At 71.9% G+C, this 56,547-nt stretch carries 53 protein-coding genes, 2 pseudogenes and 1 CRISPR repeat array (2 of these 56 cut by a window edge); of the genes and pseudogenes, 30 read left to right on the top strand and 25 right to left on the bottom strand.

Going from position 1 to position 56,547, the window contains the following annotated elements:
• The 3 genes from ACZ4QV_RS18005 to ACZ4QV_RS17995 form a co-directional block, all read right to left on the bottom strand.
• On the bottom strand, positions 1-855 hold the 5' portion of the coding sequence (locus tag ACZ4QV_RS18005; RefSeq protein ID WP_361148703.1) for an LLM class flavin-dependent oxidoreductase. Its footprint begins 81 nt before the window's first position; the window shows 855 of its 936 coding nt (coding positions 1-855); it begins with the start codon at positions 853-855; its stop codon lies off the left edge, out of view.
• Positions 856-929: 74 nt separating this feature from the next.
• Complete coding sequence (locus tag ACZ4QV_RS18000; protein WP_467763099.1) at positions 930-2,204, bottom strand: tyrosinase family oxidase copper chaperone; 1,275 nt, start codon at positions 2,202-2,204, stop codon at positions 930-932.
• 205 nt (positions 2,205-2,409) lie between these two features.
• Positions 2,410-4,131, bottom strand: coding sequence for a BCCT family transporter (locus ACZ4QV_RS17995; RefSeq protein ID WP_361581948.1), 1,722 nt, complete (start codon positions 4,129-4,131; stop codon positions 2,410-2,412).
• A 188-nt stretch (positions 4,132-4,319) separates the two neighbouring features.
• On the opposite strand from ACZ4QV_RS17995, the gene ACZ4QV_RS17990 reads away from it, so the two are divergent.
• Positions 4,320-5,444 (top strand): glycerate kinase, encoded by a 1,125-nt coding sequence (locus ACZ4QV_RS17990; RefSeq protein ID WP_361148852.1) that lies wholly within the window; start codon positions 4,320-4,322, stop codon positions 5,442-5,444.
• Positions 5,445-5,656: 212 nt separating this feature from the next.
• On the opposite strand, the gene pssA is transcribed toward ACZ4QV_RS17990, so the two are convergent.
• The 9 genes from pssA to ACZ4QV_RS17945 form a co-directional block, all read right to left on the bottom strand.
• Entirely contained in the window at positions 5,657-6,511 is an 855-nt protein-coding gene (gene pssA / locus ACZ4QV_RS17985) for a CDP-diacylglycerol--serine O-phosphatidyltransferase (RefSeq protein WP_361148699.1), read from the bottom strand.
• Complete coding sequence (locus ACZ4QV_RS17980) at positions 6,498-7,145, bottom strand: phosphatidylserine decarboxylase (protein ID WP_361148697.1); 648 nt, start codon at positions 7,143-7,145, stop codon at positions 6,498-6,500. The genes pssA and ACZ4QV_RS17980 overlap by 14 nt, the downstream gene beginning before the upstream one ends.
• A gap of 169 nt (positions 7,146-7,314) precedes the next feature.
• Positions 7,315-8,523 (bottom strand): acyl-CoA dehydrogenase family protein, encoded by a 1,209-nt coding sequence (locus tag ACZ4QV_RS17975; protein ID WP_361148695.1) that lies wholly within the window; start codon positions 8,521-8,523, stop codon positions 7,315-7,317.
• A 1-nt stretch (position 8,524) separates the two neighbouring features.
• Positions 8,525-9,046, bottom strand: coding sequence for a MaoC family dehydratase (locus ACZ4QV_RS17970; protein ID WP_467763112.1), 522 nt, complete (start codon positions 9,044-9,046; stop codon positions 8,525-8,527).
• Positions 9,047-9,051: 5 nt separating this feature from the next.
• Positions 9,052-10,011: an HpcH/HpaI aldolase/citrate lyase family protein gene (locus ACZ4QV_RS17965; RefSeq protein ID WP_361148693.1), complete on the bottom strand. Its 960-nt coding sequence runs from the start codon at positions 10,009-10,011 to the stop codon at positions 9,052-9,054.
• Positions 10,008-12,173 carry a protein meaA gene (locus tag ACZ4QV_RS17960; RefSeq protein ID WP_361148848.1) on the bottom strand — a complete coding sequence of 722 codons (2,166 nt, stop codon included), beginning with the start codon at positions 12,171-12,173 and terminating at the stop codon, positions 10,008-10,010. The genes ACZ4QV_RS17965 and ACZ4QV_RS17960 overlap by 4 nt, the downstream gene beginning before the upstream one ends.
• On the bottom strand, positions 12,055-13,392 hold the full coding sequence (gene ccrA / locus ACZ4QV_RS17955) for a crotonyl-CoA carboxylase/reductase (protein ID WP_361148691.1): 1,338 nt from the start codon (positions 13,390-13,392) through the stop codon (positions 12,055-12,057). The genes ACZ4QV_RS17960 and ccrA overlap by 119 nt, the downstream gene beginning before the upstream one ends.
• 441 nt (positions 13,393-13,833) lie before the next feature.
• Positions 13,834-14,107: a CRISPR direct-repeat array (repeat unit 29 nt; unit sequence GGGACCACCCCCGCACGCGCGGGGACCAC).
• 119 nt (positions 14,108-14,226) lie between these two features.
• Entirely contained in the window at positions 14,227-15,033 is an 807-nt protein-coding gene (locus ACZ4QV_RS17950) for a TetR family transcriptional regulator (RefSeq protein WP_208870156.1), read from the bottom strand.
• Positions 15,034-15,169: 136 nt separating this feature from the next.
• Positions 15,170-17,038, bottom strand: coding sequence for a 3-hydroxyacyl-CoA dehydrogenase family protein (locus tag ACZ4QV_RS17945; RefSeq protein WP_361148689.1), 1,869 nt, complete (start codon positions 17,036-17,038; stop codon positions 15,170-15,172).
• Between the two features lie 356 nt (positions 17,039-17,394).
• Between ACZ4QV_RS17945 and ACZ4QV_RS17940 the strand changes: the two genes are divergently transcribed.
• Positions 17,395-18,021, top strand: coding sequence for a HEAT repeat domain-containing protein (locus ACZ4QV_RS17940; protein ID WP_361617839.1), 627 nt, complete (start codon positions 17,395-17,397; stop codon positions 18,019-18,021).
• Here ACZ4QV_RS17940 and ACZ4QV_RS17935 read toward each other — a convergent pair.
• Complete coding sequence (locus ACZ4QV_RS17935) at positions 17,988-18,581, bottom strand: GNAT family N-acetyltransferase (protein WP_361617837.1); 594 nt, start codon at positions 18,579-18,581, stop codon at positions 17,988-17,990. The genes ACZ4QV_RS17940 and ACZ4QV_RS17935 overlap by 34 nt on opposite strands.
• Before the next feature lie 114 nt (positions 18,582-18,695).
• Between ACZ4QV_RS17935 and ACZ4QV_RS17930 the strand changes: the two genes are divergently transcribed.
• Complete coding sequence (locus tag ACZ4QV_RS17930) at positions 18,696-19,607, top strand: GNAT family N-acetyltransferase (protein WP_467763098.1); 912 nt, start codon at positions 18,696-18,698, stop codon at positions 19,605-19,607.
• A 38-nt stretch (positions 19,608-19,645) separates the two neighbouring features.
• Here the strand turns inward: ACZ4QV_RS17930 and ACZ4QV_RS17925 are convergent, their stop codons facing one another.
• On the bottom strand, positions 19,646-20,674 hold the full coding sequence (locus ACZ4QV_RS17925; RefSeq protein ID WP_361148684.1) for an Rv2578c family radical SAM protein: 1,029 nt from the start codon (positions 20,672-20,674) through the stop codon (positions 19,646-19,648).
• A gap of 300 nt (positions 20,675-20,974) precedes the next feature.
• Between ACZ4QV_RS17925 and ACZ4QV_RS17920 the strand changes: the two genes are divergently transcribed.
• Together ACZ4QV_RS17920 and ACZ4QV_RS17915 are read left to right on the top strand one after the other, a co-directional pair.
• Positions 20,975-21,421 (top strand): SRPBCC family protein, encoded by a 447-nt coding sequence (locus tag ACZ4QV_RS17920; RefSeq protein ID WP_361148682.1) that lies wholly within the window; start codon positions 20,975-20,977, stop codon positions 21,419-21,421.
• 269 nt (positions 21,422-21,690) lie between these two features.
• A complete protein-coding gene (locus ACZ4QV_RS17915) occupies positions 21,691-24,177 on the top strand; it encodes an MFS transporter (RefSeq protein WP_467763097.1) in 2,487 nt (828 codons plus the stop codon).
• Positions 24,178-24,265: 88 nt separating this feature from the next.
• Here the strand turns inward: ACZ4QV_RS17915 and ACZ4QV_RS17910 are convergent, their stop codons facing one another.
• Both ACZ4QV_RS17910 and ACZ4QV_RS17905 read right to left on the bottom strand, forming a co-directional pair.
• Positions 24,266-25,114: a dioxygenase family protein gene (locus ACZ4QV_RS17910; RefSeq protein WP_467763096.1), complete on the bottom strand. Its 849-nt coding sequence runs from the start codon at positions 25,112-25,114 to the stop codon at positions 24,266-24,268.
• A gap of 108 nt (positions 25,115-25,222) precedes the next feature.
• Positions 25,223-26,164, bottom strand: coding sequence for a helix-turn-helix domain-containing protein (locus tag ACZ4QV_RS17905; RefSeq protein WP_361148842.1), 942 nt, complete (start codon positions 26,162-26,164; stop codon positions 25,223-25,225).
• Between the two features lie 365 nt (positions 26,165-26,529).
• Between ACZ4QV_RS17905 and ACZ4QV_RS17900 the strand changes: the two genes are divergently transcribed.
• Positions 26,530-29,073: a SpoIIE family protein phosphatase gene (locus tag ACZ4QV_RS17900; RefSeq protein WP_361581927.1), complete on the top strand. Its 2,544-nt coding sequence runs from the start codon at positions 26,530-26,532 to the stop codon at positions 29,071-29,073.
• Between the two features lie 53 nt (positions 29,074-29,126).
• Positions 29,127-29,849 (top strand): class I SAM-dependent methyltransferase, encoded by a 723-nt coding sequence (locus ACZ4QV_RS17895; RefSeq protein ID WP_361148676.1) that lies wholly within the window; start codon positions 29,127-29,129, stop codon positions 29,847-29,849.
• 518 nt (positions 29,850-30,367) lie between these two features.
• Here the strand turns inward: ACZ4QV_RS17895 and ACZ4QV_RS17890 are convergent.
• The 3 genes from ACZ4QV_RS17890 to ACZ4QV_RS17880 form a co-directional block, all read right to left on the bottom strand.
• Positions 30,368-30,811 (bottom strand): DUF2267 domain-containing protein, encoded by a 444-nt coding sequence (locus ACZ4QV_RS17890; RefSeq protein ID WP_361148674.1) that lies wholly within the window; start codon positions 30,809-30,811, stop codon positions 30,368-30,370.
• Positions 30,812-30,873: 62 nt separating this feature from the next.
• A complete protein-coding gene (locus ACZ4QV_RS17885) occupies positions 30,874-31,269 on the bottom strand; it encodes a DUF2267 domain-containing protein (RefSeq protein WP_361148672.1) in 396 nt (131 codons plus the stop codon).
• A 100-nt stretch (positions 31,270-31,369) separates the two neighbouring features.
• Positions 31,370-31,801, bottom strand: a complete 432-nt coding sequence (locus tag ACZ4QV_RS17880; RefSeq protein ID WP_361148840.1) for an Hsp20/alpha crystallin family protein — start codon at positions 31,799-31,801, stop codon at positions 31,370-31,372.
• Between the two features lie 126 nt (positions 31,802-31,927).
• Between ACZ4QV_RS17880 and ACZ4QV_RS17875 the strand changes: the two genes are divergently transcribed.
• Positions 31,928-32,554, top strand: a complete 627-nt coding sequence (locus ACZ4QV_RS17875) for a type III effector protein (RefSeq protein ID WP_361582025.1) — start codon at positions 31,928-31,930, stop codon at positions 32,552-32,554.
• 1,368 nt (positions 32,555-33,922) lie between these two features.
• Here the strand turns inward: ACZ4QV_RS17875 and ACZ4QV_RS17870 are convergent.
• Positions 33,923-34,069 carry a hypothetical protein gene (locus ACZ4QV_RS17870; protein WP_361148670.1) on the bottom strand — a complete coding sequence of 49 codons (147 nt, stop codon included), beginning with the start codon at positions 34,067-34,069 and terminating at the stop codon, positions 33,923-33,925.
• A 504-nt stretch (positions 34,070-34,573) separates the two neighbouring features.
• Complete coding sequence (locus ACZ4QV_RS17865) at positions 34,574-35,131, bottom strand: TetR/AcrR family transcriptional regulator (protein WP_361148668.1); 558 nt, start codon at positions 35,129-35,131, stop codon at positions 34,574-34,576.
• 89 nt (positions 35,132-35,220) lie between these two features.
• Here ACZ4QV_RS17865 and ACZ4QV_RS17860 point away from each other — a divergent pair, with 89 nt between their 5' ends.
• From ACZ4QV_RS17860 to ACZ4QV_RS17840, 5 genes and pseudogenes are all read left to right on the top strand, one after another.
• Complete coding sequence (locus ACZ4QV_RS17860) at positions 35,221-36,378, top strand: FAD-dependent monooxygenase (RefSeq protein ID WP_361581919.1); 1,158 nt, start codon at positions 35,221-35,223, stop codon at positions 36,376-36,378.
• 876 nt (positions 36,379-37,254) lie between these two features.
• Positions 37,255-37,581: a lamin tail domain-containing protein gene (locus ACZ4QV_RS17855; RefSeq protein ID WP_361581916.1), complete on the top strand. Its 327-nt coding sequence runs from the start codon at positions 37,255-37,257 to the stop codon at positions 37,579-37,581.
• 707 nt (positions 37,582-38,288) lie between these two features.
• Positions 38,289-38,627: a MerR family transcriptional regulator gene (locus tag ACZ4QV_RS17850; protein ID WP_361148662.1), complete on the top strand. Its 339-nt coding sequence runs from the start codon at positions 38,289-38,291 to the stop codon at positions 38,625-38,627.
• Between the two features lie 737 nt (positions 38,628-39,364).
• A pseudogene (locus tag ACZ4QV_RS17845) lies at positions 39,365-39,587 on the top strand (NF041680 family putative transposase); the annotation flags it as partial.
• Between the two features lie 60 nt (positions 39,588-39,647).
• Positions 39,648-40,710, top strand: a pseudogene (locus ACZ4QV_RS17840) (IS630 family transposase).
• On the opposite strand, the gene ACZ4QV_RS17835 reads toward ACZ4QV_RS17840, so the two are convergent.
• Complete coding sequence (locus tag ACZ4QV_RS17835) at positions 40,700-41,110, bottom strand: GNAT family N-acetyltransferase (RefSeq protein ID WP_361581909.1); 411 nt, start codon at positions 41,108-41,110, stop codon at positions 40,700-40,702. The pseudogene ACZ4QV_RS17840 and the gene ACZ4QV_RS17835 sit on opposite strands and share 11 nt — an antisense overlap.
• A gap of 122 nt (positions 41,111-41,232) precedes the next feature.
• Here ACZ4QV_RS17835 and ACZ4QV_RS17830 point away from each other — a divergent pair, with 122 nt between their 5' ends.
• A complete protein-coding gene (locus tag ACZ4QV_RS17830; protein WP_361581906.1) occupies positions 41,233-42,075 on the top strand; it encodes an IS5 family transposase in 843 nt (280 codons plus the stop codon).
• Positions 42,076-42,096: 21 nt separating this feature from the next.
• Here the strand turns inward: ACZ4QV_RS17830 and ACZ4QV_RS17825 are convergent, their stop codons facing one another.
• Positions 42,097-42,525, bottom strand: a complete 429-nt coding sequence (locus ACZ4QV_RS17825) for a hypothetical protein (RefSeq protein WP_361581904.1) — start codon at positions 42,523-42,525, stop codon at positions 42,097-42,099.
• Between the two features lie 57 nt (positions 42,526-42,582).
• Here ACZ4QV_RS17825 and ACZ4QV_RS17820 point away from each other — a divergent pair, with 57 nt between their 5' ends.
• The 3 genes from ACZ4QV_RS17820 to ACZ4QV_RS17810 all read left to right on the top strand — a co-directional run bounded on the left by ACZ4QV_RS17820 (position 42,583) and on the right by ACZ4QV_RS17810 (position 43,309).
• Positions 42,583-42,846, top strand: a complete 264-nt coding sequence (locus ACZ4QV_RS17820; RefSeq protein WP_361581901.1) for a hypothetical protein — start codon at positions 42,583-42,585, stop codon at positions 42,844-42,846.
• A gap of 103 nt (positions 42,847-42,949) precedes the next feature.
• A complete protein-coding gene (locus ACZ4QV_RS17815; protein ID WP_361581898.1) occupies positions 42,950-43,114 on the top strand; it encodes a hypothetical protein in 165 nt (54 codons plus the stop codon).
• A complete protein-coding gene (locus ACZ4QV_RS17810) occupies positions 43,115-43,309 on the top strand; it encodes a hypothetical protein (RefSeq protein WP_361581895.1) in 195 nt (64 codons plus the stop codon). It abuts the gene before it with no gap.
• Positions 43,310-43,361: 52 nt separating this feature from the next.
• Here the strand turns inward: ACZ4QV_RS17810 and ACZ4QV_RS17805 are convergent, their stop codons facing one another.
• Together ACZ4QV_RS17805 and ACZ4QV_RS17800 are read right to left on the bottom strand one after the other, a co-directional pair.
• Entirely contained in the window at positions 43,362-44,507 is a 1,146-nt protein-coding gene (locus ACZ4QV_RS17805; protein ID WP_467763095.1) for an LPXTG cell wall anchor domain-containing protein, read from the bottom strand.
• Between the two features lie 115 nt (positions 44,508-44,622).
• Positions 44,623-44,847 carry a hypothetical protein gene (locus tag ACZ4QV_RS17800; RefSeq protein WP_467763094.1) on the bottom strand — a complete coding sequence of 75 codons (225 nt, stop codon included), beginning with the start codon at positions 44,845-44,847 and terminating at the stop codon, positions 44,623-44,625.
• Positions 44,848-45,100: 253 nt separating this feature from the next.
• Here ACZ4QV_RS17800 and ACZ4QV_RS17795 point away from each other — a divergent pair, with 253 nt between their 5' ends.
• From ACZ4QV_RS17795 to ACZ4QV_RS17735, 13 genes are all read left to right on the top strand, one after another.
• On the top strand, positions 45,101-45,748 hold the full coding sequence (locus ACZ4QV_RS17795; RefSeq protein WP_361581889.1) for a hypothetical protein: 648 nt from the start codon (positions 45,101-45,103) through the stop codon (positions 45,746-45,748).
• Positions 45,749-46,174: 426 nt separating this feature from the next.
• The gene (locus tag ACZ4QV_RS17790) at positions 46,175-46,384 is read left to right on the top strand and encodes a hypothetical protein (RefSeq protein WP_361581886.1); all 210 of its coding nucleotides are present in this window, start codon (positions 46,175-46,177) and stop codon (positions 46,382-46,384) included.
• Between the two features lie 103 nt (positions 46,385-46,487).
• Positions 46,488-47,150 carry a restriction endonuclease gene (locus ACZ4QV_RS17785; RefSeq protein WP_361581883.1) on the top strand — a complete coding sequence of 221 codons (663 nt, stop codon included), beginning with the start codon at positions 46,488-46,490 and terminating at the stop codon, positions 47,148-47,150.
• Positions 47,151-47,536: 386 nt separating this feature from the next.
• Positions 47,537-47,860, top strand: a complete 324-nt coding sequence (locus tag ACZ4QV_RS17780) for a type VII secretion target (RefSeq protein ID WP_361148650.1) — start codon at positions 47,537-47,539, stop codon at positions 47,858-47,860.
• A 7-nt stretch (positions 47,861-47,867) separates the two neighbouring features.
• On the top strand, positions 47,868-49,136 hold the full coding sequence (locus ACZ4QV_RS17775; RefSeq protein ID WP_361581880.1) for an amidase domain-containing protein: 1,269 nt from the start codon (positions 47,868-47,870) through the stop codon (positions 49,134-49,136).
• A complete protein-coding gene (locus ACZ4QV_RS17770; protein WP_361581877.1) occupies positions 49,136-49,552 on the top strand; it encodes a hypothetical protein in 417 nt (138 codons plus the stop codon). The genes ACZ4QV_RS17775 and ACZ4QV_RS17770 overlap by 1 nt, the downstream gene beginning before the upstream one ends.
• 101 nt (positions 49,553-49,653) lie before the next feature.
• Positions 49,654-50,046, top strand: a complete 393-nt coding sequence (locus ACZ4QV_RS17765; RefSeq protein ID WP_361581874.1) for an SDR family NAD(P)-dependent oxidoreductase — start codon at positions 49,654-49,656, stop codon at positions 50,044-50,046.
• Positions 50,047-50,091: 45 nt separating this feature from the next.
• The gene (locus ACZ4QV_RS17760; protein ID WP_361581872.1) at positions 50,092-50,304 is read left to right on the top strand and encodes a zinc finger domain-containing protein; all 213 of its coding nucleotides are present in this window, start codon (positions 50,092-50,094) and stop codon (positions 50,302-50,304) included.
• A 313-nt stretch (positions 50,305-50,617) separates the two neighbouring features.
• Entirely contained in the window at positions 50,618-51,331 is a 714-nt protein-coding gene (locus tag ACZ4QV_RS17755) for a GbsR/MarR family transcriptional regulator (RefSeq protein WP_361581869.1), read from the top strand.
• 218 nt (positions 51,332-51,549) lie between these two features.
• Positions 51,550-52,383, top strand: coding sequence for a M55 family metallopeptidase (locus tag ACZ4QV_RS17750; protein ID WP_361148836.1), 834 nt, complete (start codon positions 51,550-51,552; stop codon positions 52,381-52,383).
• Positions 52,376-53,755, top strand: a complete 1,380-nt coding sequence (locus ACZ4QV_RS17745) for a M20/M25/M40 family metallo-hydrolase (RefSeq protein WP_361581866.1) — start codon at positions 52,376-52,378, stop codon at positions 53,753-53,755. Before ACZ4QV_RS17750 ends, ACZ4QV_RS17745 begins: the two co-directional genes overlap by 8 nt.
• 189 nt (positions 53,756-53,944) lie before the next feature.
• Positions 53,945-55,936, top strand: a complete 1,992-nt coding sequence (locus ACZ4QV_RS17740; RefSeq protein WP_361581863.1) for a S9 family peptidase — start codon at positions 53,945-53,947, stop codon at positions 55,934-55,936.
• Positions 55,933-56,547, top strand: the 5' portion of a protein-coding gene (locus ACZ4QV_RS17735) for a S66 peptidase family protein (protein WP_361581860.1). The gene runs 354 nt beyond the window's last position; the window shows 615 of its 969 coding nt (coding positions 1-615); the start codon lies at positions 55,933-55,935; its stop codon lies off the right edge, out of view. The genes ACZ4QV_RS17740 and ACZ4QV_RS17735 overlap by 4 nt, the downstream gene beginning before the upstream one ends.

The raw sequence follows: 56,547 nt of genomic DNA, 5'->3' as shown, positions 1-56,547 counted from the left end.
GGTGACTCCCGCGCCGCAGTAGCGGTGCAGGCGTTCCGCCGCCTCCCGGGGGCCGCCCGTCACGGGGACGCCCGCGAAGCGTCCGGGCGGGGCGCCGTGGGCGGTGGCGAGGTCCGTGGCGAGGTCCGCGCCGGTGGGCAGGCCGGGTTCCGTACCGAGTACGCCGGTGGTGCCGACGACGACGGCCGGGGCCGGGCGGCCGAGCGCGGCGGAGAGTTCGGCGAGGTGCACGGCGCCCTCGGCCGCCTGGGCGGCCGACACCCGGGAAGGGAACCAGCCGTCACCCAGGAGCGCGGCCCGCCGCACCGCGGCGCGCGAGGTGCCGGTGATCCAGACCGGCGGCATCGGCACGGCGGACTCCGGCTCCGCCACCGGGTGCCCGGGCCCGTACGGCAGCGGCGCCCGCTCGCCCGCGAGCAGGCGGGGCAGCAGCCGCAGTACCGCGTCGGTCCGGCGCACCCGCTCCTCGTACGGAACGCCCGCGGCCGCCCACCGCTCCCGGCCGCCGCCCGTCCCCACCCCCAGCACCAGCCGCCCGTCCGCGACGTGCTGGAGGCCGGCGATCTGTTCGGCGGTCTGGGCCGGCGGCCGGAGCCCCGGCGTGTACACCGCGCCGACGACGGTGATCCGCTCGGTCGCCGCGGCCACCGCCGCCAGGACCACCGCGGTGTCCAGGGCCGGTGCGCCGGCCGCGGGCCGGTCCCCGTACGCGACGAGGTCCAGCCCGGCCAGTTCCGCGTGCCGGGCCGCCTCGGTGAGCGGAAGCTTCTGCTCCCGCCGCACGGCGGGCGACGGCAGCAGCACGCCCACGGCCAGGCGGCCGGGCCGGACCGCGGAATCCGGGAGAAACGTCATACGGTGACGATGCAACTTCAAGGGGACTTGAGGTCAAGGGGCGGCGAGCGCGACCCCTCGCCGCCTCAGCCGCCTCAGACGTCGTAGCGGTAGAACGGGGCGTGGTCGAGAAGGTCGGCGGGCGTCATCGTGTGCCAGGGGGACAGCGGGGTGTGCAGGCCGGGTACGCCCTGGGCGGGCTCCAGCGGGAGGTAGTGCGGTACGCCGGGATGGCGGCGCTGCCAGTCGGCCCAGATCTTGTCGACGAAGCAGTGGTGGAGGAAGAACACCGGGTCGTTGGGCGAGGCGAGGAAGGTCATGTGACCGCCGACGAAGACATGGGCGGAGCCGTGCAGCTTGCCCCAGGCCCGCTCCCACGGGAACTTCGCGTAACCCTCCAGGTGGTTGCGGAAGCTGGGGTACGGCGGATCCTCGCCACTCAGGTGGTTCCACGGAGGGCAGTCGTAGACGGGCAGCGCGAGGGCGGCCTCCAGTTGACGGGCTGTGGAGAGGGTGCCGGGCGGGCGCAGCGCGCGGGTGAGGAAGTCCCGGTCGTCCTGGGTGTAGTAGCCGTTGGCCCACGTGACGTCGTTGCCGGTGGGCCGGACGTTGACCCCCAGCCGCCAGCCGTTGCGCCGGGCGAAGGGGCCCGAGGTCACCTGCCGGTCGCCGGGCCGCCCGTCACCGCCCATGAAGTCGTCGGCCCACAGCGGCGAGTCCCTGCCGCGGTCGCTCGTCCAGTCCCAGTACGGCAGGGTGACGGCGGGGTCGATCGCGCGCAGCGCCTGTTCGAAGTACAGCAGGAACTGCCGGTGCCAGGGGAGCAGCGAAGGGGTCAGGTGCGCGGTGCGGTACCCGTGGTCCCGGTGGATGTAGTCGTGGGAGTTCGCCCGGACGTGGACGGCGACCAGCGCGTCGTACACGCCGCTGCGCTTGGCCTCCAGGACGGCCCGCACGAAGCGGCGTCTCTCCTGCGCGGTCAGGGCCAGATGGTTCTTGCGGACGTGCGGGCGGCCCGGGGCGGTGGGACCGGACGGCACGACGGGCTCCGGCCACGACCGCGGCGGCGGGGCCGGCAGCAACCGGGCGCCGCGCAGCCGCCGTACGGCGCGGCGCGCGGCCGCCAGCGGGGTCCGGTCGAACCCGTAGTGGCACAGCGGGGACAGGTAGGCTTCCTCGCCCATCCGTATCAGTTGCAGCTCACGGCCGTCGATCGTCACCCGCGCGCGGCCCTGCGGTGCGTCGATCCGGATCGTCCGGCCGTGGTACCGCTCGGAGTACGGTCGCGGGCCGCGCGAGTCGGCCGCCGCGGGCAGCAGCGCCGCCGCACCGGCTGCCGTCGCGGCCGTGAACACATCGCGCCGTCGCACCAGACCCCCTCATCCGGCCCGCCTCACCCTTGTCCGGAGCATCACCCCGGCCGGGGCTCCGGACGCCTTCCCCGGCCGAATGCACTCGAACGGGTGAGCCCCCGCCCTGTCCCCCCACTGGCCCCTGCACCCGTCCCCGCGCCCGTTCCTGCGCCCATCTCCGCAATCTCCGCTCCCGTCCCCGCGCCCGTCTCCGCTCCCGTTCCTACGTCCCCGTCGGCCCCTGCCCGGACGGTCCCGTGTCGTCCCCCGCCCGCTTGGAGACCGCCGCCCGCCGAAGCCGCGGGTGCCGGGTCGGACCCTGCTCGGTGATCGTCTCGCCGACGATGGCACGCACCGCGTTGCGCAGCCCGTGCATCGCGTGGTGCCGCGCCGGACCGGCGCCCGGGTCCTCCCGCAGTTCCTTCAGCAGCGCCCAGCACAGCGCCAGCATCACGAACACGAAGGGCAGCGCGACCAGGATCGTCGCCGTCTGGAGCGCGCCGAGCCCGCCGGCCACCAGCAGCACCGCGGCGACCGCGGCCATCAGGATGCCCCAGGTGACCACCAGCCACGTCCGCGGGTGCAGCGCGCCCCGGCTGGTGAGCGAGCCCATCACCAGGGACGCGGAGTCGGCGCTGGTGATGAAGTACGTCATGACCAGGATCATCGCCACCCAGGAGGTGACGGTCCCGGCCGGCAGCGCGCCCAGCATCCCGAACAGCGACGCCTCCGCGTCCTTCGCGTTGCTCGCGAGGTCGGCCAGGCCGCTGGCGTCCAGCCGGATCGCGCTGCCGCCCATCACGCAGAACCAGATCATCGTCGCGCCGCTGGGCACCAGCAGGACGCCGATCAGGAACTCCCGGACGGTGCGCCCGTGCGAGATCCGGGCGATGAACGTGCCGACGAACGGGGCCCAGGACAGCCACCACGCCCAGTAGAAGATCGTCCAGGTGCCGAGCCAGCTCGCGTCGGTGAAGGCGCCGGTGCGCGAGGCCATCGGCAGCAGATCGTTGAGGTAGCCGCCGACGCTCGCCGGGATGCTGTCCAGGACGTACACCGTCGGGCCGAGCACGAAGACGAACAGCATCAGCAGCGCGGCCAGCACGATGTTCAGGGTGGACAGCCACTTGACGCCCTTGTGCAGGCCGGAGAAGGCGGACGCCACGAAGGCGGCGGAGAGCGCGACGATGATGATCAGCTGGACCGCCGTGCTGTCCGAGGTGCCCGTGGTGAGCTGGAGGCCCTTGCTGACCTGGAGGGCACCGAGGCCCAGGCTGGTGGCCGTACCGAAGACGGTCGCGAAGACGGCCAGCAGGTCGATCAGGTGTCCCAGCCGCCCGCCGGCCCGCCGCTCGCCGATCAGCGGGACGAAGGCGGAGCTGAGCCGGTTGCTGCGGCCCTTGCGGAAGCCCGCGTAGGCCAGGGCCAGACCGACGATGCCGTAGATGGCCCACGGGGTCAGGGTCCAGTGGAAGAACGAGTACTCCAGCGCGGTACGGGCCGCGGCGCCGGTGTGCGCGGTGACGCCGCTGGAGGGCGGCGGGGTGACGTAGTGCTGGAGCGGTTCGCCCACACCGTAGAACATCAGGCCGATTCCCATGCCGGCGCTGAACATCATCGCGATCCACGCGAGATTGCCGAATTCCGGCTCCGCGTCGTCCTTGCCGAGCCGGATGCGGCCGAATCGGCTGAAGGCGATGAGGAAGCACAGGACGAGAAAGACGTCGGCGGCCACCACGAACAGCCAGCCGAAATTCCCCAGCACCCAATTCAGCGCGGCGTCGGTGACGGATTCGAAATTCTTTTTGCCCAGCGCCGCCCAGGCCACCACCGCGAGCACCGCGGCGACCCCGGCACCGACCAGGATCAGATCGGGCGGCGGATCGTGCTCCGCGTTTCCCGGCACGGAATTCGGCGTCGGCTCCTCGGACGTCTGCACGCTCATGGCGTCCCACTATGACCGGAAAAACGATGCTTCGCCGGGTTGGCGCGCCGACCGGGGCATCCGCTCCCTGTTCGCCGGAGCCCGCGCCGGATAGGGTCGCAGCGGCGCGACTGCCAGTTCGAAAGCAAGGGGAAACAGTGGCGGACGCAGCAAGGACACCGGCGGCAGACCGGGACCGGGCACCGCGGGTGCTGGTCGCCGCGGACAAATTCAAGGGCTCGCTGACGGCCACCGAGGTCGCCCGGCACGTCACCGCCGGACTGCGCCGGGCCGTCCCCGGCCTGACGGTGGAGTCCGTCCCGGTCGCGGACGGCGGCGACGGCACGGTCGCGGCCGCCCTGGCGGCGGGCTTCGCCCGGCACGAGGCACGCGTCACCGGCCCGGCCGGCGACCCGGTCACGGCCACCTTCGCACTGCGCGAGGACGGCACGGCCGTGGTCGAGATGGCCGAGGCCTCCGGCCTCCAGCACCTCCCCGAGGGCCGCTTCGCGCCGCTCACGGCCACCACGTACGGCACCGGCGAGCTGCTGCGCGCGGCGCTGGACGCGGGCGCCTCCACCATCGTCTTCGGCGTCGGCGGCAGCGCCACGACCGACGGCGGCGCGGGCATGCTCGCCGCCCTCGGTGCCCGCTTCCTGGACGCCGCGGGCACACCGCTCGCACCGGGCGGCGGGCCGCTGCGCGACCTGGCCACCGCCGACCTCTCGGGCCTGGACCCACGGCTCGCCCGTACGGAGGTGGTCCTCGCCAGCGACGTGGACAACCCGCTCACCGGGCCCAAGGGCGCCCCCGCCGTGTACGGACCGCAGAAGGGCGCGAGCGAGCAGGACGTCGCGGCGCTGGACGCGGCCCTGACCCACTACGCCAAGGTCCTGGAGACCGTGGTGGGGCCCCGCGCCGCCGAGCATGCCGCCGCGCCCGGCGCGGGCGCGGCCGGCGGCATCGGCTACGGGGCCCTGGTCGGCCTGGGGGCCGTCTTCCGGCCGGGCATCGACGTCATGCTGGAGGTGCTGGGCTTCGGCCCGGCGCTGGCCCGCGCCACCTTCGTCGTCACCGGCGAGGGCTCGCTGGACGCGCAGACCCTGCACGGCAAGGCCCCGGCCGGCGTCGCGGCGGCGGCCCGTGCGGCGGGCCTGGAGGTGGCGGCGGTCTGCGGCCGCCTGGCCCTGCCGCCGGAGGCCCTGGGCCGGGCCGGCATCCGCCGCGCCTACCCGCTGACCGACCTGGAGCCGGACCCGGCCCGTTGCATGGCCGAGGCGGGCCCGCTCCTGGAGCGGGCCGCGGAGGCGCTGGGGCGCGACTTCCTGCTCTGAGGCGCTTGCGTACGGTCCCGGGTGCCGACGTGCGGCCCGAGGCAGCGGCGTACGATCCGGGGCGCCGACCGACGGGCCAGGGGGCGCGACGCGAGGCTCACGGGACTCACGGCGCGCCCCCCCCGCGCCCGCGTGCACCCGGATACGACAAAAGGCCCCCGCCGAGCTGATGTGCTCGGCGGGGGCCTTTCCGGTCCGGGGACCGGACACCGCTACTGAATCTGTGCGCTGCGCGCCTCGCGGCGGTTGTCGCGGAAGGTGTTGACGCGGCGGGCCGTCGCGAAGACCGGGATCATCGCACCCAGCACGATCTGGAGGGAGCAGCCGGTCTGCAGCAGCATCTGGCCGCCGGGGGCGTCCAGCGCCCAGGCCGCCAGCATCCCCATGCTCAGCACGATCCAGCTGAGCATCGCCACCGCCAGCCGCCCCCGCGGCTTCGGGTACTCGACCCGGCTCACCATCAGCCAGGCCACCCCGATGATCGCCAGCAGCGTCGGCACGAAGGGCAGCTCCATCAGGACGATCGCGACGACGGTCAGCGCGCCGAACGGGCTCGGCATCCCCTGGAAGATGCCGTCCCGCAGCGTCACGCAGGAGAACCGGGCCAGCCGCAGCACCACCGCCAGCAGCACCACCACCGCCGCGACCACCGAGACCCGCTGGTGCGAGTCCGGGGCGACCATGCCCCAGGTGACGACGAAGTACGCCGGCGCCAGCCCGAAGCTGATCAGGTCGGAGAGGTTGTCGAGCTCGGCCCCCATCGCCGAGGCGCGCAGCTTGCGCGCGACGAGCCCGTCGAACAGGTCGAAGATGGAGGCCAGCAGCATCAGGATCACCGCCATGGCGGCGCTGTGCCGGGCCATCCCGCCGTCCTCGTTGCCCGTCAGGTGCGGGATCAGGACGCCGGTGGTGGTGAAGTAGACGGCCATGAAGCCGCAGATCGCGTTGCCGAGCGTGAGCGTGTCCGCTATCGACAACCGCGTCGACAGCGGCATGTCGTCGGCCGCGTCGTCCTCCTCGACCTCCGCGACCCAGCCGGGCTGCGTGTCGGGATCAATCACGGTCAAGGCGTGTCACCCCCGCGGTGGTGGCCTGGCCGACCTCGACCGCGGCCTCGACACCCGCCGGGAGGTAGACGTCGACGCGCGACCCGAAGCGGATCAGGCCGATACGCTCGCCCTGCTCCACCTTCGAGCCCTGGGGCACGTAGGGGACGATCCGGCGGGCCACGGCACCGGCGATCTGCACCATCTCGATGTCGCCGAGCTCGGTGTCGAAGTGCCAGACGACCCGCTCGTTGTTCTCGCTCTCCTTGTTGAACGCCGGGACGAACCCGCCGGGGATGTGCTCCACGGACGTCACCGTGCCGGCCAGCGGCGCGCGGTTGACGTGGACGTTCAGCGGGCTCATGAAGATGGCGACGCGGGTGCGCCCGTCCTTCCACGGCATGATGCTCTGCACCACGCCGTCGGCCGGGGAGATGACCCGGCCCTGAGCGATCTCCCGCTCAGGGTCGCGGAAGAACCACAGCATGCCCGCCGCCAGGGCGGTGGCGGGCACGGCGGCGACGGCCCAGCGTCCCGAGCGACGGGAACGGGCCAGGCTGACCGCTGCCGTCGCGACGGTCGGCAGAAGCCACGGCGACGCTCCGCGCGCGAGGCGGACACGACCGCGTTGTGCAGAGGATTGGCTGTGGGGCATGGATGACCTTCGTAGCGGAGGATGCCGCATATGCAATGGGGGACGGCGGCTTTCCCGGGATGGTATCGGTTGCGAGCGGCAACTGGCCAAGAGCCAGAGCCAATCCGTGGCCGAAGCGCGCTGACGGGGTGTGATCTTCGTCCTGAATAAAACACCCTAAATCGGACGTTCACCCCTGGATTCGGTACTCCTCCAGCAGTCGCCGACCGATGATCATTTTCTGGATCTCGGCGGTACCCTCACCGATGAGGAGCATCGGTGCCTCCCGGTAGAGGCGCTCGATCTCGTACTCCTTGGAGAAGCCGTAGCCGCCGTGGATGCGGAACGCGTCCTCCACCACCTCCTTGCAGTACTCGGAGGCCAGGTACTTGGCCATGCCCGCTTCCAGGTCGTTCCGCTGCCCGGAGTCCTTCTTGCGTGCGGCATTGACCATCATCGCATGGGCCGCTTCCACCTTTGTGGCCATTTCGGCAAGTTTGAACTGGATCGCCTGGTGCTGGGCGATCGGCTTGCCGAAGGTGTGCCGCTGCTGCGCGTACGAAACGCCCAGCTCGAAGGCGCGCTGCGCCACGCCGCAGCCGCGCGCGGCCACGTTCACCCGGCCGACCTCGACGCCGTCCATCATGTGATAGAAGCCACGCCCGGTCTCCCCGCCGAGGACCCGGTCGGCGGGGACGCGCAGCCCGTCCATGATCAGCTCGGTGGTGTCGACCCCCTTGTAGCCCATCTTGTCGATCTTGCCGGGGATGGTCAGTCCCGGCCGGACCTCGCCGAAGCCCGCTTCCTTCTCCACGAGGAAGGTGGTCATCGACTTGTGCGGCGCGGTGCCCTCCGGATGGCCCTCGTCCGTACGGCACAGCACCGCGACGAGAGTTGACGAACCGCCGTTGGTCAGCCACATCTTCTGACCGGTCAGTACATAATCCCCGCCGTCCGCCACCCCCTTGGACGTGATGGCCGAGACGTCCGAGCCGAGCGCCGGCTCCGACATCGAGAAGGCGCCACGGACCTCACCCGCCGCCATCTTCGGCAGGAAATGGTCCTTCTGCTCCTGCGTACCGTGCTGCTTGAGCATGTACGCAACGATGAAGTGGGTGTTGATGATGCCCGACACGCTCATCCAGCCGCGGGCGATCTCCTCCACCGTCAGCGCGTACGTCAGCAACGACTCGCCGAGGCCGCCGTACTCCTCGGGAATCATCAGCCCGAAGACACCGAGTTCCTTCAGTCCCTCGACTATCTGCGTCGGGTACTCGTCGCGGTGCTCCAGTTCGGTCGCGACCGGCAGAATCTCTTTGTCGACGAAGTCACGCACCGTCGAAAGGATTTCCCGCTGGATGTCCGTCAGGCCCTCGGTCCGTGCGAGGCGTCCGCTCATCTCACTTCTCCTTACGGGCCGGTTCCCGCAGCTCGGGGCGGCCCGGCTGCTCCCCGCCGCGCTCCTTGACGTATGTGGCGGTCGGCACCATCACCTTGCGCCGGAAGACGCACACCATGGTGCCGTCCTGCTTGTAGCCCTTGGTCTCCACATGGACGATCCCGCGGTCGCTCTTGGACCTCGACGGCGTCTTGTCGAGCACCGTCGTCTCGCCGTAGAGCGTGTCCCCGTGAAAAGTGGGCGCCACATGCTTCAGCGACTCGATTTCCAGATTCGCGATCGCCTTGCCCGACACGTCCGGCACCGACATCCCCAGCAACAGCGAGTAGACGTAGTTCCCGACCACGACATTCCTGCCGAAGTCGGTGGTCTGCTCGGCATAGTTGCTGTCCATGTGCAGCGGGTGGTGATTCATCGTGAGCAGACAGAAGAGGTGGTCGTCGTATTCCGTGACCGTCTTTCCCGGCCAGTGCTTGTAGACGTCCCCGACGGTGAATTCCTCATAGGTACGGCCGAACTGCATCGCGCTCACGCCTCCGGGGCTTCGAACTTCGAGGTACGGGTCATGCCGGCGGCGCGGCCCTTTCCGCTGACGACGAGCGCCATCTTGCGGCTGGCCTCGTCGATCATCTCGTCACCGAGCATCGCGGAACCCTTCTTGCCGCCCGCCTCGGAGGTGTGCCACTCGTACGCGTCGAGGATCAGCTCGGCACGGTCGTAGTCCTCCTGCGACGGCGAGAAGACCTCGTTTGCCGCCTCGACCTGGCCGGGGTGCAGCACCCACTTGCCGTCGAAGCCCAGCGCCGCGGCGCGCCCGGCGACCTCCTTGTAGCCGTCCACGTTCTTGATCTGGAGGTAGGGACCGTCGATCGCCTGGAGGTCGTTGGCGCGGGCCGCCATCAGGATGCGCATCAGGATGTAGTGGTACGCGTCCGCGCCGTAACCGGGCGGCTGCTCGCCCACGACCAGCGTCTTCATGTTGATGGAGGCCATGAAGTCGGCCGGGCCGAAGATGATGGTCTCCAGGCGCGGCGACGCGGTGGCGATGGCGTCCACGTTCACCAGGCCCTTGGCGTTCTCGATCTGCGCCTCGATGCCGATCCGGCCCGCCTCGAAGCCCATCGTCGTCTCGATCTGGGTGAGCAGCAGGTCCAGCGCGACGATCTGCTCGGCGTCCTGCACCTTGGGCAGCATGATGCAGTCCAGGTTCTGCCCGGCGCCCTCGACGACGGTGATGACGTCCCGGTACGTCCAGTGCGTGGTCCAGTCGTTGACCCGCACGACGCGGGTCTTGCCGGACCAGTCGCCGTTGTTCAGCGCGTCCACGATGGTGTGCCGGGCACCTTCCTTGGCCAGCGGCGCGCAGGCGTCCTCCAGGTCCAGGAAGACCTGGTCGGCGGGGAGGCCCTGGGCCTTCTCCAGGAAGCGCGGGTTGCTGCCGGGGACCGCGAGGCAGGAACGGCGGGGACGAAGGCGGTTGACAGTCACGCGGGGACCTCCAGAGGGTCGAGCTTGTTCGCGGTACGGATCTCGTCGACGATACGGCCGATGATCTCCGTGATACCGAAGTCCTTCGGGGTGAACACGGCCGCCACTCCGGCTTCCCGGAGGGCCGCCGCGTCGGCGTGGGGGATGATGCCGCCGACGATGACGGGGATGTCGTTGTCGCCGGTCTCGCGCAGCCGCCGCAGTACGTCCGGCACCAGCTCGGCGTGCGAGCCGGACAGGATCGACAGGCCCACGCAGTGCACGTCCTCGGCGACGGCCGCCGTGACGATCTGTTCGGGCGTCAGCCGGATGCCCTGGTAGACGACCTCGAAGCCGGCGTCCCTGGCCCGTACGGCGATCTGCTCCGCGCCGTTGCTGTGGCCGTCCAGCCCCGGCTTGCCGACCAGCAGCCGCAGCCGCCCGGTGCCCAGGTCGGCGGCGGTCCGCTCGACCTTGGCGCGGACCGCGGCGAGCGGCGTGCCCGCCTCCGCGGTGACGGCGAGCGGCGCGCCCGAGACGCCGGTCGGCGCCCGGAACTCGCCGAAGACGTCCCGCAGGGCCCAGGACCACTCGCCCGTGGTGACGCCCGCGCGGGCGCATTCGAGGGTCGCGGCGAACAGGTTGGTGTCACCGGCCGCGGCCTTCTTCAGCGCCGACAGGGACTCCTGCGCCCGCGCCTCGTCGCGGTCGTCCCGCCACCGGTGCAGCGCCCGCACCACGCCCGCCTCGTTGTCCGGGTCGACGGTCATGATGGCCGTGTCCAGGTCGGCGGTGAGCGGGTTCGGCTCGGTCGACTCGTAGCAGTTGACGCCGACGATCTTCTCCTCGCCCGCCTCGATCCGGGCCCGCCGCTCGGCGTGCGAGGAGACCAGTTGCGCCTTCAGGTAGCCGGACTCGACGGCGGCCATCGCCCCGCCCATCTCCTCGATCCGGGCCATCTCCGCCAGGCACTCCTCCACCAGGGCCGCGACCTTGCCCTCGATGACGTGCGACCCGGCGAAGATGTCCTCGTACTCCAGCAGGTCCGACTCGTGGGCCAGCACCTGCTGGATACGCAGCGACCACTGCTGGTCCCAGGGCCGGGGCAGGCCCAGCGCCTCGTTCCAGGCCGGGAGTTGTACGGCGCGGGCGCGGGCGTCCTTGGAGAGGGTGACGGCCAGCATCTCCAGGACGATCCGCTGGACGTTGTTCTCCGGCTGCGCCTCGGTCAGGCCGAGGGAGTTGACCTGCACGCCGTAGCGGAACCGGCGCTGCTTGGGGTTCTCGACGCCGTACCGCTCGCGGGTGATCTGCTCCCAGATGCGGCCGAAGGCGCGCATCTTGCACATCTCCTCGATGAACCGGACCCCGGCGTTCACGAAGAAGGAGATCCGCGCGACCACGTCACCGAACTTCTCCGGCGGCACCTGCCCCGAGTCCCGTACGGCGTCGAGCACGGCGATCGCGGTGCTCATCGCGTACGCGATTTCCTGCACCGGCGTGGCGCCCGCCTCCTGCAGGTGGTAGCTGCAGATGTTGATCGGGTTCCACTTCGGGAGGTGCGCCACCGTGTACGTGATCATGTCGGTGGTCAGCCGCAGGCTCGGTCCCGGCGGGAAGACGTGCGTCCCGCGCGAGAGGTACTCCTTGACGATGTCGTTCTGCGTGGTGCCCGACAGCTCGGCGATGTCGGCGCCCTGCTCCTCGGCGACCACCTCGTACAGCGCCAGCAGCCACATGGCCGTGGCGTTGATCGTCATCGAGGTGTTCATCTGCTCCAGCGGGATGTCCTGGAACAGCCGGCGCATGTCGCCGAGGTGCGAGACGGGGACCCCGACCCGGCCGACCTCGCCGCGGGCGAGGACGTGGTCCGGGTCGTAACCGGTCTGCGTCGGCAGGTCGAAGGCGACCGACAGGCCTGTCTGGCCCTTGGCGAGGTTGCGCCGGTAGAGCGCGTTGGACGCCTCAGCGGTGGAGTGCCCGGCGTAGGTCCGCATCAGCCACGGACGATCCTTGTGACGTTCGGTCATGTTGGTCCGTACTCTCGGGGTCCGTCCGTCCGGATCAGACGTTCCGGAACCGGTTGATGGCGTCGATGTGCCGCGCGCGCTTCTCCGCGTCGCGCACGCCCATGCCTTCCTCGGGTGCCAGCGCGAGGACGCCGACCTTGCCCTGGTGGAGATTGCGGTGCACGTCGTACGCGGCCTGCCCGGTCTCCTCCAGCGTGTACGTCTTCGAGAGCGTCGGGTGGATCTTGCCCTTGGCGATCAGGCGGTTGGCCTCCCACGCCTCCCGGTAGTTGGCGAAGTGCGAGCCCACGATGCGCTTCAGCGACATCCACAGGTAGCGGTTGTCGTACTCGTGCTTGTAGCCCGAGGTGGAGGCGCAGGTGACGATCGTGCCGCCCTTGCGCGTGACGTAGACGCTCGCGCCGAACGTCTCGCGCCCCGGGTGCTCGAAGACGATGTCCACGTCCTCCCCGCCGGTCAGCTCACGGATGCGCTTGCCGAAGCGCTTCCACTCGCGCGGGTCCTGCTCGTGCTCGTCCTTCCAGAACCGGTAGCCCTCGGCGTTGCGGTCGATGATCGCCTCGGCGCCCATCTTCCGGCAGATCTCCGCCTTCTGGTCGCTGGAGACCACACAGATCGGGTTGGCACCGCCGGCCAGCGCGAACTGCGTGGCGTACGAGCCGAGTCCGCCGCTGGCGCCCCAGATCAGCACGTTGTCGCCCTGCTTCATCCCGGCGCCGTTGCGGGACACGAGCTGCCGGTACGCGGTGGAGTTGACCAGCCCGGGGGCCGCCGCCTCCTCCCAGCTCAGGTGGTCCGGCTTGGGCATGAGCTGGTTGGACTTGACGAGCGCGATCTCGGCGAGACCGCCGAAGTTGGTCTCGAAGCCCCAGATGCGCTGCTCCGGGTCGAGCATCGTGTCGTCGTGCCCGTCGGCGGACTCCAGCTCGACGGACAGGCAGTGCGCGACGACCTCGTCACCGGGCTTCCAGGCGTTCACGCCGGGACCGGTGCGCAGGACGACGCCCGCCAGGTCGGAGCCGATGACGTGGTACGGCAGGTCGTGGCGCTTGGTGAGGGGGGACAGCTTGCCGTAGCGCTCCAGGAAGGCGAACGTGGAGACCGGCTCGAAGATCGAGGTCCAGACGCTGTTGTAGTTGACCGAGGAGGCCATCACGGCCACCAGGGCCTCGCCGGGGCCCAGTTCGGGCACCGGCACCTCCTCGATGTGGAGCGACTTGCGGGGATCCTTCTCCTTGGTGGTGAGGCCGTCGAACATGTCGGCCTCGTCCTTGTGCACGGTCACCGCGCGGTAGGAGTCGGGGAGGGGCAGAGCGGCGAAGTCTTCGCGGGTGCTCTCTGGCGCGAGGATCGCGTCAAGTATCTGGTTCACGGTGTGCCTCCGGCGAAGCCAGTCGAGGGAAACGGCTTGAGGGAACGTCGGGGGTGGTGCAGAGGCGGTGCCGTCGGTTCGGCTGAGGGTGTTCCGGCAGCGCTGGTGAGCGCGGTGAGGGTGCCTGTGACGCAGGCGTCCGGGCGGGCAGGCGCGAGTGGCTTGCTGGGACAGCCGGCACCCGGTGATCTTCCGCGCGCCGGCCGCCCGGACAACATCAACATATGACACCGCGTGCCAGTCGACAAGACACTGAGTGCCAACAATTTCTCTCAGATGTCACCTGGGGGGCACGCATGAGCGGCTTGCCTGCTGTCCGTAATGGCGAAATGTCGCCTCATAAGGGGTGTGCGACACCAGGCAGCCCTGACGCCGGTCGTGGCGTATGCCACCCCAGTGCCAGGGCTGCCGAGCTCTCCGGAGACGCCTGCGCGTTCCCCGGGGATCACACCCGCACGCGCGGGGACCACCCCTCCAAGGCCACGCCCTCGACGGCTCCCCAGGGACCACCCCCGCACGCGCGGGGACCACGGAGAGGCCGCGTCCGGTTCGGCTGTTCCGATGGGGACCACCCCCGCACGCGCGGGGACCACGGCCGGTGTGGTCGCCGGGTGTCCCGTCGGTGGGGACCACCCCCGCACGCGCGGGGACCACGCCAATGTCGCTTTGTGCGAATGCTGCGAACAGGGACCACCCCCGCACGCGCGGGGACCACAGGAGCTGACCTGCCCGTTCACCGGGCCGGATGCGGGTTTTTGCTCACTTTCGAGGGAACCGGCAGATCGACGCATTCGGGGCGCCAAGGCGAATGGCGCACGCCAAAAGTTCTCCTCGTCACCGCTGCTTGAGGGCCTTCTCGATCGTGCGCATGACCTCGTCCAGCGGCGCGTCCGTACGGGCCACGGTGACCAGCACCTCGCCCTGCTTCGCGGCCCGTGCCGGGGGCTCCTGGTGGTCCCCGCCCAGCCCGCGGCCCGCGCCGATCCCCGTGCCGAAGGTGGCGCGGACAATCCCGAAGGCGTGGTCGAGCTGTGCCTCCACGTCGCCCTCGGCGCCCGCCCGCAGCCAGCGCCGCAGTACGTGGTTGTGCGCGGTGACGACCGCGGAGGCGGCGACCTCGGCCAGCAGCGGGTCGTCGTCGCCCTCGTGGTGGGCGCCCTCGTCGAAGTGGCCGAGGAGGTAACGGGTGAAGAGCCGCTCGTAGCGGGCCACCGAGGCGATCTCGGCCTCGCGGAGGGTGGGGACCTCCCGGGTCAGCCGGTAGCGCGCCACGGAGACGGCGGGGGACGCCGCGTACATCCGCATGACTTCCTTGATGCCGCGGCAGACCGTGTCGAGCGGGTTCTCGTGCGCCGGCGCGGCGTCCAGGACGGCCTCGGCCCGTACGAGGGTGTCGTCGTGGTCCGGAAAGATCGCCTCTTCCTTGGAGCGGAAGTGGCGGAAGAACGTGCGGCGGGCGACGCCGGCCGCGGCCGCGATCTCGTCCACCGTCGTCGCCTCGTAGCCCTTGGCAGCGAACAGTTCCATCGCGGCGGCCGCCAGTTCGCGGCGCATCTTCAGGCGTTGGGCGGCGGCCCTTCGGGTGCCGGGAGTGGTGGCTTCGGATCCGTCGGACGGCTGCGTACGGGCGGGCTGGGACATGTGGGGACGGTACTGCATATTCCCGCGGCCTGCGGCATCAGCCGTCGCACGGGCCCCTTCGCGCGGGCGCGGGCCGCCGGAGGGTTCCAGCAGCCCGCCCCATCCGCCGCCCGTGGGCCGGGCCGTCCGCCACGCGTCAGCGCCGGGCGTACTCACGGAAGCCGCGGCCGGTCTTGCGGCCCAGGCAGCCCGCCGCGACAAGGTGCTCCAGCAGCGGCGCCGGCGCCAGCCCGGGGTCGCGGAACTCGGCGTGCAGCACCTTCTCGATGGCCAGCGACACGTCCAGGCCCACCACGTCCAGCAGCTCGAACGGGCCCATCGGGTAGCCGCCGCCCAGCTTCATCGCGGCGTCGATGTCGTCCGGGGTCGCGTAGTGCTCCTGGACCATCTTGACCGCGTTGTTCAGGTACGGGAACAGCAGCGCGTTGACGATGAACCCGGCGCGGTCCCCGCAGTCCACCGGGTGCTTGCGGACCTGTGCGCAGACCGCGCGCACGGTCGCGTGCACGTCGTCCGCGGTCAGGACCGTCCGCACGACCTCCACCAGCTTCATCGCCGGCGCCGGGTTGAAGAAGTGCATGCCGATGACGTCCTGCGGGCGGGAGGTGGCCCGCGCGCAGGCCACCACGGGCAGCGAGGAGGTCGTCGTGGCCAGCACGGCGCCCGGCTTGCACACCTTGTCCAGCGCGGCGAAGAGCTGCTGCTTGACGCCCAGGTCCTCGGCGACCGCCTCCACCGCCAGATCCACGTCGGCGAAGGCTTCCAGCGACCCGGCGGCGGTCACCGCGGCGAGAGCGGTGTCGCGCGCCTCGGCGGTCAGCCGTCCCTTGGCCACCGAGCGGTCCAGGGACGTGGCGACCCGCCCCTTGGCCGCCTCGGCCTTCTCCAGGCTGCGGGCCGCCAGCACCACCTGGAAGCCGGACTTGGCGAAGACCTCCGCGATCCCGCTCGCCATCGTCCCGGAACCGGCCACCCCGACGCTGCGCACCGTGCGCCCGGTGTCCAAGTCGTGGGTCGCGGTGGGCGTCCGGTCGTCCGGCACGATCCCCGCGCTGCCCGGCGCCTCGTACGTGTAGAAGCCGCGGCCCGCCTTGCGGCCGGTCAGCCCCGCCTCGGCGAGCTGGCCCAGGATCGGCGCCGGTGCGTGCAGCCGGTCGCGGGAGGCGGTGTACATGGCCTCCAGGACCGTACGCGCGGTGTCCACGCCGATCAGGTCCAGCAGCGCCAGCGGGCCCATGGGCAGGCCGCAGCCCAGCCTCATCGCGGCGTCGATGTCCTCGCGGGTCGCGTACCGGGACTCGTACATCGCGGCGGCCTGGTTCAGGTAGCCGAACAGCAGCCCGTCGGCGACGAAGCCGGGCCGGTCGCCGACCGCGATCGGGTCCTTGCCCAGCTCCCGGGCCAGCTCGGTGACGGCCGTGACGGCGGTCGGCGCGGTCAGGACGGAGGAGACCACCTCGACCAGCTTCATGGCCGGCGCCGGGTTGAAGAAGTGCAGGCCCAGGACGCGTTCGGGGTGCGCCGAGTCGGCGGCCAGCCGGGTCACGGACAGCGCGTTGGTGCCGGTGGCGAGGACCGCGTCGGGCCGCACGATGCCGTCCAGCGCGGTGAAGACCTGCCGCTTGAGCTCGTACTCCTCCGGCACGACCTCGATGACGAGGTCGGCCTCGGCGGCGGCCTGGAGATCGCGGAACGTACGGAAGCGGGCCAGCGTGTCCTGCCGTTCGCGCTCGGTGACGCGCTCCCGGCGCACGGCCCGTGCGGTGGACGCCTCCAGCGCCGCGACGGCCCGGCGGGCGGCGGCGCCGTCGATGTCGATGCCGATCACCTCGCGGCCCGCGCGGGTGAGGATCTCGGCGATGCCGGTGCCCATCGTGCCCAGACCGACGACGGCCACGGTGGCGATCCGGGGCGGCCCGGCAGGCGAAGAGCCGGTGGAGGAGGTGGAGACCTTGGGGACGGTGGAGACATCGGTTGAGAGGTCAGGGGTGGACTTACGGTCCATCGCGAGACTCCAGAGAGTGGATCCCGTGCGCAGGGTCCCCGAGGAGCGGAGCCCGTGAGCGCAGGCGGGAAGTGACGACTGAGGAGGGGCCGGGCACCTGGGCAAGAGGCAGGTACGAGGCGGGTGTTGCGGCGGCGGGCCCTGTCCCGGGGCCGCGCCGCGAGCGCCGTGCTGGACGCCGAACCGACTGCACGCTGTGGCGGCTGCGTCACCAGGCCGCCCGGGCAGGGGTGCTGCCCGTGCCCAGCAGATTAACTCGCCGGTAACCAGGAGCGCCAGGGGTGGCGCGGGGATTTAGGCTGTGGCCCGGGCCACGTCGGACGTACCGTGAGGAATCCGCCGGAGGGGAGTGGCAAATGGAAGATGAATTCCACGAGTTGACGGACCGGGTGCGGGCCGAACTCCGCTCCCCGCAGGACCTCGTCGCGTACGAAAGGCTCCTCGGGCTGGCCCGCAAGAACACCACGGCGGGGCGCGAGGAACTGGCCCAGGTGCTCACCGCTGTCGAGCGCCCGCTGTGGGCCCGCGAGATCGCCGCGTTCATCCTCGGGGCCGCGGGCGACCGCCGCGCCTTCGAGACCCTCGTCCTGCTGCTCAACTACCGCGACCCGGTACGGTGCGCCACCGCCGCCCACGCCCTCGGCCGCCTCGGCGACCCCCGCACCGCCCGCGCCGCCGCCGCGCTCGCCACCAACCCGCTGCGCACCGCCTACGCCCTGCACCCGGTCCGCCTGCTCGCGGAACTGCGCGCCCCCGAATCCGTACCGGCCCTGATCGCCACCCTGGAACGCCTGCTCACCGCGCACAACCCGTACTGGCGCGTGGCCCTCGCCTGCGTCGAAGGGCTGGGTGCCCTGGGCGACCGCCGCGCGGTCCCCGCCCTCACCGCCGCCCGCGACCACCCCCGCCTGGCCGCCGCGGCAGCCGCCTCCCTGGCCCGCCTGGGCGTTCAGGAGGAGCCGGAGGGGCGGGCCGGGCCCTGAGAGCCCGCAGCGGGCGCGTCGGCGGGCGGTAGGGGCCGCCGGTAGCGCACCTCGGGTACGGCGACGCCCGCGACCTCGTACGCCTCCTCGGCGCCGTCGGCCCGGAAGCCGGCGCGCTCGTAGAAGCGCCGGGCGCGCGCGTTGCCCTTGAGCACCCACAGACGCAGCGCACGGAAACCGTTCCGCCCGGCGCGCGCCAGGCAGGCGTCCGTCAAGGCGCGCCCGATACCCGTACCGATGCGCTCCGGAGGGAGATAGAGGGCGTACAACTCGCCTTCGGACGCCGGGGGCGGCGGTGCTCCGTCCTCGGCCCGGGCCGGCCCGAAGGCGGCCCAGCCGATCAGGGTGCCGTCCTGCTCCGCCACGAGGTTGACCACCTCGGGCGGCGCCGCGGCGAAGAACTCCCGGCGCGCGGCGGCGTCCTCGGCGGCGCTCAGCCCGTCCAGGTACGCCTGCGGCATCAGCCCCGCGTAGGCGGTCTGCCAGCCGCGTACCCGGATGGCCGCCACGGCGTCGATGTCGGCCTGTTCCATGTCCCGTATCCGTATCGGTTCCGCCATGGCCGACAGATTAGGCTCCGGAGTTCTTCGGCCACCGGTCATTTACCGGCACCGGCCGCGAGGAGCGCACGCCCACCCCAATTCGGGTGCGCGGAGCCGGCGCGGTGGTGTGGGATGCGAGGCATGGCGGTGGTGGTGCTGGGCAAGCCGGGAGTCGACGGGTTGGACGAGGCGGTGGCCGCCCTGCGGGAGTGGCAGGACGACCGGGCGCCGATGCAACTGCATCCGGGGGACCTGGGCTGGTTCCGGCGGTTCGGCGCGGCGGCGACGGCCGCGGCGGTCCGGACCTGGAGCCGGGACGGACGGATGCTCGCCGTGGGGCTGCTGGACGGCCCCGGGCTGCTGCGGCTGGCGATCGCGCCGGACGCCCGGCGCGACGGGGAACTGGCGCGGCGGCTGGCCGAGGACGTGACCCGCCCGGAGCGCGGCGTCCTGGCGGCGGGGAAGGCCCGCGTCGACGCACCGGCGGGCGCGCCGCTCCATGATCTGCTGGCCGAGGACGGCTGGGGCACCGCCGAGCCGTGGACGCCGCTGCGTCGCGACCTGGCGCAGCCGGTCGAGGACCCGGGCGTACGGATCGAGGTGGCCGGGCCGGGGCAGGCGTCCGTACGGGCCGCCGTGCAGCGGGCGGCGTTCGACGGGTCGACGTTCACGGACGGGAACTGGCGCGCGATGGCGGCCGGGACGCCGTACACCGACGCCCGGTGCCTGGTCGCGTACGACGACCGGGGCGACGCGGTGGCGGCGGTGACGGTGTGGTCGGCCGGCCCGGGGAGGCCGGGGCTGCTCGAACCGATGGGCGTGCACGCGGAACATCGCGGTCGCGGCCACGGCAAGGCGATCACCGTCGCCGCGGCGGCCGCCCTCCGGCACCTCGGCTCGTCGAGCGCGGTCGTCTGCACCCCGAGCTCCAACGCGGGCGCCGTCGCCACCTACACGGCGGCCGGATTCCGGCGGCTCCCGGAGATCCGGGACCGGTACCGGGACGAGAGCCGAGACGGGAGCAGGGAGGGGATCCGGGACTGATACCGGGGCCCCGCCGAGCACCGTGACCGGTCCGCGGCTCAGAGCAACGCCAGTTGGGTGTGTCCGGGCGCGGTCGCGGCCCCCGGGGCGGCGTCGGCCGCCGGTACCGGGATGCGCCGGGACTCGCCGGGGCGGGCGGGGCCGATACCGTGTTCGGCGGCCAGTTCGTGGACCTGGCGGGTGATCCGGCGCTGATACCACTTGGGGGCGTACGCGCCGTCGGCGTACATCCGCTCGTAGCGGCGGACCAGGTACGGGTGGTGCCGTGCCAGCCACGCCAGGAACCACTCGCGGGCGCCCGGCCGCAGGTGCAGGACGAGCGGGGTCACGGAGGTGGCGCCGGCGGCCGCGACGGCCCGGACGGTGGCGCGCAGCCGCTCGGGGGAGTCGCCCAGGAAGGGGATCACCGGCGCCATCAGCACCCCGGCCGGGATGCCGTGCCGGGCCAGGGTGCGGACCACGTCCAGGCGGCGTTCCGGCGCCGGGGTGCCGGGCTCGACGGTGCGCCACAGCTCCCGGTCGACGAACCCGACCGAGACGGAGACGCCGACGTCCGTCACCGCGGCGGCCTGCCGCAGCAGCTCCAGGTCGCGCAGGATCAGGGTGCCCTTGGTGAGCACGGAGAACGGGTTGGCGTGGTCGCGCAGGGCCCGCAGGATGCCGGGCATGAGCTGGTAACGGCCTTCGGCGCGCTGGTAGCAGTCGACGTTCGTGCCCATGGCTATGTGCTCGCCGCGCCAGCGTGGCGCGGCCAGCTCGCGGCGCAGCAGGTCGGGCGCGTTGACCTTCACCACGATCTGGGAGTCGAAGCCCAGTCCGGTGTCGAGGTCGAGGTAACCGTGCGTCTTGCGGGCGAAGCAGTACACGCAGGCGTGGGAGCAGCCGCGATACGGGTTCACCGTCCGTTCGAACGGCATCCGGGACGCGCCGGGCACCTGGTTGACGATCGACCGGGCGCGTACTTCGTGGAAGGTGATCCCACGGAATTCGGGGGTGTCGACCGTGCGGCTGACGACCTCCGTGCCGAAGAGGGCGGCGGACTGTTCGCCCAGATTCTCCCAGCGCATCGCGCTTCCTCCTGAGTCCCTCGGCCCCCCGGGTGGTGTTCCTGCGTCTCCTGCGATTCCGGCCGGGCTCCCGGGGCCGTGTGGGGCCCGGAAGCGCGGTTCGAACGCGATAATAGAACATACGTTCGCTCGATGTGTGTCAAACCGTCCCGGGCGCGCCGCCGGGCCGGGAGCAGGCAGGGCGACCGCGGCGTTGCGGGGGCCCGGCCGCGCCTAAGGTGGTGGTCCTGCGGCACGGCGCGGCGCCGGTACGGCCCGCGGGCCGCGGGAACAGCAGACGAGCACCGGAGGAAGAGACACATGGGCCAGGTCGAGGCCAGTACGCAGCGCGAGATCGCGGCGGACCCGGAAGACGTGTTCGACGCGCTCGCCGACTACAGCGGTACGCGTCAGAAGCTGCTGCCCGGACACTTCAGCGAGTACGAGGTGCGCGAGGGCGGCGACGGCAAGGGCACCCTCGTCCACTGGAAGCTCCAGGCCACGAGCAAGCGGGTGCGCGACTGCCTGCTGGAGGTCGACGAGCCGACCGACGGCCAGTTGGTGGAGAAGGACCGCAACTCCTCCATGGTGACGACCTGGGTGGTCACCCCGGCTGGCCAGGGCCGCGCCAACGTCGTCGTCACCACCACCTGGCAGGGCGCGGGCGGCGTCGGCGGTTTCTTCGAGCGGACCTTCGCGCCCAAGGGGCTGGGCCGCATCTACGACGAGCTGCTCGCCAACCTCGCCAAGGAGACGGAGAAGAAGTGACCCGGCGCTGACGCCGGGGGACCGGGCGGTGCCGCGCCCCCGGGAGGGGCGCGGCACGCTCACCGGTTCGGGTGGTTTCCGTCGGCCCGCCGTCCGTGCCGGAACGTACCGCCACCTCCGGGAAACGCCTGATGGGCGCCGGACGGGCGTCCCCGGAACCGCAGTTGGCCCCCGTGCCGCCCCGTCCACCGCCGCTCGCCGCGCTTGAACGCCGTTGTCCCCGATGCGAGAAAGGGGCGGCGGCGCAGGCGTGACGAGGGGAGCTTTACGTGGGCGGTACCACCCTGACCGAACAGGGGCGGTGGGCGGCGGCACCGGACATCCGTCCGGCCTGGGCGGAGGACGGCGGCCCGCCGGGCCCCCGCGGGGCGCCGGTCCTCCTCTCCGGGCTGCTGACGGCCCTGCTGCCCGGCGCCCTCGGCGCGACGGTCGCCGTCACCGCGCTGCCGCGGATCGCGGGCGACCTGCGCGGCCCGGACACGGTGTCCTGGGTGGTGACCGCGTACCTGTTCGCCGCGGCGGCCGGTCTGCCGCTGCACGGCAAGCTCGGTGACGCCTTCGGCCGCAAAGCCGCCCTGGTCCTCGCCGCGGCCCTGTTCACCGCCGGCTCGGTGCTGGCCGGCCGGTCGCACTCCCTGGGGGAGCTGACCGCTTTCCGTGCCCTCCAGGGGGCCGGGGCCGGGGGGCTGCTGATCGGTGTGCAGGCGGTCGTCGCGAGCCTCGTACCCACGCGCCTGCGTGGCCGGATCATGGCGGGGGCGGGCGCCGCCTGCGGACTCGCCTGCGCAGCCGGGCCGTTGCTCGGCGGTTACTTCACGGACCACGCCTCCTGGCGCTGGTGCTTCTTCTCCGGTGCGCCGTTCGGCGTCCTGGCGCTGCTCGTGGCGGCGTTCGTGCCGAGGCTGCCCAAGCCTGCCGTACGGGGCCGACTCGACCTGGCGGGGCTGCTGTTGCTCGCGGCCTTTGCCACCTGCCTCGCGCTGACCGTGAGTTGGGGCGGTACGGAGTACGCCTGGACCTCGCGGGTCGTCGTCGGCCTCGGGCTGGGCGCGCTCGGCACCGCTCTGCTGTTCCTCGCCGTCGAGTACTTCGGCACCGACCCGCTGCTGCCGCTCCGCCTCGTGCGGGACACGGTGTTCGCCGTTCCGGGGCTGGTCGGCGCGGCCCTGGGCGTCGCCCTCTTCGGCGCCGCCGGGTACGTGCCGACCTTCCTGCCGGTGGCCGACGGCGCGTCACCGGCCCGTTCGGGCCTGCTGATGCTGCCCGCGACGGCCGGTCTCGCGCTCGGCGCGGTCCTCTGCGCTCACCTCGCCCGCCGTACCGGCCGCCACCGCGCGTTCCCGGTCCTGGGCTGCGCGCTGGCGGGCGGGGCGGTGTGGCTGCTGTGCCGGGTGCCGCAGGACGCCGGGCAGCCCGTGCACGGCCTCGGGACGGGACTGCTGGGCCTGGGCGTCGGCTGCGTACTGCCGGTGCTCGTGCTGGCCGTACGCGACTCCGTACGGCGCGCCGGGCCCGCCACCGTCACCCCTGGCGGCACGGGAACCCACACCACCCTCCGGCAGCTCGGCGGCTGCGTCGGCGCGGCGCTCTTCCTCACCTTTCTCGCCGACCGGCTCGCCGGGCACTCCGGTACCGGCCTGCCGGGGGCCGCGCGGCACGCCGCCGAACCGGAGTCACTCGTCCCGGGATTGCTGGGCGCCCTGCCCGCCGTGCTGCGCGACAGCCCGGCCGCGGCCTACGCGCACACCGTGCCGCGCGTCCTCCTCTACCTCCTGCCGGTGCTCCTTCTGGGCCTGCTGCTCGCCGTCCTCCTGAAAGAGAAATCCCTGGTGACCCACGCCTCGCCCGTCCCGCCCGTCCCGATCCCCCCGCCCGCCGGGCAGCGGGACGCGCTCTCCGTGCCGCAGGCCCGTACCGAGGCGGCGGTGCCCGGCCCGCCGGAGCGTCCGGAACCGGACCGCACGCCGCGGGCACCGGCCGCCGCCGACCCGTACGTGCCCGCCGTCCCGATGAGCGGCACGGTCCGCCACCGCGACGGCAGCGCGGTCCCGCACGCCGCCCTCACCCTCGTCGGCACCGACGGCCGGCAGGTGGCGCGCGGCGCGACCGGGGCGGACGGCCGGTACGCGCTGAGCGCGCCGGGCGCCGGTGCGTACGTGCTGATCGCCGCCGCCGGCGGACACCGGCCGCAGGCGGTCGCCGTCACGGTCGGTGAGCGGCCGGTCGGGCTCGACCTGCTGCTCGGCGGCGCCGGACGGCTGTCCGGCGCGGTCACCACGGCGGACGGCACGCCGGTGCGCGACGCGGCGGTCACGCTCACCGACGTGCGCGGCGAGGTCGTCGCCACCGGGCGCAGCGGGCGTGAGGGCGGCTACGTCCTGACGGAGCTGGTGGCCGGCGAGTACACCCTCGCCGCGAGTTCCCCCGCGCACCGACCCGCCGCCCTGCCGGTCACCGTCGAGTCGGCCCGGGAGACCCGGCAGGACATCGAGCTGGCGGGCGGCGCGGTGCTGCGCGGCACCGTACGGTCCGGCGGCGGGCGACCCGTCGAGGACGCCCGGGTCACGCTGCTGGACGCGGCCGGCAACGTGGTGGACTCCGCGGCCACCGGGCCGGACGGGCTGTTCCGTTTCGTCGACCTGTCGGCGGGCGAGTACACCGTCGTCGCGGCGGGCTATCCACCGGTGGCGACGGTCCTCCAGGTCACGGGCGGCGGCCGTACCGAGCGCGACCTCCAGCTCGGGTACGGGGACTGACCGGCCGCTCGCCCGGCCGGTGCCGGCCCCACGGGCCGGCACCGGCCTGCCCGGCCCGGGTACGCGGGCCGGACACCGGTGTCCCGGATCAGGTGCGGCGCCACAGCGCCGGAACGGCCGGCGGCTCCCATCCGGCGCGCGCCGTGTGCGGCTGGAGGCACGCGTACGTGGCGCCGCCGTAGGTGACCTGGTCACCCGCGCGGTAGTCGGTCCCGGCGGACCAGGTGCCGCCGGGCGGCTCGGTCGGCTGGCCCGTCGGTGTGGGGGTGGTCCCGCCGCGCACCCGCAGGACGAAGTCGAACGAGGCCTCCTTGGCCGACCCGTTCTGCCGTACGTTCATCAGCAGCGCGGGGTTGAAGATCGGGTCGGTGTTGTTGCGCGGCTCGCCGGGGAAGTACAGCTGCGTGGTGAGGATCGGCTGGTTCGGTGCCTGGAGTTTCACGTGCAGGTGCCGGGTGCGGCCCGGGTAGAGGCCCGGCACGATCGTGGTGAGCTTGAACGCGCCGCGCTGGTCGGTGAACTGGTGCCCGCGGAAGCGGAACCCCACGTTGTCGTACGCGCCGTTGACGTCCGCCTGCCACCAGTCCAGCAGCACGTCGGCCAGCGGCTGGCAGGTCAGCCCGAAGACGAACCCGCTCACGGTGAGCCGGGTGCCCTGCGTACCGGGCTGTATCAGGGAGTCCCGCAGAGGCGAGTTCGGTTTGAAGTAGGGGCCTTCCGTCTGCGGCGGGGTGGGGTCGTCGCCGTCGTCGCAGTACGGGGTGGGGGTGAGCGGACCTTCGGAGGGCTTGGTGTCGCGGGCCAGGGCGACGCCGCCGAGCAGCATCGGCAACGGCACGGCGGCGACAGCGGCCTTGAGCACGTTCTTGCGGCTGATCCGTCTGCGCGGACCGCCGTCCTGCACCGGCTCGGTGCCTTCTGTGCGTTCGTCGTCCATCGGGCGCTCCTGTGAGCAGGGGGGAAGGGCGGGGCGGCGCCGGTCACGGGGGTGACAGCGGGAGCCGGGGCCGTCCTCGCCTCGGGGGCTGGCTGACGGCGACAGACGCTATTCGGGCCGTCGCGGCGCTGCGATGGACTCGGCACCGGGGTCATGGTGAATTCCTCCGGTGTCTCCCGCGGCCCGGCGGAAGTCGCCGGGACTCAGGCCCGTCTCCCGGCGGAAGAAGCGGCAGAAGTACGCCGGGTCGCCGAACCCCACCCGGCGGGCCACCTGGGCCACCGTCAGCTCGGAACCGGACAGCAGCCGCTTGGCCTCCACGGTCTGCGCGTGCCGGATCAGCCGGCCCGGGGTCCGGCCGGTGCCGCGCTTGACCAGTTCGGTCAGATGCCCTACGGAGACGCCCAGTTCGTCGGCGTAGGACCGCACGGACCGGCCCAGGGAGCCCGGCCGCGCCAGCAGCCGGGTGAACTCCCGGGCGACCAGGGCGGACCGGCCGGACACGAAGTCCGTACGCCCGGCGCGGGCGTCGCCGGTACCGGGTGCGCCGTCCGGGCCCGGCGCGCCCTGCGGTACGGACATCCGCAGCGCGCGGGCGATCAGGATGTGCAACTGCGCCTGGAGCACCGACGTGAACGACGGGGCCCGCTCGCCGTACTCCCGCAGCATCTCGCCGACCAGGCCGGACAGCCGCGCCGCGTCGTCGGGGCCGGGCCGCAGCCACGGGCGTTCGCCCAGCCGGGCCAGCGCGTCCCGGTCGCCGGGGTGGGCCAGCAGGAAGTCGTCGGTGAACAGGACCACCCAGCCGCGCAGGCCGCGCACGCGGTCCCAGTAGTGCACCTGGCCCGGTGTGATGAAGCACAGGTGGGGCGGGCACAGCGGCCGGCGGTCCTCGTCGAGGACGTGGGTGCCGGTGCCGCCCGTCACGTACACGATCTCGTGGAAGGAGTGCCGGTGCGGGAAGCCGGCCCGGGAGAGCGGGCCGATGGTGTCGAAGGAGCCGATGGCGAAGGGCAGCAGGTGGGGGGCGGGCACGTCGAGGCGGTGCAGGGGTACGGGGCCGTCGGCCTGGTCGTTGCCGCCGCGCGGGGCGAAGACGTCCGGTGCGGGGCCCGCCCGCCGCCCGGCCCGGCGGGCGGCGGTCCGGCGGGCCCCCGCGGTCACCTGTTCGGTCCGTCTGGGCACGTCCTCACCATACGGACGCCCGCAAGACCGCCGCCGGAACCGGCAGGAACGGTTCGGCTCGACCGGTGCGGGAAGGGGCGGCAGCGGCGCCCGGGGCGACCGATCGCCTTGCGCCATGGTCGTTCACGCGGGGCGCACCACCTATTCGGTGAATGCGGCCCGCGCTGTCACCCCACGGTCGTACCGTGGTAGCGGTGGTGCAAGATCGGTGTACGAAGGAGCAACCGCCCATGGAGCGTGGCCCGTCGCACGGCGACGACAGGGTGGGCGCGGTGCCTCAGGTGCCGGCGCCGCGGGACACCGTGCCCGGGCGGATCCCGCTCGCCGTTGTGGTGGTGGACGGCGACGGACTGGTCTCCCACTGGAGCACGGGCGCGCGCAGGCTCTTCGGACCCTCCCGCGAGGAGGCGGTGGGAACGCCCGCCGTCGATCTGATGCCGGTCTCCGGCGCGCTCGGCGAGGAGGAGTGGCCGGCACGGGGCTGGGACGAGGAGCCGGCGGGCGGGCGGAGCGACGGGCCCGGCCTGGAGGCGACGTTGGGCGGCCGGGCCGGCTACCCCACCGCGGGGCGCGCCCGTATGGCGGACGTGGAGCGCGGCGCGGTCGATCTCCTGTGGTGGGCGTATCCGCTGGTGGGCCCCGGTGTGGAGCGGCTGCTCGTGCTGGCGGCGGACGCCGACCGGTTGCACGGCCGCGGCGGCGCCGGCGCCACTGCCGCCGGGGCCGACGACGCCGCCGCGGAGAACGAGCGTTTCGCCCCCGGCTTCGCGCTGCACACGGACTTCGAGGAGTCCGAGGTGCTGGCCGCCCAACTTCCGCAGATCCTGCCGAGCATGAGCCCTCAGGAGAGCGCCCGGATCGTCTCCCAGGTGCTGGCGCTGGGCTATCCGGTGCTGGAGGTCAGCCAGCAGGAGCGCTTCCCGGTGACCCCGGACTGGGGCGTGCCGCGCCGGGTGGAGCGGCGGGCCCGGCTGCAGCGGGCCGCGAGCGGCGCCCAGGACGCGCGCTCCGCCGCCGAGGCCGCGGCGGAGCTGGAGTCCGACCTCGAATACGCCGCCGTACGCGAGCGGTTGGAGTTCCTGAACGAGGTCAGCGGCCGGATCGGCTCGTCCCTGGACCTCGCCCACACCATCCAGGAGGTCAGCGAGGCCGTTGTACCGCGCTTCACGGACGTCGCCGGCACCTACCTGCGCGAACAGGTCATCGCGGGCGAGGGCTTCCCCGACGGCCCGCCGGACGCCACGACGATGTGGCACCGCGTCGCGGTGGAGCACAACGACGAGCCGGGCCGCTGGGACGACGTCGTCCCGGTCGGCGAGTCCATGCCCTTCCCGGTGCACACACCGTTCTTCCAGTGCATGACCACCGGTGAGCCGGTGCTGATCCCGCGCATCAGCGAGGAGCTGGGCAACGCGATCGCCGCCCAGTTCGAGAAGCGCGACATCAGTCCGCTGATCAACCGGCGCTCGCTGCTGGTGGTCCCGCTCAAGGCGCGCAACGTGGTCCTGGGCTTCATGATCCTGCTGCGCCACCCGGAGCGGATGGAGTTCAACGACATGGACCGGGTCACCGGCGCCGAACTGGCCGCCCGGGCCGGCCTCGTCCTGGACAACGCCCGGATGTACACCTACCAGGAGAACGTCGCCGAGACGCTCCAGGACAGCATGCTGCCGCACATCGCGCCGCGGATGGCCGGCTGCGACACGGCCACCCGCTACCTGCCGGGCACCCGCCTCGGCCGGGTCGGCGGCGACTGGTTCGACACCATCAAGCTGCCCGGGTCGCGCACCGCCTTCGTCGTGGGCGACGTGATGGGCCACGGGCTGAACTCCGCCGCGATGATGGGCCAGCTACGTACGGCGGTGCAGACCATGGCCGCCATCGACATGCACCCGGCCCAGTTGCTGCGCAGTCTGGACGACCTCGCGCAGCGGCTCGGCGACACCTACCTCGCCACCTGTCTGTACGCGGTCTACGACCCGATCGGCCAGCAACTGGTGATGGCCAACGCCGGGCACATCCCGCCGGTCCTGGTGCGGGCCGTGGACGGCCGCAGCGAGCTCCTGGAGCTGCCGACGGGCGCGCCCATCGGCGTCGGCGGTGTGCCCTTCGAGGCGGTCACGGTCCCGGTGGCGGCGGGCGACCGGCTGGTGCTGTGCACGGACGGCCTGGTAGAGGTGCGGGGCGAGGACATAGGCGTGGGCCTGGCGGCGCTCGCCGAGTCCGCCGCCCACCCGGCCGCGTCCATGGACGACGCCTGTGACGCCATCATCCGCGCGTTGAACGTACGCGGCGGCCGCAAGGACGACGTGGCGCTGCTGATGGCGCGGCTCAACGGCATCGCCCCGCAGGACGTCGCCGAGTGGCGGCTGGCCATCGACGCGCGCGAGGCGGGCCGGGCCCGCCGCCTGGTCCGCCGCCGGCTGGCGCAGTGGGGGCTGGAGGCGGCCTCGGAGACCGCCGAGCTGCTGGTCAGCGAGGTCGTCACCAATGCCGTACGGCATGCGCACACCCAGCACGTGGTGCTGCGGCTGGTGCGGACGGACGCCCTGCTGTGCGAGGTGTCGGACGACGACCACGCGCTGCCGCAGATGCTGAGCGCGGCGGACGACGACGAGTTCGGGCGCGGGCTGCGGGTGGTCAGCAGGCTCGCGCGGGAGTGGGGCACGAGCCGGACGGCGACCGGCAAAACAGTGTGGTTCGAGCAGACTCTGTCACGTACCGGAAGCAATTGGCCGCGCGACGGGCGTACGCCGGTCCGCAATGGCGCATGAAAGAACGGTCAACAGTCTTGCGGGGGCCTCGCGCGCCGCAGTAGCAATGGGCCATGAGCGCTTCGAGCCACTACCTGCGGGCCTGGGAAGGCTTCTGGCGGGACGCCCCCGCCGGTGCGGGCGAGGTCTTCTGGGACTCCGACCCCTCGCTGACGGCCGAACTCCACCTGCCGCTCTTCGCCGCCCACTTCGACGCCGCGCTGCCGGTCGTCGATCTGGGCTGCGGCAACGGCACCCAGACCCGCTTCCTGGCGGGGCGCTGCCCGCGCGCGATCGGCGTCGACCTCTCGGCGGCGGCCGTCGCCCGCGCCCGGGCGGACGACCCGTCGGGCCTGGCCGAATACCGGTGCCTGGACGCCGCCGACCCGGCGGCCGTGCGCGCCCTGCACGGCGAACTGGGCGACGTCAACGTGTACCTGCGCGGGGTCCTGCACCAGTGCGCCGCCGAGGACCGGCCCCGGATCGTGCGGAACGTGGCGACGCTGCTGGGCCGGCGCGGCCGGATCTTCGCCGTCGAACCGGCCGAGGCGTCCAGGGACGTCTTCGCCTCGCTGGCGCAGAGCCCCGACGGCCCGCCGGACAAGCTGCGCGCGGTCCTCGCGCACGGCATCGAGCCCGGCGAGATGGCCGACTCGGTCGTCCCCGGACTGCTCGCCGCCCACGGGCTACGGGTGATCACCACCGGCCGGCTCCCGCTGACGACGACCGAGTACCGGGCGGACGGCTCCCGCATCGAGATCCCCACGAACTGGCTGGTGGCCGGCGCGGCGGGCTGACCACCGAAGGAACTCGCCCACGAAGACGTCGGCGCGCGCTCCGCGGGCAACTGGCGTCTGCTGCTGGCCGGGGAGGCCCCGCCCGCCGCGTCGACACCGACCACGCCCGCGCCCGGCGGAATGGTCAGCATCTCCCACACCTTCCAGCTCGCCCGCGCCCTCATCGGTGCCGGCCGGCCTGACCGTACCGCCCGCCTCCTGCACCAACCGCCGCGCCACTCGCCACCACCATGCCTACGAAGACCTCCTCCTGGCTCCCCGGCACGCTGCCGCAGGCCTCCCGGCCCTGGGCGTGGGCCGCCCGGCGTCGACGAACTGAACATCGCTTCGAGGCTCAGGCTGAGACCGCCGTGCGGGGCTGGACGCAGGTCGGAAAGTCCTGCGGCCGTGAGTCAGTCACAGGCCACGCCGGTTGCCTACGGGCGGCGGGCGGCTGATGCGGTTCCTGGCGCCGGGCGGCCGGGGGCGGTGCGAGACAGCGGGTGTTCCAGTGGGCGGCCCCGGGGCCGGGCGCCTGTTTACGCGGCCTGGGTGAGTTCGGCGCGGCCGAACAGCAGCGCGTAGCCGGTGGGGAGCTGGTGGAGGATGCGGGTGATGAGGTCGGGTCCGGCGTGGGCGGCTACGGCCGCGAAGACGGATCCGGTGTCCCAGCGGGTGGTGGCCAGAGAGGCGCCGGAGCGGGCGGCGAGGTCCTTGACGAAGGCCCATCCGGTCAGCGGCTGGGCGTCGGGGATCTGCGCTGTCAGGACTTGTGCGGCCTCCAGGGGCAGACGGGCGGCCAGGCTGACGCGTTCGTCGCCGGTGAGCTGGCGTCCCAGCCCCGCAAGGACCAGGCGGACAGCTTCCTCGGCCCTCTCGCGGGTGGGGTAGGCGCCTTCGTAGCGGACCTTCTCCAGCATCTGCTCGTACGCCGCCCCGTGCGGCTGCTGGTGCTCATGCGGTACGCGCACGTCGGTGATCACTGCGGTGCATGCCTTTCGTGGAGCCAGGAGGGGAGGTGCCGGTGTGGGCACCGAGGGGTGGGTCAGAGGGGCTGGGGGCGGCCGAAGAGGAGGTCGTAGCCGGCGGGGAGCTGAAGCAGGATCTGTTCCAGCAGGTCGTCGCCGGCCGTGTCGGCGACCGTGGACAGCACGGCGCTGACGTCCCAGGTCGCGGTCTGCTCGGTGGCGCCCTCGATCCAGGCAGCGGTCGCCCGGACGAACCGCTCCGTGGACAGCGGTTCGGCGCTCTGGAGCGGATTGAGGAGGATCAGGGCGAAGTCCTCCGGCAGGCGTGCGGCGAGCTGGGCGCGGACCTCGCCGACCAGATGCGCGCCCAGCAGGGCGAGCACCACACGGGCCGCGCGCTCGGCTTCCTGCGTAGTGCCGTACTCACCGCGTTCTTGCACGTGCTCAAGGAACGTTGCGCGTCGCAGAGTCATCTCGGCCGGCCCCCTTCTCGTCCTTCGGACTGCCCACGGGGTGCGGAGGGCGGGGCGAGGGGAGACCAGGCACCCGTCCTCCGCACCGGTCCGGCCGGTGTCAGCCGGGAATCTCCTTGCGGCCGGACCCGGCGCTGACCGAGATCTTGCGGGGCTTGGCGCGCTCGGCGATCGGAATGCGCAGGGTGAGCACGCCCGCGTCGTAGTCGGCCTTGATGTGCTCGGTGTCGAGGGTGTCGGCGAGCACGAGCTGTCGGGAGAAGACGCCCAGCGGCCGCTCGGACAGTTCCACCTGCACGTCGTCGGCCTTCGTCGCCGGCCGGCGCTCGGCCCTGACCGTCAGCAGGTTCCGCTCGACGTCGATGTCGATCGCGTCCGTGGTGACGCCGGGCAGGTCGAAGGCCACGACGTACTCGTCGCCCTCGCGGGAGGCGTCCATCGGCATGGCCGACGGCCTCGTCCAGGTGCCCGGGCCCGTCAGCTGCTGTGTCAGCCGGTCGAGCTCACGAAAGGGATCGGTGCGCATCAACATCGTGAAAACACCTCCAGCAGGTTCAGGCAGTTGCTGCCAATGCGCCTCACTGGCACCGTTGTAACATGTCATCCAATGGATGACAAACGCGGTGTCGTCCACCTGATGACAACTAAGGAGGTGTCCGTGACCCCGGCCCACCAGCCGTCCTCGCCCAGCACCGACGCCCGCAGCCCGGCCTCGTTCCTCGCCGCCGCGGCCGCCCTCAGCGCCATAGACGAGGCCCTGCGCGAAGCCCAGCACGAGCCCCCCGACGCCTCCGACACTCCCGGCCCGGAACAGGCCCTGGCCTCCTTGTCGCTGCTGCGGCAGGTCCGCGAGCAGCTCGCCGGGTGGGAGACCGGCCTGATCGAAACGGCCCGGGACGCGGGCGCCAGCTGGGCAGACCTCGCCCACCCTCTCGGTGTCGCCAGCCGCCAGGCCGCCGAGCGCCGCTACCTGCGCGGCCGCCCCGGCCCCGCCGGGACCACCGGCGAGCAGCGCGTCCAGGCCACCCGCCAGGCCCGGGCCGCCGACCGCACCACCGCCGCCTGGGCCCGCCGCAACGCAGCCGACCTGCGCCGCCTCGCCGGGCAGATCACCGCCCTCACGGACCTTCCCGCCGCCGCCAGCCGCCCGCTCAGCAAGCTCCACGCGGCCCTCGCCCAGGACGACCCCGCCGACCTCATCGCCCCCCTGGCCGCTGCCCGCCCCCACCTGGCCGCCGCCCACCCCGACCTGACCGCCCGACTCGACACCCTCGCACCCCCCTGACCCCGCCCGGCGCACCGCACCGGCAGCCCGGCCGGCCTCCGCCGCGGGTGAACGAACGGAGACCTGGTGCCGACTCACAGCTCGGCGTCCATGGGCCTCTCGTCTCGGGGGCATGGCGTCAGGGCCTCTGCGGGAAGGGCCCCCTGGTGCTGAACGAGAACCCGGCGGCCCGCACCGCCTGGTTGTCACTGCGGTCGTCCGTCCGGCTGTCCGGCGTCGCGCTCATCGGCTTCGACTGACTCGGTCACACCAAGTGCGAGAGCGCTCCTCGCGCGAGGCCCCGGGCGGACCGCGGGGAGGGGAACGCCTGCGTTCCCCTCCCGCCTCCAGGAGTCGGCCGGTGTGTCGGCGGCGGCCCCCACCGCCATTACGCGGACCGCGACCACCGTCACTACGAGGACCGCGACGCGCTCGTCTCCGGGGCGCGGCGGAGGACTACCGCGAACCCGCCGGGCGCCTGGCCAGGACCCACCCGCCCCCGCGACGGCCGACGACCTCGCGACGGTCACCGTCGCCTACGTGCGCTTCGCACTCGACCACCCGGCGCTGTTCCGAGTGATGTTCGCGGAGCCCTGCCATCCCGGCAACGGGCCACCGCGACCGCTGTCATCCGCGCATACGCCGAGGCATCGTGCAGGGCATCTTTCCTGACGCCCCCAGCCACCTTGTGGGCCGCGACGTGGGCCCTCGTTCACGGTCTGGCGTTCACGGCAAACCCGACACCTGCGTCCCCGAGGCGCTCGCCGGCCAGGTCCACGCCGCCATCCATCTGTTCACCGCCTCGCTGATGCTCCCACAAGCGGTGACGACACCGCCCGAGCAGATCGGCACCCGTGGAGCCGTTGCCAAGCTCCCCATGAGACCGCACGAGACCGCCCCGGCTCTGTCACGAGCGCCGGGGCGGTGAAGTTCCCGAAGTCAGCCTTGCCAGGCGGTCAGCCGATTTCCAGGGTCCAGGTGCCGTCCGGGTTCGGGCTGCACATCCAGGGACCGTGGACGGGGCACACGCTGCCCGGCGTCCTTGCCGTCCGGCTGACGGATCACTGGTTGCGGCGCGGAGCCGCGGCGCAGGACCTGACCTCGTACATCGGCACCCCGGGTAGCGGACGCACAAGGGCAGGGTGCCACCGCCCGCCGCGGCTACGCGGGGGCGTGGCCGGGGTGACCGTTCGCCGCGGGGAGTGCGGAGCTTCGGGCGATTCAGCCGAGTGTCTGCTTCCGGAGGCGCAGTCGCGGCGCATCAGCCAGTTGTCAGTGGGCGGGCGCAGGGGCGGGCTGTCTGCTGGTGGGGCGTTGTTCGATGGTGATGTCCACGCCGCGGGCGCTGTGGTGGTGGGCCGGGGTGAAGCCGGCGCGGGTGAGGGCCTGTTACTGGGCTGCGGCGGCGCGGGCCCGGCCCACGTCGGGGCGGTTCGTGAAGACCTCTTTGAAAGCGGTGGCGATCAGGCCGCGCCGGGCGCCGTTGAAGAGGACGGCGTCGTCGGGGGAGCTGCGGGTGCTCAGAGAACTGATCACGGCCTGGCTGTCCCACTGGCGGCTGTCCCTTCGGTCGCTCAAGCGGCTGGAGGTGCCGGCCTCCTCCTCGAAGACGACCGGCCGGGTCCTCGATGCCGGCCTCGGCGAGGACGAGGTCCTGGCGGTCGGTCGACTGCTTGTCGGTCGACATGCGCTTGCAGACGAGATCGGCCACGCTGTTCCTCGCTCCTGCCGCCTCATCGGACCTCAGGTGTCATCTGACCCTGTTGTCAATCGTCACCGGGTGTCATTGAATCCGGACCGTCGCCAGGCCCCGGAAAGTCCCAATTCATTGGACGTACGCGGCGCCTGTCGTCATTCGTTCGTTTGGCGACAGGAAGGGCAGCATGGCGGGGACGACTGAGGGGATGCTGACCGCCAGTACTCGGGCCGGTGGGTGCCGGACAGTGGGAGCGCCGACAAAACGCTGTGGCCTTGGTTGACCTGCCCCTCGGCGAAGACCGGTTCCCGCGCCGTCACGGATCGTTTCCCGCCTGACGCGAGTCATCGCAGCGCCGCCGCCACCAGCCCGTGGATCTCCGTTTCGGACACACTTCCGCCAGTCACCAGGCGGTCGAAGACCAACCCGTCCAGGCACGTCAGCAACGTGACGGTACGGCTCTCGGCATCCGCGATGCCTTGCGCGGTCAGGAAGTCGTGTACGACCTGCCGCCCCGCGTTCGCGCGCGGCACGAGGATCTCCCGCAGCTCGGGGTGATGGACGCTCTCGATGGCGCACGCGTAGCGCGCGAGGGAGCGTCGCCGCCCCTCTCCCGTGAGTCGCTGTTCGAGGAAAGCGGCGATCCCGGTCACCAGTTCCTCGGCACTCTGCGGTACCGGTGTCCGGCTCCCGGAGTCCTGGAGTTCCGTTTGGTCGAGGGCGACCAGGCGCCGGACCAGTGCGGTGAGAAGAGCTTGGCGGGTGCGGTAGTAGGCGGAGGTGGTGCCGGGCGGCAGGCCCGCCGCCCGGTCCACCGCGCGGTGAGTCAGTCCTCGCATCCCGGTATCGGCGAGCACTGCGATGGCCGTGTCGGCAAGAACGGTACGTCGATCATCAGGCACCCCCCATTTCTACACCCGTAGAAGCCCGGGATACACTTCTTCTACACCTGTAGAAACCACGCGGCAAGGCGGTAGGAGAGGGGCTGGGCATGGGTGGCAGGACGGTGGTGGTCGGAGGAGGTATCGGCGGGCTGGCCGCAGCGATCGGCCTGCGCCGGATCGGCTGGGAGGTGACGGTCGTCGAACGGGCTCGGGTCCTGGCTGACGTGGGCGCGGGCATTTCCTTGCAAGCCAACGGCATCCGCGCGCTGGATGTACTCGGCGTCGGCGAAGCAGTACGCGCGGCCGCACGGCCCCAGTACACCGGGGGCACCCGCGCTCCCGGCGGCGGATGGCTGGCTCGGATGGACGGAGCCGTACTGGAACGCGAACTGGGCACGCCGATCGTCGGCATCCCCCGGGCCGTGCTGCACCGCCTGCTGCGCGAGGCGCTGCCTCCTGAGTGCCTGGTCACCGGGGCCGAGGTGCTGTCCGTCGACTGCTCGGACCCCGGCCGGGTGCGGGTGCCGGTCGAGGAGCGCCTCCTGGACGCGGATCTGGTCGTGGCGGCCGACGGGGTGAGCAGTCGTCTGCGCGGCCAGCTGTTCCCCGGCCACCCCGGCCCGGTCTACAGCGGATCAACGGTCCTGCGCGCCATCACCGAGCATCCCGTGCCGTTGCGTACCGACTTCGAACTGACCTGGGGCAAGGGCGCCGAGTTCGGCCACATCGCGTTCACCGACGGCCGGGCCGAATGGCACGCGGTGCTCAACTCGCCTCCCGACACACGGTATTCAGACGCCCTGGCCGCGATGCGCCGCCGGTTCGGCGGCTGGCACGATCCGATCCCCGCGCTGCTGGACGCGACCCGGCCGGACGCAGTCCTGCACCACGACATCCACGAACTGGCAACGCCCTTGCCCACCTTTACCGCGGGCCGCATCGCGCTGCTCGGGGACGCTGCACACGCCATGACCCCGAACCTCGGCCAGGGCGCCTGCCAGGCACTGGAGGACGCGGCCACCCTGGCCGCTGCGCTCGCCACCGAACCCACCGTCGAATCAGCACTGACCCGCTACGACGCCGCACGCCGCCCACGCAGCCAGTCAGTGGCCCGGGCCGCGCGCCAGGCCGGCCGGATGGGGCAGCAACTGACGCACCCTCTGGCCGTGGCCCTGCGCAATACGGGACTCCGGCTGGCCCCCTCCGGCGTGACCGTCCGGGCCATCCTGCGGCACGCCAACTGGGCTCCGCCGAGTCTGCGCTGACGGCACCGGCACCGGCACCGGCGCGGGCATGACGGCATGGCGGCCCAGGCGCGGTCCTTGGCAACCAGGGTGTCGGCGCTGGTCCAGCGACTGTACTGCTCAACGGGCCTGACAGAGTCCTTCGCGGAAATGCCTGTCAGGCCGCCGCGCGGAAGCCTTCCGTTCGTGGGTCCTGGTCGCGGAGCTGGGCGAAGTCGACGTCGAGCTTGGGGTCGTACGCTTCGGGCCGACTGCCGAGTTCGTGGGTGGAGTACTGGCCGAACCGTTCGATGTGCTCGGTCAGGTACGGCGAGATGTGGCCAGGCCCTCCGATTCGATTCCCCAGCGCTCTTCAAGAAGCTGGCGGACGATCTCCGCGATGTCCAGGGCGTTGTGGAAGATCACTGTGTTCGAGAGGTAGCGCGGCAGTCACAGAGCATGGGCACGCCCGTTCACACGATCGACCACGGGAGCCACACGGGCGTACGGCGCTTCACTCCGCCAGGGACGATATCCGACTCTCCGCGTGATTGCGCTGGTCACAGCGGGTGACGTGCAGTTTGAGCGGAGGGGGGCACTGCTGGCCCTGCGTGGGGGTGTGTGCTCCGGGTGGGCTGTAGGCGTGCGTTTGCCTGTGTTCTGTTCCGTACTGACAAGTTGCATCTCAACCAGCGTCTGAGCCCCGCGTCCACGGTGGTCCTGCCCGGCGACGGTCCGGGCATCAGGTCCCGCTACGTGCGGGGCTGTGAGCAGGAGGGTTGTTCCTGTTCCGTTCCGCCCGTCTGGCCGCTGTCGTACTCGGGCTCGGCCGCCCTGGCCTGCCGCGACCCTGCCCGCCGCCGCCACTGGCGCGCACACTGGGCCGGCCCCGCACGGCTCCCCGTCGGGATCGGTGCGGTGCAGGTCGACAGCCCCGGCCGTGATGACGGCTCCCATCGGTCCCTGAACGCCGAGTGGGTCCCGATGAAGAACACCAGCCGCCACACGGTCAACCTGAAGGGATGGGCGCTGACCAGCGAGCGGTCCCACAAGACGTGCCGCTTCAGCAACCTGCGCCTGGCCGGCCGCCAGGAGATGCGGGTCCACACCGGCCGAGGTCGTGACGCGGACCGCGACGCCTACCAGGACCGCCGCGCCTACGTGTGGGACAACCGGCGCGACACTGCCACCCCGCGCGATGGTCACCGCCACACCATCGACACCAAGCACTGGAGCCGCCGCTGACCCCGGCTCCGGACCGCCTGCGGGCGACCCGGACGCGCAGCGCGCCGCAGCCGTAGAGAAAGGGGTGCGGCGCACCGCTGTGTCCGCCTGCGGCCCGTCGCGCAGCAAGTGCCTGGCACACACTTCCGGCACTGTTCGAAGTCGGTTACCTCATCACGGAGCGGGTGAAAATCTATGTCGGCCGGAGTAGACATCAGGCGGTGATGTGGTTAGAGTTTCTCTCGTAACCCAGAGGGACAGACAGGGCCCGGCAGAGACGAACTGCCGGGCGGCAGTACACGCAGTTGCAGTTGGCAGAACGGTGCGGTGGTGGAGTTCCGAAGCCGAAGCGTTGCAGGATGGCGACGGAGCTGACGACCGGACCGGGTGGCCCGCAGTGATCAGGGGCCGCCATGAGCAGTACACGGGACCAGCAGTACAGTTCCCGTTTCGCAAGTAATTGGTTCAGAGGGAAGAACGGAGGAGCCAGACGCCATCAGGATCGCCCGGGCGGACTTCTTGAACCCGGGTACCGCAGGACATCGATAGTGAGGTGGTCTGAGGTCAAGCAACCGCGATCCCCGCACCCCCGGCAGCACTCAGGCCGGGTCCGCGGAAACACAAGGTCGGCGCAGAACTAGGGCCGACAGATGGTGAACAGTTCCTTCGGGGCCCTGGTGCCGGTACGGCACCAGGGCCCCTCGACGCGTTTCCACAGAGAGGCACACATGACAGCAGACGACTCCTACGGCCGTCTCGACGACGATGACTACCCCGCCTACACCATGGGCCGGGCCGCCGAAATGCTCGGCACCACCCAGAGCTTCCTGCGCGCCATCGGGGAAGCCCGCCTGATCACGCCGCTGCGCTCCGCCGGCGGCCACCGCCGCTACTCCCGCTACCAACTGCGCATCGCCGCCCGCGCCCGCGAACTCGTCGACCAGGGCACCCCCATCGAAGCCGCCTGCCGCATCATCATCCTCGAAGACCAGCTCGAAGAAGCCCAGCGCATCAACGCCGAATACCGCCGCGCCGCCGAAGCGGCCGGTCCCACGGCTGCGGCCTGACGGACGAGAAGCTGACCTCGTCAGCGCCCCTGCGCTGAGCATGCTGATCGCCCGTGATAGGCCGGGGCATCGTGCAAGTTCTCATACGGCCCACCAGCGGATCACCCAGGCCGACCGGTGACCCCGCCCGCGAAAGCGACGGATGGCGGCAGCCAGGCGTCCGCCGGCCCGCCCGCGACCGTGCCCGTCAGGCCGGCGCGCACCCGGGGGGCTGCCTCGGCCGGCTACCGCCGAGCGCTCGAAGCGGCCCGAGCACTCCGTATCCGAGGAGCCAGAATCTCCCAGAGTGGCAGCTCGCACGGGCATGCCCGGATGCTGGCCGGCGGTGTCGCGTTGGCGCTTCGTGCCGCCCAACCTGAGCGCGGCGGGGCGGGACAGTAGGTCGTGGCGGTGTCGCCGGAGGTGTGCGGCCGGCGATGGTACAGGGGAGCGCCGATCACCGGTGTGGTGCCGGACTTCGGCAGGATGCTGCCATGATCGAGATCCGCGCCCCCGCCTTCCGCTCCGTCGGTGGCACGACGACGACCTCGCGCCCATGGCGGACATCAACGCGGACCCGCGGATCATGCGCTGGATCGACGACGGCTCGGCGCGCGGCCTGGCTGGATCTGGACCCCCCACTGGATGCCAATATCTTCCGGGTATTCGTTCGCAAGCGCGGCCTTGCTTCCGGGGGCGGGCATGGGGAGTGTGGACGACGGGGAAGAGGGAGAAGCTACGGAGCAGGGGCGACGGCTCCATGGGCCGAGCCCGGCCAGCGCACCCCGTCCCGAGTCCGCCGGGGGCTCCGGAGTCTCCGCCCGCCTGCACTGTCCGGCCCGTGCACCGAAGCCCTCAACACCCGCACCCATAAAGCCGCTTTACTCCCCAAAACGCCGTCCAGCGACCCGCTATGACGTCGGGAAGACGACCAGACGGGACGAGAGCATCATCGAACGCGACAGCCTCAGAAGTTGCTGACCTTGTGGATGTGATGTCGCGGGGGCTGACAAGCTGTGATTGTCGCGGTAGGCCGGTCATATGAGGTGCCCGCAAGGGGGCGGTCTGACCGCGGAGCGACGGGCGTTTCGGGAGCACATCCGAATGCAGGCGGCCGAGTTGTTCGCCCTGGGGCACGACAATGCCGCGGTCAGCAGTTGCGCGTCAGCGTGCGATCGGAACAACGGTGGCACCAGGCATGGGAACAGGGTGAAAGGTCAGCCTTGGGGTCGAGGGGGCCGGCGTCCAGACCCAAGCTGAGTGGGGCACTGTTTGAGGTGTTCGAGCAGGAGCTGGCCAAGGGGCCGGTAGCGCACGGCTGGCCGGACCAGACCTGGACGCTCGCGCGGATCAAGACGCTGATCGGGCGCCGGTTCCGCAAGAGCATGACGCTCCCAGCCATCGCGCAGATGCTGCACCGACACGGCTTCAGCCACCAGGTCCCTGCCCGCCGCGCGGTAGAGCGCAATGAGGAAGCCGTCACCGGCTGGGTGAAGGAGACCTGGCCACAGGTGGAAACACCGTGGCGGCGCTCGGGGCCTGGCTCTGCTTCGAAGACGAAGCCGGCTTCTCGATGACGCCGCCGACCGCCCGCACCTGGGCCAGGCGCGGACACCCACCCGTCAGCTCCCAGCGCCGCTTCTCCATCGCTGCTCTGGCCTGTTACAAGGAGGGCGAACGCTCCCGTCCGATCTACCGGCCCAAGCGGCACGTCGATCACAAGTGGGGCGGCAGACGTAGTTTCACCTGGACCGATCATCGCGAGCTGCTGACCGCCGCCCACCAACAGCTCGCTGCGCCGATCGTGCTCGTATGGGACAACCTGAACGTGCACAAAGACGCCCGGATGAAGGCGTTCACCGACGCCCACGACTGGATCACCTGCTACTTCCTGCCGGCCTGTGCACCCGCCCTCAACCCTGCCGAGGGCATCCGGTCACTGCTACGACGCAACAGCCAGGCCAACACCGCCTTCACCGACCCCGACCACCTGATGCGCGCCCTTCGGCACGGACTCCGCCAAATCCAATACCGCAGCAACCTTGTCGACGGATGCCTCGCGGCCACCCGTTTAAGACGTAACGCTCAAATCATCACCCCGTAGAGGGCAGATGGATCAGTCCTGCGTCCGTCGGGCGGAAGCCACATGCGTCGAAATAGAAGTCTCGCAGCCTGGGCTCGAAGTCAACGTGCAGCCACTCGCACCCCGACGCACGCGCACGGGCCGCCGCCAGACGGACAACTGCTGTCCCGATACCGCGATGCTGGTGCGAGCCCCGAGTCTTTGTGTCGATCAAGAAGGCGTGGTCTCCACCGTCCCAGGCCACGTTCACGAAGCCGACAAGGACTCCCTCGCCATCACGGGCCCCCACCCAGCCGAGGCTGTACTCATTGACCTTGCTCCACCAGCCGACAACGGCGTTGCCGCCATGGGAGCGGACAAGGTCGACCATCTCCTCGTCAGTGATGGGGTCGCGCCACGTGTAAGAGATCGCTCCACTCATCCCACCAGCGTCGCCGAACAGCCTCCAGAGCGACAACACGCCTACAAGCTCAGTAGAGGGTGTCTGAGAAGCCCCGTTCAGGGCAGGTGACTTGGTAGTTCCTGCACTTCGGGGAGGCGGGGATGACCGGTCGGCGGGCGTATCCGACGGACCTTTCCGATGCCGAGTGGGCGGTGCTCGCACCGCTGGTGCCGCCGCCGAAGCCGGGCGGCCGCCCGCTCAAGCACCCGCGGCGCGAAATCATCAACGCCCTGGCGTACTGGGTGCGGGCGGGCTGTGCCTGGCGGCTGCTCCCGCACGACTTCCCGCCGTATCAGACGGTCTATCACTACTGGCGGCAGTGGCGGCTCGAGGGCCGGTGGGAAGAGATTCTGGCCGTGCTGCGGGCCCGGGAACGTACTGGTCAGGGGCGTGAACCCACCCCGAGTGCCGGGGTATTGGACAGCCAGAGCGTCCGGGCCACCGAGCGGGGTGGCTGGCATGGGTATGACGGAGCCAAGAAGGTGCCGGGCATCAAACGCCACCTCCTGGTCGACACGCTCGGTCTGGTCCTGGCCGTCTGTGTCAGCCCGGCCAACGTCAGCGACCGCGATGGTGCCGCGGTGCTGTTGGCCCGGTGCGCCGGCAAGTTCCCCCGCTTGCGGCACCTGTGGGCGGACCAGGGCTACCGCGGCCGGGACTTCCTGGCCTGGGTGCGCGAAGAGACCGGGATCACCCTCCAGATCGTGCAACGCAAAGACGGCGGCTTCCGCGGCACCTGGGCCAGGGCCGACGCCCCACCTCGCGAGGTACCGCTCTTCGCGGTGGTCCCGCGCCGCTGGGTAGCAGAGCGTAGTTTCGCCTGGCTGGGCCGCTATCGCAGGCTCTCCAAAGACTACGAGTACCTCGCCGCCAGCCAGGAGAACGCGATCTACCTTGCCACGATCATGCTCCTACTGCACCGCACAGCACGGGTCCTGCCCTGAACGGGGCTTCTCAGACACCCTCTAGAAGACGTGCTCAGGGCCATGCTGATCCAGGGCGCGGTCTCGGTACGCACGCCAGGCATCGAAAGCCGACTGGGCGCAGCCCACGGTGAGGAAGTCTCCCGACCCGGTGTCGAAGGCCCGTGCTTTCAACGCATCGGCGACCGCGATGGCGGCATGAGCTGCTGCTTCGCTGCCGCCGTGGATGAAGAGGCTGACTCCGGCGACCGGCGCGTCGTCAGCCTCGCTGACCGGGGTGCTGATGGAGAAGCCGGGACCCTCGTAGTCGCCCCAACCGATCTCCGAGTACTCGATGCCCGGCAGCATCTCTGCAAGGACAGCACGAACACCGCGGCCTGTGCCCAGACTCGGTGGTTCCCAGTCTTCGGGGATCTCGTCTATCGCCTTGGCCTCGGGCGGAAACCGCATGATTAATACATCCCAGCTCACCCGCACAATCTACGCGCCAGCACTGACACTCAGCCCGGCCCTGAACCGACCGCCTGGTTGAAAGACGAGCTGAGGACGCGTACGCCTCGGGCGCTCGCCTTCGCCCGCGCGCTGGAGAGCCGTGGTGCTCCCGTGATGAACTCGGCCGCGGCGGCCACGTTGTGCCAGGACCGTACGGCGATGGCGTGGCGCGCCCGGCACGCCAACGTCCCGTTCGTGGCCACCCGTACCTTCAGCATGCTCGCGCAACTGGCCGACGGGCCGGGCCTCCCGGGGCGGCGGTGGTCAAGAGCCGGCACAGCCGCAAGCGGGACCTGGTGACCTGCGTCGACAGTGACGCGCACCTGCGTGAGCTCGCCCCCGAAGCGCACCTGCGTGAGCTAGCCGCCGTCGTCCGCAGGAGTCGGTCGGGGGCCAGGAGTTCGTGCCGAACAGCGGCTGGGGCCACAGGCTCTGGGCCGTCGACGGCCGGCTCTTCGCCGCCCTGCGCCGCTTCGAACTCGCGCCCGCAGGCCGGGGCCCCACCGGGCCGCTCGCCCTCGGCGGCCTGCCGTCCGGCTGGGCGGACACGGTGCGCCGGACCGGCTAGGTGTGCGCGCTGGACGTCTTCGGCGTGGACATCATCGACGCGGGCGACGGCGCACCGCTCATCGTGGACGTCAACGCCTTCCCGGCGTCCGGGGCCAGACCGGCGCCCCGGAGGCCCTGGCAGCGCTGGCACAGCTCCGCGCCACCAGGGCACCGGCCACCAGGGCACCGCCGTCTGACGGTGCCGGTCCCCTGACGGTGCCGGTCCGGCCCGGGTCCGGACTGCCGCCGGACCCGGCCCGCGGCCCCTAGACCGCGGCGTTCGTGCCGGCGCCCGTCTTACGGCGGCGTACGGCGACGACCGCACCCGCGCCAACGGCCATCGCCACGCCGCCCACCAGGGCGATCGTCGGCAGTGCGGAGGACGCGCCGGTCGCGGCCAGTTCACCGGTGCCCGCGGTCTCCCGGGCGCCGCCCTGTGTCTTCAGCCCGACCTGCGGTGTGTTGCCGCCCGCGCTGCCGGCGCCGGGCTGCGCGCTGTCGCTGGGCTTGCCCGGCTTCTCCGGCTTACCGGGCTTCTCCGGCTTACCGGGCTTGCTGTGCGCCGGGAGAATGCTGAAGTAGTACTCCCCGTGGTTGGAGCTGCCGCAGGAGCCGTCCTTGTCGGCGTACGTCCCCTCCATGATCACCCAACCGCGGCCGGGCGTGGCCGTGGGGATCGCGCGGGCCCGCATCGGCAGGCTGACCGTGCTGTGCGCGCCCACGGAGAGATCGGTGAACTCCTCCTCGCTGATGACGTCGTCGAAACTCACCCACCTGCCCGTCCGGGGGTCGAGGATTTCCGCCTGCAGTTCCCAGTACGGGTAGTCGACGGGCTCGAAGGAGTAGGCGAGCGGCGCCAGCCTGACCCTGTCCAGTGCCTTGTCGGAGGTGTTGGTGATCGTGATGGCGGAACGGCTCCAGCCGGCACCGGCGACGAACTCGGTCTGCATCCCCTCGACGGCCATCTGCAGGCGCCCCGGCCCGACCTCGCACTGCTTGCCCGGCTCGTCGTCCCCTGTCTTCGAGCTGCCGCTCGTGGTGCCCGGTTCGGTCTTGGGGTCCTGTCCCGGCCGCGTGCCGGGCTCCTGGCCGGGCTTGGTCGTGGTGTCCGTGCCGGTGCCGGGCTGGGTGCCGGACCCGGGACCGGTGTCGTTCCCCGTACCGGGCTTCGGGTTCGCGTCGGTTCCGGTGGCCGGCTTCCCGGTCGCGGGCGACCCGCCCGATTCCGTCGCCCCGCCGGGCTTCCCGGACGTGCCGTCGTCCTCCGGGGTGCCGTCCTGCTGAGACGCGGTGATGTCTGCCGGCTGGCCCGGCGTTTGCGTGGCGAACGCGACGGCGGGTGTGGCCAGCGCAGCGGCGGGTGCGAGCACGGCCGCTGCCGCGGCAGCCGTGAGGGTCTGGCGGAACTTCATCAACGAGGCCTTTCTGGGGTGTCAGGCGTGTACGCCTAGGTGACCCCTGGTGAGGCAAATGGTTGTACTGTGCCGCCTGTTACGGGCGCAGATCACAGTGCTGCCGGCCCCATCCTCAGGTGAGGGGACCCAGGTGCAGGTAGAAGCGCTCCCGCTCGCGGTCGAAGGCGATCCCGTACCGGGCGGTGAACGCGCCCTCCGACGCGGCCGCCCGCGCGTCGTCGTCCCAGGTCTCCCGGGCGGCCACGAACAGCAGGGCGAGGTCGGCTGTACGGGTCGGCCCGCCTGAGCGGCCGAGGCCGATGAAGCCCGCCACGGTCAGGGTGCCGGGGGCGAGCACGAGGTTGGGCAGGCGCAGGCCGCCGTGGCAGACGACGGTCGTGGCGGCCTACTGGGCGAGGTGATGCCCGAGTTGCGACGTGAGCGCGCTAGCAGTTCGCCGGAAGGCGTCCTGGCTCACCGACGCCGCCTTCGCCTGCACCGACAACTCCGTGTGGGCCCCCCCGCCCCACCCACCGCTACCCGGCAACCGGCGAGACTCCGGTGGACACGCCCGATGAAGCGCTGGCCGAGGTGCTGACCGCCATCGTGCGTTGCCAGCACGAGCATCGGGAACGCACCGCCGAGCTGACCGAACTTGCCACGTATTACCGGCCAAGGCGCACAAGGACCTCGGCCGCACCGACGACGCCCTGACCGGCATACGCCACGTCGCCGACGCCGACGCCGACGGCCGGCTCGCCCCGCGCGCCCGACGGGGACTTGCCGACCTCGCGCGCATCCGCGGCAACTTTCCCACCGCTCTCACGGTCGTCCCCTCCCTGGGTTTGGAAGATCGTCACCGCCGTGTCCTGGCCCGTATCCACTTCCCGCACGGCGACATCGACCGCGCCGCCGCCTTCGAAACCGCTCGCACCGAGGCCGAAGAGCACGGCGTCCCGGGTGAGCGGGCTATTGCTCAGACCCTCCTCGCGCTGGTCACCGCCTTCACCGACCCGGTGCGCGCCGATGAGGAACTCGTCCTCGCCCACCAACTCCTCGCCCAGTTCGACCAACGTGCCACCGTCCTGTACGCGCAGGTCGCCGCCCTCGTACGCGACGTCGGCACCGACCGCGACGTCACCGACCGCGCCACCATTGTGTGTACCGAGGCCACCGCCGTCGGCCCGCTTGGATCCTTCCGCTGCTGGAGATCGGCCTCGCCTTCCACCACGCCGTACGCGACGCCCACGACGACCTGACCGCCGCCCTCGGACGCCTGCGCGAAGCCTCCGCGAACGGCGACCTCGCCTACTACGTCCACATCGCCACCGCCATGGTGACCTGTCCCAGCCCGCCGCCCCCGCCATCCGCTGGCTCGACAGTGAAACCGCCGTCCGCGCCCGCTGGCGCACCCTGGTCACCGCCCGCCGCCACCACCTGCCGACGTGACCGGCCATCTGTCACCGGGACTGCGGCCAGGTTGCAGGGTGGGGGAACGGCCTCGTCTTCGGTCCGGGCACGTCGCCTGACCGTCCAACAGCGCATCGTCCGGCCAAAGCCGATGCCTTTCCGCCATTCGCCAGCGATCTTCCTTCCACCTCTTTGCCGTCCGGCTACACAAGGAAGGCTGGGGCGGCGTGCGGCCGTCTCCATCTGGTGCCCGGTAGTGGGGGAGGGCTGGACGGTTGCCGACCATCAATCCGGCGGTGCTGCTCGCGATCGTCGTCATCGTGCGGCTGCGGCGGCGTACGGAAGCCCGCAGCCGCTTCGACGAGAAGATGACCGTCGTCATTGTCCTGGCCCTGGGCGTCCTGATCGCGCCCACCCCGGTAGGCCAGGGGATCTTGAACATTTTGGGACAGCTTGCAAGCGGCGTCACCCAGGCCGGCCGATGAGCCCCCGTACACGTACGGGCCGGACGGAGCCCGTCGGTGCGCACTGCGGGGCCCGGGCTTGGGGAGTGGGGCAGTGATGGCGGCACGTCGACGGCGCCGGCGCATGAAGAAGCGGACGCGCAGGCAACTGCAAGGCTGGGGTGCGGCGGCGACAGTGGCCGCCGCGGTGTGGGCGGCCAGGCACTGGTCGGCGGTGTGGCCCGCACTGGTGGCCGTGCTCGGCGCGGCCTTGGTGGGCGGGGCCGGGTGGACGCTGTGGCGGGCCCACCATCTCGCAGTCAGCCAGGACCGTGCGTGGCGGGTGCGGGAGGAGGCCCGGTCACGGGAGTTGTCGATGGCCGAGGTGGACGCGTTGTCCTGGCAGGAGTTCGAAGCATACGTCGCCGATCTGTGCCGGCGGGACGGCTGTACGAAGGTCGTCGTCAGCGGCAAGAGCGGCGACCTGGGCGCGGATGTCATCGGCTACCTGGCCGACGGCCGCAAGCTGGTCATCCAGTGCAAGAAGTACGCGCCGCACCGCAGCGTGCCCTCGCAGGACATGCAGAAGTTCGTCGGCACCGCCCGTCCCGAACACGGTGCTGATGTCGCCCTGTTCGTCACCACGTGCCGCTCGTTCACCAAGGACGCCCTGGGCCTGGCGGTGCGCCAGGACGTCGTGGCCCTGAACCGCGACCTGCTGGGCTCCTGGGTCAAGGGCGCCCACCTGGAGACGCTGTTCCCGCTGAACGGCAGCGGCGGCGGCACCAAGCGGCGCCCCTCTGCCTGACTGGGCAGGCTGCCGTACGGGCTGGTTCAGGACGGCCAGGGCAGTGCGCTGGCTCAGCTCATCGCCACGCTTCCCGCCAACACGTGGGGAAGGCTCTGGACGGTCGACCCGGACAACGACACCGTCCTCTGACAGGCAGACAGCCCGGGCCGGAGCGGTGGTGGGCCAGCCCCGCGGATGCGCCGTGCGCACGGCGCACATCCTCCCTCACGCGAGGCCGGGCGGCGGCCGGACCCGGTGGCTGATGGAGCCCGACGTCAGCTCGCCCCGCTGTCCTCGACAACCGGCTGGCGCAGGCTCTTTCTCACGGTGTCGGGCCGGCCGGCCGCCTCCAGGCACTCCCGTACGATGATCCGGAAAGTGATCGACGGGGTGGGGATCCACGCATGGGCGACATCAGCATCAACAGCCATGCTGTGCGGTCGACGGGCAGTGACATGAGTGCGCTGTCCCGGGAGACGGTACGCAAGCTGAACAATTCCCTGGAGGAGAGCCAGGCGACGGGTTCGGCGGACTCCGTCTGGGGCTGGGAGTGTGCCGAGCACCTCTACTCCTGCGCGCTGACGTGGGAGGAGCACATGGTGGGTTTGGCGAAGAAGATGGGGGAGCTGGGTGAGCGGCTGCAGGACAGCGCCGGCAGCTACGACGCACAGGACCAGGAAGCGGCCTCACGGCTGCGGCACGGACTGAACGACCTGGGGAAGGTGTGAGCGGCCGGTGGTGAACTACGAGGCCGTGATCAACGCCCGGCCCGAGAAGTGGCACAAAGCCGCCGACGAATGGGCGACGCTGGCCAAGCACGCCCTGCGCGCCGCCCAGGACATCCGTGACAACGGCACCAAGCCGCTGGCCGACAACTGGACCGACGAGGTGGGCCAGAAGGCCGCAAAGGAATTCGAAAAGCTGGCCGACCAGTTGGAGTCCGCCTATGACATCCTGCTCGGCGGCAAGATGCTCTGCGAGGCCGTGGCCGACAGCATGGAGACCGCGCTGAGCTCGGCGCGCGAGATCAACGAACTCGCCCAGCGCCACAATCTGCGCATCGGGCCGGACGGCCTTCCCGAGGGCGCGCCGATGCCGGGTGAGGACCCGGACAAGCTGCATGCGCGCGAGCACATCGTCGCGCTGCGCGATCATGTGCTGCAGCAGGTCGGCGAGGCCGACAACACGGCCGCCGCGAAGTTCGCCATGCTGACGCAACAGGTGAACATCGCTGACCCCGACGAAGCGCTCAAGGTGCAGAACAAGGCGTCTCAGGCGGAGATGGAGATCCTCGGCGCCGAGATACCCAAGGATGCCGGGCCGATGACCCAGCGCATGTGGTGGAACGGCCTGAGCGACGAGCAGCGGCACGATCTGATGCTGGCGGACCCGGTCGCCCTGTCGAAGCTGGAGGGGCTGCCGGAGAGCGCCAAACAGGAGATGCGCGGCACGGACGGCAAGTTCGACCGCGTCAAGATGGTCGAGTACGCGCTGCAGAACTGGGACCAGGAGGACGACGTCGACTTCGGCAACAACTGCACCAACTTCGTCTCCGAATCCCTGGTCCACGCGGGGATGAAGGAGAAGGAGTCCTTCTGGGGCACCCGGGCCGACGACACCTGGATGAAGGGAAACCCGACCGAGATCGACCTGCCCGGCTTCCGCGATGTCGACCGGTCGTTGGGTTTCTCCAAGACGTGGGCGGGTGCGGAGAATCAGCAGAATTTCATGCTCGATCACGGCGGCGAGGAAGTCCCGCGCGACCAGGTCCGCCCCGGGGACATCATCTATTACGAGCAGGCCGGCGACAACGACGAGATCGGCAAGGGCAACACCCACCACGCAGCCGTGGTCACCGGTGTCATGCCGGACGGCGAGATCAAGTACACCCAGCACAGCGATCCGTACCGCAACGTCAGCCTCGACGGACGTCTGCCCAACACGGAAAAGGCCGAAGGCCGGCAGAACGTACGGATCGTCCGCCCCCACCCGGACTGGTACTGATGAACGAACCACGATCCCGTACAGCGCCGGCTCCGGGTGGCACCGCCACCCGCCCGGCACGCACCGCCCTGTGGGTACCGGTCCTGGTCGTCCTCGGCGTCGCGGGCATCATCGCCCACGACGCTGCGGAGAAGGCCCACCTGAAGGCCGAATGGGCACACTGCGGGGACCTGCCGCTGACCTGGCAGATGTACGCCTCCGCCTACGGGGCCCTGGCCTGCGGCCTGGGAGCTATCGCCCTCCTGGTCCTGCTGGCGCTGCGAGGGGAACGGCACGGCAGCACACCGCTGAGAGGCTGGCGTGGCGGCGTCGCACTGGCCTCCGCTCTCCTGGGGGTCCTGCCGCTGCTCGCCGAGGCCATCATCGTGTGGCATCTGTACCAGCCAGCTCCTGGCGGCACCATAAGCTGCGTGTGAATCACCGCCGCACGGCGCCCGGTCACCTCTCCTTCCCTCCACGGACGCGCGGCCTCAGCCCGGCTTCCGGACACCCAGCAGCCGGGCTCGCCACCCCAAGGGTGGCCGCCTACCAGGCCTCCAAGTGGGCCGTCAGCGCCTTTTCCCTGGGTCTCGCCCAGGAAGTCGCTCCCTTCGGTGTCAAGGTCACCTCCATCGAGCCGGGCGGCATGCGCACCGACTGGGCGGGCTCGTCCATGGGCGTCCCGCCGATCAGCGAGCCCTACCAGCTCACCGTCGGTGCCTTCGCCGACATGCTCGGAAAGGCCTCAGGCCAGGAACCCGCCGTCCCCGCCAGGGTCGCCCAGGTCATCCGCGACCTCGTCGGCCGCGACGACGCGCCCGTGCGTCTGCTGATCGGCAAGGACGCCGTACAGTACGCCGCCGCCGCGGCCCAGGCCCAGGCAGAGTACGACGCCACGTGGCGCGAGATCTCGGAATCCGTCACCGAGTAACAGTTCGCAAGGCCACGTTCGGACGCTGAGCGCTGTAGTCGGCGAATGGTGCCGACTACAGCGCTCGGTCACAGCGACGTCGGCGACGCCGAGCGCCACGACTGCCCGGGCTGCGGCGTCCGGTCGGGCTCGCCCTGCCGCTCACGCTCGGGCGCGTTCACCGGGATCTGCCGCACCGGCCGGTTCGAGAAGGTGGCCCGGCTCGCCGAGCTGCTGCAGATGCCGACCCCGGCCGACCCCGGCCTGTCTACGATATGAAGCGGCCCACGCCGACTTCGCCGCGCTCCAACCCGAAGGCATCGGCCGGTCGCTCTGCGCTGCTTGCCGCTTCGCCGGAGCTTCGGGTGGGCAGGGTCGGGTGCCGCCGCAGTTGTTCAGGGATTGCTGAACGGCTGCGATAGTCGGTCCATTGCGTTCAGGGAATCGTCAAATACCTTGGTGGGGAAATGCTCCAGCTCTAAGAGGGTATGTAGGCTCGCTATTGCAATGAGATGCATGTGAACGCATACTGTGCGACGGAGTGCGCGGGCGCCGAGCGCCGCGTAGGTCCGCAGAGGGAGGACGAGTACGGATGCCCGGAGGCAGGCTCACCGAGGCGGATCGTCGGCGCATCGCCGCGGGACTGGCCGAGGGGCTCGGATACACGGAGATCGGCCGGCGTCTGGAGCGGCCCGCCTCGACCGTCATGCGGGAGGTCACCCGTAACGGCGGGCCCGACGGTTACCGGGCGGACCGGGCGCACGAGGCCACGCGGCGTCGCGCGCGTCGGCGCAAGCAGCCCCGGCCTCCGGCGCCGCCGGTTCTGGACAGCGGCCATGGACGCGACCCCCGGGCGCTCCAGGATTTCACGGAGTCCTTCACCGATCTCCTGACGCAGCAGGGGCTGCCCCGGATGGCGGCCAGGGTGCTGGCCTGTCTCTGTGTCACCGACTCCGGCGCCCTCACCGCCGCCGATCTGGTCGAGCGGCTGCGGGTCAGCCCGGCGTCCGTCTCGCACGCCGTCGCCTTTCTCGAACAGCAGGGGCTGCTCGAACGCGACCGGGCCTCCGGCACGCGCCGCGAGCGCTATGTCATCGAGGAGGACGTCTGGCTCCGGTCCGTCCAGGCGGCGCTGGAGATGAACGACGCCCTGTTGGCCGCGTCGCAGCGGGCGACCGGGATCCTCGGGGCCGGAACCCCGGCAGGGGCCCGCTTCGAGTCCTGCGCCGCGTTCCTCCTCCTCGTGAGCGAGTCCCTCCGCAAGGCCATGGAGCAGTGGCGGCAGAGCCAGGCCACCCGGGGGTGAGCCCCTGGCCGGGCACCGAGCCCCGGCCCGTACGCCACCCGGTGCGGCTTCCGGGCCGCACCCGGTCCCGCCGTACGGGCGCACTTGCGCTTAGGCCGGGAGTGCGGTGGCCGGTCCTGGTTATGGTGGGAAGCCTGCCCGGTGGCGTGCCTGACGGCGCGGCCCGCCGGGCCGGTGCCGGAGCGGTCCGCCTGCTAGCTGTGACGGGACGGTGCGTGGTGAAGATCCTCATTTCCGCGGACATGGAGGGCGTCACCGGAGTGACCTGGCCGGACGACGTGCTGCCGGGCCACGCCCAGTGGCAGCGGTTCCGGCCGGTGTTCACCGGTGACGTCAACGCGGCGATCGCCGGGTTCTTCGACGGCGGCGCCGACGAGGTGCTGGTCAACGAGGCCCACTGGTCCATGCGCAACCTGCTGCTGGAGCAGCTCGACGAGCGGGCCCAACTGCTCACCGGCAAGCACAAGGGGCTGAGCATGGTCGAGGGCGTCCAGTACGGCGACGTGGACGGCGTCGCGTTCGTCGGCTACCACGCGGGCGCCGGCACGGAAGGCGTGCTGGCCCACACCTACCTCGCCAACTCCCTGACGGGCGTGTGGGTGAACGGCACGCGCGCCAGCGAGGGGTACCTCAACTCCCTGGTGGTGGCCGAATACGGTGTGCCCGTGGTGCTGGTGACCGGCGACGACCGGACCTGCGAGGACGCCGTCGGGTACGCGCCCGGGGCGCGCGCCGTGGCGGTCAAGGACTACGTCTCGCGGTACGCGGCCGTGTGCCGGCCCCCGGCCCGTACGGCGGCGGAGATCAGAGCCGCCGCGCGCGAGGCGACGGCCCTCGCGGTGCGCACCGAGCCGGTGCGCGGCGGCCCGTTCACCGTGGAGATCGAGTTCGACGCCGAGCACCTGGTGGGCCAGGCGGCCTGCGTCCCCGGAGTCGAACCCACCGGTGAGCGGCGCGTCGCGTACACCAGCGAGAACATGTACGAAGCGATCCGCTGCTTCAAGACGGTCACCACCGTCGTGTCGTCGGCGGTGGAGGAGCAATATGGCTGACAGCGCCGGCGACACGGCGGACCGCGACGGCGACGCGGTGGACGGGCAGGCCCTCGACGAGGTCGTGCGGTTCACGTCCGATCTGATCCGTATCGACACCACCAACCGCGGCGGCGGCGACTGCCGGGAGCGTCCGGCCGCCGAGTACGTCGCGGAGCGGCTCGCCGAAGCCGGTCTGGAGCCGGTGCTGCTGGAGCGCAGTCCGGGTCGTACGAACGTGGTCGCGCGCGTCGAGGGCGCGGACCCGGGCGCGGCGGCCCTGCTGGTGCACGGGCATCTGGACGTGGTGCCCGCCGAGCCCGCCGACTGGAGCAGGCACCCGTTCTCCGGTGAGGTCGAGGACGGTGTCGTCTGGGGCCGGGGCGCCGTGGACATGAAGAACATGGACGCGATGGTGCTCGCGGCCGTCCGGCAGTGGGCGCGTACCGGTGTCCGGCCGCGGCGCGACCTGGTCCTGGCGTTCACGGCCGACGAGGAGGCCAGCGCCGTCGACGGCTCGGGTTTCCTCGCCGACCACCACCCCGGCCTGTTCGAGGGCTGCACGGAGGGCGTCAGCGAGTCCGGCGCCTTCACCTTCCACGCGGGCGGCGGGATGCGGCTGTACCCGGTCGCGGCGGGGGAGCGCGGTACGGCCTGGCTGAAACTGACCGCCGAGGGCAAGGCCGGACACGGCTCGAAGGTCAACCGCGCCAACGCGGTCAGCCGCCTCGCGGCGGCCGTGGCCCGCGTCGGCGAGCACCGCTGGCCGGTACGCCTGACCGACACGGTGCGGGCGGCGCTCACCGAACTGGCCGCCCTGCACGGCATCGACGCCCGTCTGGACGCCCCGGACTTCGACGTGGACACCCTGCTCAGCAAGCTCGGCCCGTCGGCCGCGCTGGTCGAGCCGACGGTCCGCAACAGCGCCAACCCGACGATGCTGGAGGCCGGCTACAAGGTCAACGTCATCCCCGGCAACGCCGTCGCGTACGTGGACGGACGGGTGGTGCCCGGTGGTGAGGCGGAGTTCCGCACCACCATGGACCGGCTGACCGGGCCTGAGGTGTCCTGGGCGTACGACCACGGCGAGGTGGCCCTCCAGGCGCCGGTGGACGCGCCGGTGTACGCGGCGATGCGGGAGGCGATCGAGCGCTTCGACCCGGACGGCCATGTGGTCCCGTACTGCATGTCGGGCGGCACGGACGCCAAGCAGTTCTCCCGGCTGGGCATCGCCGGATACGGATTCTCACCGCTCAAGCTGCCCGAAGGCTTCGACTACCAGGCGCTGTTCCACGGGGTCGACGAGCGTGTCCCGGTGGAGGCGCTGCACTTCGGCGTACGGGTCCTCGACCACTTCCTGCGGGCGTCGACGGGGCGGCCGCAGCCCGGGTGAGCGCCTGAAGGGACGTTGGAGCCGCCGGAACCGCGAACCGCCCGGGAGGCGCGCCGACGCCCGCAGGTTCCCGCCCGGACCGGTCAATCTCGGCCAGGCCAGGACTCCGGTGCGAAATCCGTACGGGTTGATGCCCGGCCCCGCGTACGACAGGCTTGGCGGCTCCAAAGCCTGAGGAGGAACGCCACCATGGTCACCACGGCCCCCTACGGAGCCTGGCCGTCCCCGATCGACGCCCGGCTGGTCGCCGAGCACGAGGGCCGGCCCGAGTACGTCGGCGTGGTGGGGGACGAGGTGTGGTGGACCGAGGCCCGCCCCGCGGAGGGCGGCCGCCGCGCGCTGGTCCGCCGACGGACCGACGGCACGGAGCAGACACCGCTGCCGGCGCCCTGGAACGTCCGCAGCCGGGTCATGGAGTACGGCGGCCAGCCCTGGGCGGGCGCGGTGGACGCGGACGGCCGCACGGTCCTGGTGTTCTGCCACTTCGCCGACCAGCGGCTGTACGCCTACGCGCCGGACGGTGACGCCGCGCCCCGCCCGCTCACCCCGGTCTCCGCCGTCGGCGGCGGACTGCGCTGGGCCGACCCGGTCCTGCGGCTGGACCGGGGCGAGGTGTGGTGCGTCCTGGAGGAGTTCACCGGCCCCCGGCCGACCGACGTGCGCCGGGTGATCGCCGCGGTGCCGCTGGACGGTTCGGCGGCCGGGGACCGCGCGGCCGTACGGGAACTGAGCGACGGCCGAAACCGTTTCGTCACCGGCCCGCGGATCTCGCCGGACGGGCGGCGGGCCGCCTGGATCGCCTGGGACCACCCGCGGATGCCCTGGGACGGCACCACCGTGCTGCTCGCCGACATCACCGACGACGGCGTCTTCACCGGCGTACGGCCGTTCGCCGGCGGTACCGAGGAGTCCGTACCGCAGATCGAGTGGGACACGGACGGCACCCTGCTGTACGTCTCCGACGCGGACGGCTGGTGGGGGCTGCGCCGCGCCGACCCGGACGCCGCCGGGACCCCGGGCAGGCGCCTGTGCAGGCCCCGCCAGGAGGAGTTCGGCGGCCCGCTGTGGCAGCTCGGGGTGCGCTGGTTCCTGCCGCTGGAGGGCGGCACGATCGCGGTGCTGCACGGCCGCGGCGCCATGGCGCTCGGCATCCTCGATCCGGTCAGCGGCGAACTGGTGGACGCGGCCGGGCCGTGGACGGAGTGGGCGTCCACGCTGGCCGTGCACGGCAGCCGGGTGGTCGGTGTCGCCGCCAGCCCGCGCAGCGCGTTCGAGATCGTGGAACTGGACACCTGCACCGGCCGGGCCCGGGTGATCGCGGCCCGGCACACCGACGCGGTGGACCCGGTGCACTACCCCGAGCCGCAGATCCGCACCTTCACCGGCCCGGACGGCCGCGACATCCACGCCCACATCTACCCGCCGCACAGCCCCGGCCACCGCGCCCCCGACGGCGAACTGCCGCCCTACGTCGTCCGGGCGCACGGCGGCCCCACCGGCCGGACCCCGCTCGTGCTGAACCTGGAGATCGCCTACTTCACCTCCCGCGGTATCGGGGTCGCCGAGGTCGACTACGGCGGCTCCACCGGCTACGGACGCGCCTACCGCGAGCGGCTGCGGGAGCAGTGGGGCGTGGTGGACGTCGAGGACTGCGCTGCCGTCGCCGAGGCGCTGGCCGACGAGGGCACCGCCGACCGGCGCCGGCTGGCGATCCGCGGCGGCAGCGCGGGCGGCTGGACCGCCGCGGCCTCGCTCGTGACGACCGGCCTGTACGCCTGCGCCGCGATCAGCTACCCGGTCCTCGACCTGGTGGGCTGGGTCCGGGACGGCACCCACGACTTCGAGTCGCAGTACCTGGTCAGCCTGATCGGCCCGTACGACGAGGTGCCCGACCGCTACCGCGACCGTTCCCCGCTGCGGCACGCGGACCGGATCACCGCGCCCTTCCTGCTCCTCCAGGGCCTCGACGACGCCGTCTGCCCGCCCGACCAGTGCGAGCCCTTCCTCGCCGAGGTCAGCCGGCACGGCACCGCCCACGCCTATCTGGCGTTCGAGGGCGAGGGCCACGGCTTCCGCCGCGCGGAGACCATCGTCCGTGCCGTGGAGGCGGAACTGTCGCTGTACGTCCAGACCTTCGGCATCGACCGTACGGACGTCCCGGTGCTGGAACTGACGAAGTGACGGCCGGTCACCCCCGTACGCGGACGGCGGAGCGCCCCCGGTGCCTGGTGCCCGGCGACCGGGTCGCCCTGGTCGCGCCGAGCGGCCCGGTCACCCCGGAGCGGCTGGACGCCGGGGCCGACCTGCTGCGCGGCTGGGACCTCGACCCGGTCGAGGCTCCCCACGTACGCGGCCGGCACGCCACCCTGCCGTACCTGGCGGCCACGGACGGGGAACGCGCCAGTGACCTCCAGGAGGCGCTGTGCGATCCGGGCATCGCGGCGGTCTTCGCTGCGCGCGGCGGTTACGGCGCGCAGCGCATGGCCGACCTCGTGGACTGGACGGCCGTACGGGCCGCCTTCCGCGCGCACGGCCCCAAGCCGCTGGTCGGCTTCAGTGACGTCACCGCGCTGCACGAGGCGTTCGCGGTGCGCGCCGGGGCGGCCACGCTGCACGGCCCGGCCGTCGCGGGCGAGGTGTTCCTCAAGGACGAGCCGACCCGCGAACACCTGCGGCGCACGCTCTTCGCGCCCGCTTCGGTGCGGGCCGTCACCTCACCGGCCGCCCGGCCGCTGGTGCCGGGCCGGGCGAGCGGTGTCACGCTCGGCGGCTGCCTGTCCCTGCTCGCCGCC

Source organism: Streptomyces sp. NPDC026394 (assembly GCF_055567735.1).
This window is presented reverse-complemented; position numbering and strand designations above follow the sequence as displayed.

Coding starts and splice junctions, on each gene's coding strand:
- ACZ4QV_RS17995 (WP_361581948.1), bottom strand. CDS start 4,131: ATGAGCGTGCAGACGTCCGAGGAGCCGACGCCGAATTCCGTGCCGGGA.
- ACZ4QV_RS17980 (WP_361148697.1), bottom strand. CDS start 7,145: ATGCCCCACAGCCAATCCTCTGCACAACGCGGTCGTGTCCGCCTCGCG.
- ACZ4QV_RS17975 (WP_361148695.1), bottom strand. CDS start 8,523: ATGAGCGGACGCCTCGCACGGACCGAGGGCCTGACGGACATCCAGCGG.
- ACZ4QV_RS17970 (WP_467763112.1), bottom strand. CDS start 9,046: ATGCAGTTCGGCCGTACCTATGAGGAATTCACCGTCGGGGACGTCTAC.
- ACZ4QV_RS17950 (WP_208870156.1), bottom strand. CDS start 15,033: ATGTCCCAGCCCGCCCGTACGCAGCCGTCCGACGGATCCGAAGCCACC.
- ACZ4QV_RS17945 (WP_361148689.1), bottom strand. CDS start 17,038: ATGGACCGTAAGTCCACCCCTGACCTCTCAACCGATGTCTCCACCGTC.
- ACZ4QV_RS17940 (WP_361617839.1), top strand. CDS start 17,395: ATGGAAGATGAATTCCACGAGTTGACGGACCGGGTGCGGGCCGAACTC.
- ACZ4QV_RS17935 (WP_361617837.1), bottom strand. CDS start 18,581: ATGGCGGAACCGATACGGATACGGGACATGGAACAGGCCGACATCGAC.
- ACZ4QV_RS17930 (WP_467763098.1), top strand. CDS start 18,696: ATGCGAGGCATGGCGGTGGTGGTGCTGGGCAAGCCGGGAGTCGACGGG.
- ACZ4QV_RS17925 (WP_361148684.1), bottom strand. CDS start 20,674: ATGCGCTGGGAGAATCTGGGCGAACAGTCCGCCGCCCTCTTCGGCACG.
- ACZ4QV_RS17920 (WP_361148682.1), top strand. CDS start 20,975: ATGGGCCAGGTCGAGGCCAGTACGCAGCGCGAGATCGCGGCGGACCCG.
- ACZ4QV_RS17910 (WP_467763096.1), bottom strand. CDS start 25,114: ATGGACGACGAACGCACAGAAGGCACCGAGCCGGTGCAGGACGGCGGT.
- ACZ4QV_RS17900 (WP_361581927.1), top strand. CDS start 26,530: ATGGAGCGTGGCCCGTCGCACGGCGACGACAGGGTGGGCGCGGTGCCT.
- ACZ4QV_RS17895 (WP_361148676.1), top strand. CDS start 29,127: ATGAGCGCTTCGAGCCACTACCTGCGGGCCTGGGAAGGCTTCTGGCGG.
- ACZ4QV_RS17885 (WP_361148672.1), bottom strand. CDS start 31,269: ATGACTCTGCGACGCGCAACGTTCCTTGAGCACGTGCAAGAACGCGGT.
- ACZ4QV_RS17880 (WP_361148840.1), bottom strand. CDS start 31,801: ATGTTGATGCGCACCGATCCCTTTCGTGAGCTCGACCGGCTGACACAG.
- ACZ4QV_RS17860 (WP_361581919.1), top strand. CDS start 35,221: ATGGGTGGCAGGACGGTGGTGGTCGGAGGAGGTATCGGCGGGCTGGCC.
- ACZ4QV_RS17850 (WP_361148662.1), top strand. CDS start 38,289: ATGACAGCAGACGACTCCTACGGCCGTCTCGACGACGATGACTACCCC.
- ACZ4QV_RS17835 (WP_361581909.1), bottom strand. CDS start 41,110: ATGAGTGGAGCGATCTCTTACACGTGGCGCGACCCCATCACTGACGAG.
- ACZ4QV_RS17830 (WP_361581906.1), top strand. CDS start 41,233: ATGACCGGTCGGCGGGCGTATCCGACGGACCTTTCCGATGCCGAGTGG.
- ACZ4QV_RS17805 (WP_467763095.1), bottom strand. CDS start 44,507: ATGAAGTTCCGCCAGACCCTCACGGCTGCCGCGGCAGCGGCCGTGCTC.
- ACZ4QV_RS17785 (WP_361581883.1), top strand. CDS start 46,488: ATGAAGAAGCGGACGCGCAGGCAACTGCAAGGCTGGGGTGCGGCGGCG.
- ACZ4QV_RS17780 (WP_361148650.1), top strand. CDS start 47,537: ATGGGCGACATCAGCATCAACAGCCATGCTGTGCGGTCGACGGGCAGT.
- ACZ4QV_RS17770 (WP_361581877.1), top strand. CDS start 49,136: ATGAACGAACCACGATCCCGTACAGCGCCGGCTCCGGGTGGCACCGCC.
- ACZ4QV_RS17760 (WP_361581872.1), top strand. CDS start 50,092: ATGGTGCCGACTACAGCGCTCGGTCACAGCGACGTCGGCGACGCCGAG.
- ACZ4QV_RS17755 (WP_361581869.1), top strand. CDS start 50,618: ATGCCCGGAGGCAGGCTCACCGAGGCGGATCGTCGGCGCATCGCCGCG.
- ACZ4QV_RS17745 (WP_361581866.1), top strand. CDS start 52,376: ATGGCTGACAGCGCCGGCGACACGGCGGACCGCGACGGCGACGCGGTG.
- ACZ4QV_RS17740 (WP_361581863.1), top strand. CDS start 53,945: ATGGTCACCACGGCCCCCTACGGAGCCTGGCCGTCCCCGATCGACGCC.